At 47.4% G+C, this 56,138-nt stretch carries 59 protein-coding genes, 2 tRNA genes, 2 rRNA genes, 1 pseudogene, 2 riboswitches and 1 other annotated feature (2 of these 67 cut by a window edge); of the genes and pseudogenes, 47 read left to right on the top strand and 17 right to left on the bottom strand.

Translation table 11 applies throughout. The features are described from left to right. Both QBE54_RS07505 and QBE54_RS07500 read left to right on the top strand, forming a co-directional pair. Nucleotides 1-525, top strand: the 3' portion of a protein-coding gene (locus tag QBE54_RS07505; protein WP_369017576.1) for a hypothetical protein. It extends 78 nt beyond the left edge of the window; the window shows 525 of its 603 coding nt (coding positions 79-603); the start codon falls outside the window, past its left edge; the stop codon is at nt 523-525. A 13-nt stretch (nt 526-538) separates the two neighbouring features. Continuing rightward, the gene (locus QBE54_RS07500) at nt 539-1,540 is read left to right on the top strand and encodes a uroporphyrinogen decarboxylase family protein (protein ID WP_369017575.1); all 1,002 of its coding nucleotides are present in this window, start codon (nt 539-541) and stop codon (nt 1,538-1,540) included. Here QBE54_RS07500 and QBE54_RS07495 read toward each other — a convergent pair. Then, on the bottom strand, nt 1,534-2,736 hold the full coding sequence (locus QBE54_RS07495; RefSeq protein WP_369017574.1) for a VanW family protein: 1,203 nt from the start codon (nt 2,734-2,736) through the stop codon (nt 1,534-1,536). The two genes, QBE54_RS07500 and QBE54_RS07495, sit on opposite strands and share 7 nt — an antisense overlap. 12 nt (nt 2,737-2,748) lie before the next feature. Further along, nucleotides 2,749-3,831 carry a SurA N-terminal domain-containing protein gene (locus QBE54_RS07490; protein WP_369017573.1) on the bottom strand — a complete coding sequence of 361 codons (1,083 nt, stop codon included), beginning with the start codon at nt 3,829-3,831 and terminating at the stop codon, nt 2,749-2,751. A gap of 119 nt (nt 3,832-3,950) precedes the next feature. On the opposite strand from QBE54_RS07490, the gene fabZ reads away from it, so the two are divergent. From fabZ to QBE54_RS07455, 7 genes are read left to right on the top strand one after another with little or no spacing between them, the layout of a single operon-like run. After that, a complete protein-coding gene (fabZ, locus tag QBE54_RS07485; protein WP_369017572.1) occupies nt 3,951-4,388 on the top strand; it encodes a 3-hydroxyacyl-ACP dehydratase FabZ in 438 nt (145 codons plus the stop codon). A gap of 3 nt (nt 4,389-4,391) precedes the next feature. Beyond that, on the top strand, nt 4,392-5,375 hold the full coding sequence (locus tag QBE54_RS07480; protein ID WP_369017571.1) for a beta-ketoacyl-ACP synthase III: 984 nt from the start codon (nt 4,392-4,394) through the stop codon (nt 5,373-5,375). 16 nt (nt 5,376-5,391) lie between these two features. Beyond that, complete coding sequence (fabF, locus tag QBE54_RS07475; protein WP_369017570.1) at nt 5,392-6,636, top strand: beta-ketoacyl-ACP synthase II; 1,245 nt, start codon at nt 5,392-5,394, stop codon at nt 6,634-6,636. Continuing rightward, nucleotides 6,636-7,235 carry a glycerol-3-phosphate 1-O-acyltransferase PlsY gene (plsY, locus tag QBE54_RS07470; RefSeq protein ID WP_369017569.1) on the top strand — a complete coding sequence of 200 codons (600 nt, stop codon included), beginning with the start codon at nt 6,636-6,638 and terminating at the stop codon, nt 7,233-7,235. Before fabF ends, plsY begins: the two co-directional genes overlap by 1 nt. Before the next feature lies 1 nt (nt 7,236). Beyond that, on the top strand, nt 7,237-7,563 hold the full coding sequence (trxA, locus tag QBE54_RS07465; protein WP_369017568.1) for a thioredoxin: 327 nt from the start codon (nt 7,237-7,239) through the stop codon (nt 7,561-7,563). After that, nucleotides 7,563-8,282, top strand: a complete 720-nt coding sequence (locus QBE54_RS07460; protein ID WP_369017567.1) for a polysaccharide deacetylase family protein — start codon at nt 7,563-7,565, stop codon at nt 8,280-8,282. Before trxA ends, QBE54_RS07460 begins: the two co-directional genes overlap by 1 nt. Further along, nucleotides 8,272-9,297 (top strand): Clp1/GlmU family protein, encoded by a 1,026-nt coding sequence (locus QBE54_RS07455; RefSeq protein WP_369017566.1) that lies wholly within the window; start codon nt 8,272-8,274, stop codon nt 9,295-9,297. Before QBE54_RS07460 ends, QBE54_RS07455 begins: the two co-directional genes overlap by 11 nt. Nucleotides 9,298-9,305: 8 nt before the next feature. On the opposite strand, the gene QBE54_RS07450 is transcribed toward QBE54_RS07455, so the two are convergent. Then, nucleotides 9,306-9,551: a hypothetical protein gene (locus QBE54_RS07450; protein WP_369017565.1), complete on the bottom strand. Its 246-nt coding sequence runs from the start codon at nt 9,549-9,551 to the stop codon at nt 9,306-9,308. A 154-nt stretch (nt 9,552-9,705) separates the two neighbouring features. After that, nucleotides 9,706-9,923: a binding site (T-box leader), on the top strand. 57 nt (nt 9,924-9,980) lie between these two features. On the opposite strand from QBE54_RS07450, the gene QBE54_RS07445 reads away from it, so the two are divergent. From QBE54_RS07445 to QBE54_RS07405, 9 genes are all read left to right on the top strand, one after another. Then, nucleotides 9,981-11,204 carry a homocysteine biosynthesis protein gene (locus QBE54_RS07445; RefSeq protein WP_369019416.1) on the top strand — a complete coding sequence of 408 codons (1,224 nt, stop codon included), beginning with the start codon at nt 9,981-9,983 and terminating at the stop codon, nt 11,202-11,204. 5 nt (nt 11,205-11,209) lie between these two features. After that, a complete protein-coding gene (locus QBE54_RS07440; RefSeq protein WP_369017564.1) occupies nt 11,210-11,620 on the top strand; it encodes an NIL domain-containing protein in 411 nt (136 codons plus the stop codon). Nucleotides 11,621-11,622: 2 nt separating this feature from the next. Further along, nucleotides 11,623-12,345, top strand: a complete 723-nt coding sequence (locus QBE54_RS07435; protein ID WP_369017563.1) for a UPF0280 family protein — start codon at nt 11,623-11,625, stop codon at nt 12,343-12,345. 19 nt (nt 12,346-12,364) lie between these two features. Then, complete coding sequence (locus tag QBE54_RS07430) at nt 12,365-12,604, top strand: hypothetical protein (protein WP_369017562.1); 240 nt, start codon at nt 12,365-12,367, stop codon at nt 12,602-12,604. 102 nt (nt 12,605-12,706) lie between these two features. Further along, nucleotides 12,707-13,375, top strand: a complete 669-nt coding sequence (locus QBE54_RS07425) for a molybdopterin-dependent oxidoreductase (RefSeq protein WP_369017561.1) — start codon at nt 12,707-12,709, stop codon at nt 13,373-13,375. Between the two features lie 69 nt (nt 13,376-13,444). Then, complete coding sequence (locus QBE54_RS07420) at nt 13,445-13,897, top strand: rhodanese-like domain-containing protein (protein ID WP_369017560.1); 453 nt, start codon at nt 13,445-13,447, stop codon at nt 13,895-13,897. A gap of 134 nt (nt 13,898-14,031) precedes the next feature. Continuing rightward, nucleotides 14,032-15,183: a lysophospholipid acyltransferase family protein gene (locus QBE54_RS07415; RefSeq protein WP_369017559.1), complete on the top strand. Its 1,152-nt coding sequence runs from the start codon at nt 14,032-14,034 to the stop codon at nt 15,181-15,183. A gap of 21 nt (nt 15,184-15,204) precedes the next feature. Continuing rightward, a complete protein-coding gene (gene tyrS / locus QBE54_RS07410) occupies nt 15,205-16,467 on the top strand; it encodes a tyrosine--tRNA ligase (protein WP_369017558.1) in 1,263 nt (420 codons plus the stop codon). A 27-nt stretch (nt 16,468-16,494) separates the two neighbouring features. Continuing rightward, a complete protein-coding gene (locus QBE54_RS07405; RefSeq protein ID WP_369017557.1) occupies nt 16,495-17,730 on the top strand; it encodes an OFA family MFS transporter in 1,236 nt (411 codons plus the stop codon). Between the two features lie 9 nt (nt 17,731-17,739). Here QBE54_RS07405 and QBE54_RS07400 read toward each other — a convergent pair whose 3' ends face one another. The 3 genes from QBE54_RS07400 to QBE54_RS07390 all read right to left on the bottom strand — a co-directional run bounded on the left by QBE54_RS07400 (nt 17,740) and on the right by QBE54_RS07390 (nt 20,680). Next, nucleotides 17,740-19,032, bottom strand: a complete 1,293-nt coding sequence (locus tag QBE54_RS07400) for an MASE3 domain-containing protein (protein WP_369017556.1) — start codon at nt 19,030-19,032, stop codon at nt 17,740-17,742. 177 nt (nt 19,033-19,209) lie between these two features. After that, nucleotides 19,210-19,286, bottom strand: a tRNA-Met gene (locus QBE54_RS07395). Between the two features lie 155 nt (nt 19,287-19,441). Further along, the gene (locus QBE54_RS07390; protein ID WP_369017555.1) at nt 19,442-20,680 is read right to left on the bottom strand and encodes a transposase family protein; all 1,239 of its coding nucleotides are present in this window, start codon (nt 20,678-20,680) and stop codon (nt 19,442-19,444) included. 172 nt (nt 20,681-20,852) lie between these two features. Here QBE54_RS07390 and pckA point away from each other — a divergent pair, with 172 nt between their 5' ends. Beyond that, on the top strand, nt 20,853-22,403 hold the full coding sequence (pckA, locus tag QBE54_RS07385; protein WP_369017554.1) for a phosphoenolpyruvate carboxykinase (ATP): 1,551 nt from the start codon (nt 20,853-20,855) through the stop codon (nt 22,401-22,403). A gap of 64 nt (nt 22,404-22,467) precedes the next feature. Here the strand turns inward: pckA and QBE54_RS07380 are convergent, their stop codons facing one another. The 3 genes from QBE54_RS07380 to QBE54_RS07370 are packed head-to-tail and all read right to left on the bottom strand — an operon-like array spanning nt 22,468 to nt 24,736. After that, the gene (locus QBE54_RS07380) at nt 22,468-22,962 is read right to left on the bottom strand and encodes a flavodoxin family protein (protein WP_369017553.1); all 495 of its coding nucleotides are present in this window, start codon (nt 22,960-22,962) and stop codon (nt 22,468-22,470) included. A 29-nt stretch (nt 22,963-22,991) separates the two neighbouring features. Next, entirely contained in the window at nt 22,992-23,420 is a 429-nt protein-coding gene (locus tag QBE54_RS07375) for an ACT domain-containing protein (RefSeq protein ID WP_369017552.1), read from the bottom strand. A gap of 17 nt (nt 23,421-23,437) precedes the next feature. Then, a complete protein-coding gene (locus QBE54_RS07370; RefSeq protein WP_369017551.1) occupies nt 23,438-24,736 on the bottom strand; it encodes a phenylacetate--CoA ligase family protein in 1,299 nt (432 codons plus the stop codon). A gap of 247 nt (nt 24,737-24,983) precedes the next feature. Between QBE54_RS07370 and QBE54_RS07365 the strand changes: the two genes are divergently transcribed. The 14 genes and pseudogenes from QBE54_RS07365 (at nt 24,984) to QBE54_RS07300 (ending at nt 34,264) form a co-directional block, all read left to right on the top strand. Next, nucleotides 24,984-25,703 (top strand): cytochrome c biogenesis CcdA family protein, encoded by a 720-nt coding sequence (locus tag QBE54_RS07365; protein WP_369017550.1) that lies wholly within the window; start codon nt 24,984-24,986, stop codon nt 25,701-25,703. Between the two features lie 10 nt (nt 25,704-25,713). Next, on the top strand, nt 25,714-26,538 hold the full coding sequence (locus QBE54_RS07360) for a ParB/RepB/Spo0J family partition protein (protein WP_369017549.1): 825 nt from the start codon (nt 25,714-25,716) through the stop codon (nt 26,536-26,538). 21 nt (nt 26,539-26,559) lie between these two features. Then, nucleotides 26,560-27,042, top strand: coding sequence for an adenosine-specific kinase (locus QBE54_RS07355; RefSeq protein ID WP_369017548.1), 483 nt, complete (start codon nt 26,560-26,562; stop codon nt 27,040-27,042). Continuing rightward, nucleotides 27,039-28,127, top strand: coding sequence for a DUF763 domain-containing protein (locus QBE54_RS07350; protein ID WP_369017547.1), 1,089 nt, complete (start codon nt 27,039-27,041; stop codon nt 28,125-28,127). The genes QBE54_RS07355 and QBE54_RS07350 overlap by 4 nt, the downstream gene beginning before the upstream one ends. A gap of 14 nt (nt 28,128-28,141) precedes the next feature. Continuing rightward, a complete protein-coding gene (locus tag QBE54_RS07345; protein WP_369017546.1) occupies nt 28,142-28,639 on the top strand; it encodes a nitroreductase family protein in 498 nt (165 codons plus the stop codon). A 12-nt stretch (nt 28,640-28,651) separates the two neighbouring features. Continuing rightward, nucleotides 28,652-29,131, top strand: a complete 480-nt coding sequence (locus tag QBE54_RS07340) for a metallophosphoesterase (RefSeq protein ID WP_369017545.1) — start codon at nt 28,652-28,654, stop codon at nt 29,129-29,131. A 41-nt stretch (nt 29,132-29,172) separates the two neighbouring features. After that, nucleotides 29,173-29,835, top strand: coding sequence for a phosphate signaling complex protein PhoU (gene phoU, locus QBE54_RS07335; RefSeq protein WP_369017544.1), 663 nt, complete (start codon nt 29,173-29,175; stop codon nt 29,833-29,835). A gap of 13 nt (nt 29,836-29,848) precedes the next feature. Continuing rightward, entirely contained in the window at nt 29,849-30,427 is a 579-nt protein-coding gene (locus tag QBE54_RS07330; protein WP_369017543.1) for a hypothetical protein, read from the top strand. A 17-nt stretch (nt 30,428-30,444) separates the two neighbouring features. Next, entirely contained in the window at nt 30,445-30,882 is a 438-nt protein-coding gene (locus QBE54_RS07325) for an OsmC family protein (protein WP_369017542.1), read from the top strand. A gap of 101 nt (nt 30,883-30,983) precedes the next feature. After that, complete coding sequence (locus tag QBE54_RS07320) at nt 30,984-32,021, top strand: alcohol dehydrogenase catalytic domain-containing protein (protein WP_369017541.1); 1,038 nt, start codon at nt 30,984-30,986, stop codon at nt 32,019-32,021. A gap of 5 nt (nt 32,022-32,026) precedes the next feature. Next, nucleotides 32,027-32,848 (top strand): annotated as a pseudogene (locus tag QBE54_RS07315) (galactitol-1-phosphate 5-dehydrogenase); the annotation flags it as partial. A 25-nt stretch (nt 32,849-32,873) separates the two neighbouring features. Then, nucleotides 32,874-32,939, top strand: a complete 66-nt coding sequence (locus QBE54_RS07310; RefSeq protein ID WP_369019415.1) for a hypothetical protein — start codon at nt 32,874-32,876, stop codon at nt 32,937-32,939. 114 nt (nt 32,940-33,053) lie between these two features. Further along, nucleotides 33,054-33,722 carry a ribulose-phosphate 3-epimerase gene (gene rpe / locus QBE54_RS07305; RefSeq protein WP_369017540.1) on the top strand — a complete coding sequence of 223 codons (669 nt, stop codon included), beginning with the start codon at nt 33,054-33,056 and terminating at the stop codon, nt 33,720-33,722. Further along, on the top strand, nt 33,716-34,264 hold the full coding sequence (locus QBE54_RS07300) for a methylated-DNA--[protein]-cysteine S-methyltransferase (protein WP_369017539.1): 549 nt from the start codon (nt 33,716-33,718) through the stop codon (nt 34,262-34,264). Before rpe ends, QBE54_RS07300 begins: the two co-directional genes overlap by 7 nt. Here the strand turns inward: QBE54_RS07300 and QBE54_RS07295 are convergent. Next, nucleotides 34,233-34,808, bottom strand: a complete 576-nt coding sequence (locus QBE54_RS07295) for an ECF transporter S component (protein ID WP_369017538.1) — start codon at nt 34,806-34,808, stop codon at nt 34,233-34,235. The genes QBE54_RS07300 and QBE54_RS07295 overlap by 32 nt on opposite strands. Before the next feature lie 71 nt (nt 34,809-34,879). Then, a riboswitch (FMN riboswitch) is annotated at nt 34,880-35,026 on the bottom strand. Between the two features lie 199 nt (nt 35,027-35,225). Here QBE54_RS07295 and QBE54_RS07290 point away from each other — a divergent pair. From QBE54_RS07290 to QBE54_RS07270, 5 genes are all read left to right on the top strand, one after another. Further along, nucleotides 35,226-36,200, top strand: a complete 975-nt coding sequence (locus QBE54_RS07290; RefSeq protein WP_369017537.1) for a tripartite tricarboxylate transporter substrate binding protein — start codon at nt 35,226-35,228, stop codon at nt 36,198-36,200. Nucleotides 36,201-36,219: 19 nt separating this feature from the next. Further along, on the top strand, nt 36,220-36,648 hold the full coding sequence (locus QBE54_RS07285) for a tripartite tricarboxylate transporter TctB family protein (protein ID WP_369017536.1): 429 nt from the start codon (nt 36,220-36,222) through the stop codon (nt 36,646-36,648). Nucleotides 36,649-36,675: 27 nt separating this feature from the next. After that, nucleotides 36,676-38,184 carry a tripartite tricarboxylate transporter permease gene (locus QBE54_RS07280; RefSeq protein ID WP_369017535.1) on the top strand — a complete coding sequence of 503 codons (1,509 nt, stop codon included), beginning with the start codon at nt 36,676-36,678 and terminating at the stop codon, nt 38,182-38,184. Next, nucleotides 38,181-39,083, top strand: a complete 903-nt coding sequence (locus tag QBE54_RS07275; protein WP_369017534.1) for a dihydrodipicolinate synthase family protein — start codon at nt 38,181-38,183, stop codon at nt 39,081-39,083. The genes QBE54_RS07280 and QBE54_RS07275 overlap by 4 nt, the downstream gene beginning before the upstream one ends. Before the next feature lie 116 nt (nt 39,084-39,199). Beyond that, nucleotides 39,200-39,276 (top strand) — tRNA-Arg (locus QBE54_RS07270). Nucleotides 39,277-39,445: 169 nt separating this feature from the next. On the opposite strand, the gene pdxT is transcribed toward QBE54_RS07270, so the two are convergent. The 7 genes from pdxT to QBE54_RS07235 form a co-directional block, all read right to left on the bottom strand. Further along, a complete protein-coding gene (gene pdxT, locus QBE54_RS07265; protein WP_369017533.1) occupies nt 39,446-40,024 on the bottom strand; it encodes a pyridoxal 5'-phosphate synthase glutaminase subunit PdxT in 579 nt (192 codons plus the stop codon). 3 nt (nt 40,025-40,027) lie between these two features. After that, nucleotides 40,028-40,903, bottom strand: a complete 876-nt coding sequence (gene pdxS / locus QBE54_RS07260; RefSeq protein ID WP_369017532.1) for a pyridoxal 5'-phosphate synthase lyase subunit PdxS — start codon at nt 40,901-40,903, stop codon at nt 40,028-40,030. Between the two features lie 65 nt (nt 40,904-40,968). Then, a riboswitch (FMN riboswitch) is annotated at nt 40,969-41,115 on the bottom strand. 219 nt (nt 41,116-41,334) lie between these two features. After that, on the bottom strand, nt 41,335-41,466 hold the full coding sequence (locus QBE54_RS07255; RefSeq protein WP_369017531.1) for a hypothetical protein: 132 nt from the start codon (nt 41,464-41,466) through the stop codon (nt 41,335-41,337). An 81-nt stretch (nt 41,467-41,547) separates the two neighbouring features. Then, entirely contained in the window at nt 41,548-41,937 is a 390-nt protein-coding gene (locus QBE54_RS07250) for a hypothetical protein (protein ID WP_369017530.1), read from the bottom strand. A 94-nt stretch (nt 41,938-42,031) separates the two neighbouring features. Then, nucleotides 42,032-43,168, bottom strand: coding sequence for a diguanylate cyclase (locus tag QBE54_RS07245; RefSeq protein ID WP_369017529.1), 1,137 nt, complete (start codon nt 43,166-43,168; stop codon nt 42,032-42,034). 150 nt (nt 43,169-43,318) lie between these two features. Then, a complete protein-coding gene (locus tag QBE54_RS07240) occupies nt 43,319-43,864 on the bottom strand; it encodes a thermonuclease family protein (protein WP_369017528.1) in 546 nt (181 codons plus the stop codon). A 16-nt stretch (nt 43,865-43,880) separates the two neighbouring features. Beyond that, nucleotides 43,881-45,557, bottom strand: a complete 1,677-nt coding sequence (locus QBE54_RS07235; protein ID WP_369017527.1) for a hypothetical protein — start codon at nt 45,555-45,557, stop codon at nt 43,881-43,883. A 353-nt stretch (nt 45,558-45,910) separates the two neighbouring features. Between QBE54_RS07235 and QBE54_RS07230 the strand changes: the two genes are divergently transcribed. The 9 genes from QBE54_RS07230 to lepA form a co-directional block, all read left to right on the top strand. Then, nucleotides 45,911-46,468: a DUF2179 domain-containing protein gene (locus tag QBE54_RS07230; RefSeq protein ID WP_369017526.1), complete on the top strand. Its 558-nt coding sequence runs from the start codon at nt 45,911-45,913 to the stop codon at nt 46,466-46,468. 66 nt (nt 46,469-46,534) lie between these two features. Next, on the top strand, nt 46,535-46,897 hold the full coding sequence (locus QBE54_RS07225; protein WP_369017525.1) for a demethoxyubiquinone hydroxylase family protein: 363 nt from the start codon (nt 46,535-46,537) through the stop codon (nt 46,895-46,897). A 12-nt stretch (nt 46,898-46,909) separates the two neighbouring features. Next, the gene (locus QBE54_RS07220) at nt 46,910-47,692 is read left to right on the top strand and encodes a family 1 encapsulin nanocompartment shell protein (protein WP_369017524.1); all 783 of its coding nucleotides are present in this window, start codon (nt 46,910-46,912) and stop codon (nt 47,690-47,692) included. A gap of 81 nt (nt 47,693-47,773) precedes the next feature. Then, a complete protein-coding gene (locus QBE54_RS07215; protein WP_369017523.1) occupies nt 47,774-48,571 on the top strand; it encodes an SDR family NAD(P)-dependent oxidoreductase in 798 nt (265 codons plus the stop codon). 36 nt (nt 48,572-48,607) lie between these two features. Next, nucleotides 48,608-50,374, top strand: coding sequence for a phosphoenolpyruvate carboxykinase (locus tag QBE54_RS07210; RefSeq protein ID WP_369017522.1), 1,767 nt, complete (start codon nt 48,608-48,610; stop codon nt 50,372-50,374). A gap of 144 nt (nt 50,375-50,518) precedes the next feature. Continuing rightward, a 23S ribosomal RNA gene (locus QBE54_RS07205) occupies nt 50,519-53,545 on the top strand. A gap of 67 nt (nt 53,546-53,612) precedes the next feature. After that, nucleotides 53,613-53,729, top strand: a 5S ribosomal RNA gene (gene rrf / locus QBE54_RS07200). 68 nt (nt 53,730-53,797) lie between these two features. Then, the gene (gene murJ, locus QBE54_RS07195; protein WP_369019414.1) at nt 53,798-55,372 is read left to right on the top strand and encodes a murein biosynthesis integral membrane protein MurJ; all 1,575 of its coding nucleotides are present in this window, start codon (nt 53,798-53,800) and stop codon (nt 55,370-55,372) included. Continuing rightward, nucleotides 55,365-56,138, top strand: partial view of a translation elongation factor 4 gene (gene lepA / locus QBE54_RS07190; RefSeq protein WP_369017521.1) — the 5' end (the start) only. It continues 1,032 nt past the right edge of the window; 774 of the gene's 1,806 nt are visible here — the first part of the coding sequence; it begins with the start codon at nt 55,365-55,367; the stop codon falls past the right edge of the window. Before murJ ends, lepA begins: the two co-directional genes overlap by 8 nt.

Genomic DNA, 56,138 nt, shown 5'->3' with positions numbered 1-56,138 from the left:
GCGGTTAAAGTTGACTCTCAAGCCACCATTCCCCGGGCCAGGGTAGTGATTTATACTCAAGACTATACCGTGTTTGATAAAGCGCGTGCGTTTGCGCTGCAGGAATACAAAAAGCTTTCTCCTGAGGATCGGGAATTCATTTCTCTTCAGGAGAAAAAAGACGCTCCTCCTTATGCAGTTGCCTGGGTGTGGGATTTCAGTGAACACCCAGAAAGAGTAAAGGAGTTTACCGAACAGTTTCTGGGTAGAGATTTCACACTCGTTAAGGATGGAGACCTGGTGATTTTGAAGGGTAAAGTGGAAGGCGAAAGTCTTGAGTCTTCACTTCAGGGTGCCGCTTCCTGGGGTATAAAACCCTTTCTGAGCTCAGTGGAACTTCTGGTTAAGGCATACATGCCGGGGGAGATTCTTAGCTTTGTTGATGGCCAGGTTGATGGTACAACCTGGTATCAAACGTTCAATCTGGGCCAGTTGCTTCGGGATAAACCGGTTGTGGACATAGAGGTCATTGCTCGGGAGAAATAGGGGGGTGTTCTTAGTGACTGAAAAAGAACGGATACTGAGGGCCATAGAATACAGGGACATCGATAAAGTCCCTCACCACATTGATTTTACCATCCCTGCTCGGGAGAAGATGGCCCGCTTTCTTGGGGACAATGGCTTTCTTGATAAGTGGGGAAATCACTTAGCTTTTATAAAGGCAATTCCTCCTCACGGTTTTTCAGAAATCAAACCTGGTTTTGTGCGGGATGAATGGGGAGTGGTTTGGGACCGCCACATTGACCCGGATATAGGGAATCCCACCCCGATTCTGGAGAAGCCCTCGCTTTCTGGATACCGTTTTCCTGATCCTGATGACCCCCGCCGCTTTGAAGCAATACCTGATTTTGTAGAGAAAAACCGCAATAAGTTCCTGCTTTTGCGCCAGACCTACACCCTGTTTGAGCGAGCCTGGAGCCTGCGAGGGATGGAGAACCTGCTTTCTGATATGGTTATGAACCCAGATTTTGTGGAAGACCTGCTCGACCACATCAACTATTTCAACCTGCGGGTTATCGACCAAGCTCTGGATATGGGGCTGGACGGAGTACATTTTGGGGATGACTGGGGCTGGCAGCAGGGCCTTATCATGGGTCCTCACCTGTGGAGGAAGTTCATAAAGCCCCGCCTTGCAGAACTCATTGCTCTTGCTAAGAAAAAGGGTAAAAAAGCAACTCTTCACTCCTGTGGCAAAGTTCAGGAAATTCTTCCTGACCTGGTGGAAATTGGGCTTGACGTTTTTAACCCCTTTCAGCCTGAAGTGATGGATATTTTTGCCATTAAAAGGCAATATCAGGGCAGGCTTGCTTTCTGGGGAGGCATAAGCATTCAGCGTCTTTTGCCTTTTGGTACTCCAGAGGAAGTGAGAAGGGAGGTAAAAAGAATCATCGAGGAAATAGGTAAAAGCGGGGGCTATATTGCCGCTCCTTCCCATGCTTTACCCAAAGACATTCCCTGTGAGAACATTCTGGCTATGATGGAGGTCATCTGGAATCAGTAGGTCTCGGAGAGTTCTTTTGCGAATTCTTCGCTGGTTAAGTAGGTATCTTGGTAGCTGAGAAGAGGGTTTCCGTTTTCAAAAACAGTAGTACGCACAGTTAAAAAGGCTTTCCCTTCCTCTGCCTTTTGAGTGGCTAAAACCTCGGTTTTAAAGGACCGCTGCAGGTGGTTTTCTTTTTCTCCCCATATGGATACGGTGAGCATCTGGTTTTCGTCCACTTCAGCAAATATGACCACTTTCTGGTTTGCGAACCGGAAGCGAAAATCCTTATATCCGTAACTTACCGCTGCGTCTCTTCCAGGTGGCACATAAGCGGTTTCCGGGTAGTAACCAGAATGAGGATGGCGTTCAATGATTTGGGCTTCGGTAAGCAAAAGAGCGTTATAAAGGGTAGATACCACCTGACAGATGCCTCCTCCGAAACCAGTGCTCAGGTTTCCGTTCACGAAAACGGGAGCTTCCCGATAACCGTCTTCTTTTCCGGCTTCTCCCACCACTTCATTAAAAGAGAAAAGCTTATCGCGTTCGATGATTAAACCATCAATAGTCTGTGCTGCTTTCTGAATGTTAAAAAGTGCACCTTCTTCTTTGTTCTGACAGGAAGTTTGGAAAGAAGCCAGAAGATATGGGCACCCTATTTCTTCGAGCACCTGCTCAGTGTTTTTCCGAGGAGGTCTGGATTCTACCAGAGTGAGCTCTACCTCGCTTTTGCCCTGTTCGATAGCCTGAGTTATTTTCTGTAAAGCTACTTCGGCATTAATGCTTTTTTCGGTCTGGCCCCTTATGATTTTGTTTCCCAAACGTGAAGCGTCTTTTGGAGGGAGCATAGTTTCCCGAGCGAGTTCCTGGAGCCATTGCAGGGTTGCTTCAGGGTCGTAGTCAAAAACCGGGGTTACTTGAGGCGTTGTGGCCTCAAGAATTGCTTTCCGGGTTGCCACGAGGTTCAGCTTCCATCCCAGCTCTTTTTTGGGAAATAGAAACGACTTGTTTTGTACCTTCACCTGGAAGGGTTGGCTCAACCAGTCCTTGTTGACCAGTTCCAAGAAGGGGAGGAGCTCACTCCTTTTCAGGTTGGAAAGGTCATATTCCCAGAGGTGGATACTGACCTCTTTTGGGGAATGATTGCTGACAAACGACAGAAGCAAAAGCGCCGCAGCCAGCGCTGCGGCTACCATCACTAAGAAACTTCTATACACTGTGTTCACCCTTCAAGGAGTGCTTTCTTCGGTATTGTTTTCTGAAGTAGCCGGTGTTTGGTCTTCAGAAGATGCTCCTTGAGGGGTGCTCTCGCTTTCTGCTTCCTGGCTTTCCTGAGATTTCAGAGCTTCTGAAATGGTGATGGTACTCTTTTCGCGGAGTTCAGAAATCAAGTGCTCCAGGCGAACGTTTTTCTGCTCATTTTCCAGTATTTTGCGTATATCTTCTTTAGCTTCTTCAAATGGGGTAACCTGTTCTGGTTTGAACTCAAGAACCTGATAAATGCGGTAAAGGTCTCCTATTTTAATAACTCCAGTGACTGCGTTCGGTCGGTCAGCGAGTTCTTTTATAGCACCTCGTGCCTCTTCCGGAATCAGGGCTTCGCTGACCCAGCCCAGGTCTCCACCGTTTGAGGCATACTGGTCTTGGGATATTTCCTGAGCCACCTTAGAAAAGTCTTCCCCCAGATAAATGCGTTTGAGGGCTTTATCGGCTTCTTCCTGTGAGGGGACGGTTATCTGGCGCAGGTGATACTGGGCAGGAGTAGTGAACAGGCTGATATGTTCATTGTAATATTTTTGGATTTCTTCTTCTGGAATTTCGATGTCTTGAGCAAGGGAATCGATGAGTTTTTGAATCATAAGCTCTCGCTTTATGGATTCACGGAGGACGGGCAGGCTGAGGCGCTGGTAACTCAGAAAATCGTTAAATTCCTTTTCAGAGGGGAAGTTGGCCTTAATGGCGTTGAGTTGCTCCTCTATTTCCTGAGCAGAAACCTTGATTTTTCTGGAACGAGCCTCCTGGTAAAGCAGTTCATTGTTGATGAGATTTTCAAGCGTCATCATGCGCAAGAACTCAAAAGCTTTTTCATCCATCTGGTTCAAGGTCTTGCTGTCGTAACGAGAGAGAAGATTTCGAAAGGCTGCATCGAGCTCTGAAAAGGTAATAACCGTATTATTGACTGTCGCAGCTGCTGCCTGAGTGGTTCTCCCCGAACGCCTGTATGCTCCATAACCATAGTAAATGGTTACTGCAAAAGCAACTACTACTATAATCAGTATTACATCCAGGTTTTTACGCAAGCTTCTCATCATTTTCCCGTCCACCTCTTGATTGCCTTCCGTTTTGCCAATAATACTACTTTAAACGCTTTCGCTTGTCAATTTGCTTCTCTTTGGATACATTATTAAAAACACCAAGGAGGTATTTGAGGATGGAACTTGATGTTAGACAGATTCAGGAAATACTACCGCATCGCTTTCCGTTCCTCCTGGTTGATAGAATAGTTGCGCTGGAAGAAAACCGGGTAGTGGGTATTAAAAACGTTACCGTCAACGAGTGGTTTTTCCAAGGACATTTTCCTGGACGACCGGTTATGCCCGGAGTTTTGATTCTGGAAAGCATGGCCCAGGTCGGAGCAACCATGATGATGAACATGGAGGAATTTCGAAACTGCATTCCTTACTTTACGACTCTTGAAAATGTTCGCTTCAGAAGGCCTGTAGTGCCCGGTGACCAGCTGGTCATGGAGCTTACCCTTTTGAAGCTTAAACGGAGAATGGGGAAACTTAGTGGAGTAGCTCGAGTTGGTGACCAGGTTGTGGCCGAAGCAGAGATTGGTTTTTCCCTGGTGGAAGCTAAGGAGGAATAGGAGTTGGAGAGATTTTTTGCAAAGGTGAGTGGTGTTGGTTCTTATGTCCCGAGCAAGGTTTTAACCAATCAGGACCTTGAAAAGATGGTGGATACCAGCGATGAATGGATAACCACACGCACTGGGATTAAGGAGAGGAGAATAGCTTCGCCTCAAGAAACAACTTCCTCACTGGCTCTTGAGGCCGCTCGTCGAGCTTTGCAAATGGCCCAGGTTGACCCTCAAGAACTGGATTTGATACTGGTGGCTACGGTTACACCGGATATGGCTTTCCCCGCTACGGCCTGCCTTTTGCAGCGTGAACTGGGTGCTCCTCGAGCAGCCTGTTTTGATCTTGAAGCTGGATGTACTGGTTTTGTTTACGCGCTGGTTGTAGCTGAAAAATACCTGATTGGGGGTGGAGGCAACAAAGCTCTGGTGGTTGGCGCAGAAACGCTTTCCAAAATTGTAGATTGGGAAGACCGTGCTACCTGTGTCCTGTTTGGAGATGGGGCAGGAGCCTGTATACTTGAGAAAACGGATCATCCAGGTTTACTGGCTTCTTACCTGGGTAGCGACGGTGGGGGTGCACATCTTTTGGAACTTCCAGCGGGAGGTTCCCGCATGCCGGCTTCAAAGGAAAGCGTGGAAGGGCGAATGCATTACATCAAGATGAATGGTAATGAGGTGTTCAAGTTTGCAGTAAGAATAATGGAGGAAGCCTCGAAAGAGGTGGCCAGAAGGGCTGGCATAGGGCTTGAAGAGGTTGCTCTGTTTATTCCTCATCAAGCCAATATACGAATCATCGATTCTGCAGCTCGAAGGCTGAAGATTCCCCAGGAGAAAATTTTTGTTAACGTGCACAAATACGGCAACACTTCCTCCGCCTCTATTCCCATTGCTCTTGACGAAGCCTATCGTGAAGGAAGAATTAAGGATGGTGATTTACTGTTGCTGGTTGGTTTTGGTGCAGGTTTAACCTGGGGTTCTACAGTCATCCGGTGGTGAAAAGGAGGTTTTGTCCTTGAAAAGAAGAGTAGTTGTTACTGGACTGGGAGTAATCAGTCCGGTAGGTACCGGGAAAGATAATTTCTGGCAAGCACTGCTTGAAGGTCGTTCAGGCATCAGGCGAATAGAAGCTTTTGACCCCACTGACTTTGACTCGCAAATCGCTGGCGAGGTACGGGATTTTGACCCAGATAAATTCCTTTCTCGCAAAGAAGCTCGTAGGATGGATCGTTTCTCCCAGTTTGCAGTATGTGCTTCAATGATGGCCATTGAAGATGCAGGCCTGGATATTACGCGCATAGACCGTAACCTCATCGGGGTAATCTTAGGTTCGGGCATCGGAGGTATTAAAACCTTTGAAGAGCAGCATAGGACCTTATTGGAAAAGGGACCATCCAAGGTCAGTCCTTTCTTTATTCCTATGATGATTGTTAATATGGGAGCAGCCAATGTAGCTATTCAACTGGGTCTCAAGGGGCCAAATAGTTGTGTTTCCACGGCCTGTGAAGCTTCAACCCATGCCCTGGGCGAGGCGCTGCGCATCATTCAACTTGGAGAAGCTGACTGGATGATTGCGGTAGGTGCTGAGGCTTCCATAACACCCATTTCTCTGGCAGGGTTCTGTGCTATGAAAGCACTATCAATGCGCAACCATGAGCCAGAAAGGGCTTCTCGTCCTTTCGACCGGGACCGCGACGGCTTTGTGATGGCTGAAGGTGCTGCCGCCCTTTTACTTGAGGCAGAAGAAGTGGCCAGGGAAAGAGGTGCTCGTATATACGCTGAGCTGAAAGGATATGCATCCACCTGCGATGCTTATCATATTACTGCTCCGGACCCGGAAGGCAGCGGAGCGGCCCGTGCCATGCTTTACGCCATGCAGGATGCAGGAATTGAACCCCAGGATGTTGATTATATAAATGCCCATGGTACTTCCACACCACTTAACGATCGTATGGAAACCCTGGCCATAAAGCGCGCTTTCGGGGAGCATGCGTATTCCATCAAGATAAGTTCCATTAAATCGATGGTGGGCCACCTCCTTGGAGCAGCTGGGGCTATCGAAGCTGCAGCTACGGTTTTGTCGGTCTACCATGGAGTGATTCCTCCTACCATTAACCTTGAAAATCCGGATCCAGAATGCGACCTTGATTACACGCCCCAAAAGAGTGTGACCTGCTCCATTCGTCATGCCCTTTCTAATTCTTTTGGTTTTGGTGGGCACAACGGAACGCTGGTTTTTGGAAGGTATGGTGAACGCTGATGCCCTGGTGGCTTATCCTGATCATTAATTATCTCCTGGGCTCTTTGCCCTGCGGTCTCATCGTGGGTTGGGTGTTGCGGGGTGTTGATATAAGAAAGTTTGGAAGCGGCAACATTGGTGCTACCAACGTTTCCCGGGTGGTGGGTTTTAAAGGAGCTTTACTGGCAGGAGTTCTTGATGCCCTGAAGGGGTTTGTGGGTGCCTATTTAGCCAGTGTTTTTCTCCCTCATCCTGGCTGGTGGCTGGTGGCGGTCTTCCTGATTGTAATCGGTCATAACTGGTCGATTTTTCTGGGCTTCAGGGGTGGCAAAGGTGTGGCGACCACTCTGGGAGTGCTTTTTTATCTTTCCTGGCCTGCAGCTTCCCTGTGTTTCCTTGCCTGGGTAGTGGCGGTGGCTCTGACTCGCTATTCCTCGCTGGGTTCCCTCACTGGAGCGGCTCTGATGCCCGTTTTTCTGGTGTTGTTTGGTCGTCCCTGGCATTTTGTGTTCTGGGGAATACTTGCTGCGGTGCTCGTGTTTATAAGGCACAGAGAAAACATTCGCCGATTGATTTCTGGACAAGAACTAAAAATCGGCCAGAAAAAGGAGCGTGATTGAAATGGCAGGAAACGTTGTGGAAGTTAATCAGGATAATTTTAAGCAGGAGGTTCTCGAATCCGAGCTTCCCGTGCTGGTTGATTTTTGGGCTTCCTGGTGCATGCCTTGCCGTATGTTAGCCCCTATTGTGGAGGAAATCGCCGAGGAGTGGGCTGGTAAGGTTAAGGTAGCCAAGCTTAACACCGATCAGTCTCCCTCTGTGGCCCAGCAGTATGGCATCCATGCCATTCCTACCTTAATCATTTTTAAGAACGGTCAGGAAGTGGAACGACTGGTAGGATACCTTCCCAAAAGAAGCATTGAGCAAAAGCTAAAAGCCGTTGTTTGATGCGTCTTCAGTTTGCGTTTTTGGGGTTGATTGCTCTCTGGATCATAGTTTTTGGAAGTAATAGAGCTTTTACCTTTGAATTTGACGGGAAAACAGAAGTTTACGGCTTGAACCAAGTGAGGGTGATCACCCGGGCGCAGGTAGAGGATAAAGTGGTGGCTTTGACCTTTGATGATGCTCCAGCTCCGGCTCTTCCGGAGATTCTGGAGGTTTTGAATAAAAGAGAGGTTAAAGCCACCTTTTTTATTATTGGTGCGCAAGCTCAAAGATATCCGGAGTTGCTCAAGGAAATAGTTTTGCAGGGTCACGAGTTGGGAAATCATTCTTTTTCACATAACTTTGATGATTCTCAAAAGCTGGAAGCAATGATTCAGGATATCAAAAAGTGTGAGCAAGTGATTTTTGACCTTACAGGCCGTATCCCCTTGTATTTCAGACCACCTGGAGGATTTCTTAACGATCGGGTAAAGGAAGCCTGTGGGCGTACTGGCTACAGTATTTTGATGTGGTCTCTGGATACCAGGGACTGGGCACTAAGCGATTGCAAAGAGCAAATTATGGAGAATTTACTTGCTGGTCTTTCTCCGGGTGATATTATTCTTCTCCATGTGGTTCCCCAGACTGCTTCTTTATTGGATGAGATGATTGCTGCACTTACTGAAGAGGGATATCGGATATTGCCTTTGTCCTGTCTTTTGAGTGGAGCTTATGGGCGTTGAGCTTTCCTGGCCAGAGGAGTGGGTTATTCTTCGAGAAAAGCTTACCAGTTTTGAAGGGACAATTCTGGTGGTTGCTCCGGTGGACCGGGGGAAAACCACTCTGGTAAGGCTTATCTGTGATTTCTTTAGGGAATGTGGTCGCAGCTGTGCTCTGGTGGATAGCGACCTGGGACAGTCCGTGGTGGGTCCGCCAACTACGGTGGGAATGCTTCCGCCGGGGAGCCAGCTGGGGAGTCAGGAAGCGTTGTTCACTCCTTATTTCCGTTTTGTAGGTGATACCACACCTTCCAGGCATTTGCTTTTGACTGCGCTCTCTGTCTTTGAGCTGGTGCAGATGGCTCGAGCACTTTCCCAGGTGGTGGTGGTCGACACCTGTGGTCTTTTTCGGGGGCTGGAAGGGTTGTATCTCAAGATGCTTAAGATAAAGCTTTTGATGCCTCAGCTGGTGATTGGCCTGGGCAATGAAGAGGAATTCCGGGTACTTAAGGTTTTGAAGGGTAGGGATTTTCTGATTTTGCCTACTCCGGAAGGAGTGAAAAATAAAGGTGCTGAAGAAAGAAAAGCTCGTCGGAAACTGCTTTTTGCGGAGTATTTTTCACGAGGCAGAAAGCTTGTCCTGGAGCTATCCAGGTTGCGTCTTTTTGCCCCCCTTTCCCCTTATTTCTATCTTCAGCAGGCTTTGCAAGCGGAGTGGGGAATGGTTTTCAAAGTGGGAAGAAAGCGGTATCATCTCCTTTGCTCAGAAAAAGTACAGCAAGATTTTCCCCTTGAAGAGCGGAGTGGCTACTGGCTTCTTCCTGAAGATATGAATAATCTCCTTTGTTGCCTGTATTCGAAGCAGCTTCGAGAGATAGGACTGGGTATCATCAGAAAAATCGACTTTGCAAAAGGCAAAATGGAAATATGGGGCACCACCCTATCTCAGGCAGAGCCCCACTTCGTGGTTTGCGGTGACCTGAAGGTAAACCCTCAGGGTGAGGAAATGGGTCGTTTGTCCTGGAAGATTTTAAGGTAAATACAGGTTTATATTTCAAGGTAGCGAGCAGTAACTCCTTCTAATTTTTGTAAGCGCTCTTTAAGCTGCTCAATTTCTTCCTGTTTTCCGGTGAGCTCCAGTATCACCAGGCCGTCTTCGGCACAGTATTCAGGAGAGGCTTCGTGAAGCCCCAGACGGGTTTTTATGTTGCACCCGAACTGGGTGAGAATTTCCTGAACCTGGGGAGCCTGCTGGGAGCGGGCCGCAATTTTGAGTATCAAGAGTCGGTACATCCTTACCACCTCTTTTTGGAATGTTTTTTACTCAGATAGTGTACTTAAAAGTGTTCGGGTTTAAAAATATTAGTTTTTTTATAGAAAAAGTAGAGAAACCTATTGACAAGTCACTCTTAGCTCACTATAATTCTCAGCACAAAGTGAATAAAAGGCTAAATCGAAGAAAGGGATTAGTAGTCAGGGGGAGGAACAGAGAGAGCCGGGGTAAGGTGGGAGCCCGGTTTCCAAAGCCTGGCGAAATGGCCCTGGAGAGGTTGTGGTGAAAGTAAGTAGCCACAAACGGTGAGCTCCGTTAAAGGTGAAGAGTGGCCGGTGAGCTTTTACTCGCTGGTCACAAGGGTGGTACCGCGGGAAACCCTCGCCCCTTGGGCGAGGGTTTTTTGTTTTAGAATACGCGAATAATGGAGGTGATGGATGGTGAAAGAAGTGTTGCGGAGTTATGAGGAAATCAACCAGAAAATCCGCGAAGGTAAAGCAGTAGTGGTCACTGCTGAAGAAGTAATTGAGATGGTGAAAGAGAAAGGCCTGAAAGAGGTAGCCCGTCAGGTTGACGTGGTAACCACGGGCACTTTTGGCATCATGTGTTCTTCAGGCGCTTTTTTGAATATTGGCCATACCAAACCCCGGATGAAGATTTCTGAAGCTTATCTGAATGGAGTAATGGCCTACTGCGGTCTGGCTGCTGTCGATATGTACATTGGAGCGACCCAGCCTGCCAAGGATGACCCCCTTAACAAAGTACACCCTGGCGAGTTTCGCTATGGTGGGGGGCATGTCATTCAGGACCTGGTTGCCGGAAAAGACGTTCTGCTTGAAGCCTATGCCTATGGTACGGACTGTTATCCACGCAAAAAGCTGGTTACCTGGATTAACCTTAAGGACCTGAATGAAGCTTATCTTTTCAACCCTCGCAATGCATACCAGAATTACAATGTGGCAGTGAACCTCTCCGATAAGACTATTTATACCTACATGGGTATCCTTTTACCTCGTCTTGGGAATGCCGGTTATTCTTCGGCAGGCCAGTTAAGCCCTCTTTTGAATGACCCCTTTTATCGGGTCATTGGGGTAGGAACCAGGATCTTTTTGGGGGGAGGAGTTGGTTATGTGGCCTGGCAGGGCACTCAGCATAACCCTTCGGTGGAACGCAACGAAAGAGGTGTTCCTAAAGGTGGTGCTGGGACACTAGCCCTGATTGGCGACCTGAAAGGGATGAGTGCACAGTGGCTCTGGGGGGTGAGCGTCAGGGGTTATGGCTGTTCCCTTGCAGTGGGAGTTGGAGTTCCCATTCCCATTCTTGATGAAGAAACCCTTTATTACTGCTCGGTAAGTGACGAAGAAATCTTGGCTCCGGTGGTTGACTACAGCTCTGCGTACCCGGAAGGAACAGGCGAGGTTCTCGGGTATGTCAGCTATGCTCAGCTACGCAGTGGTAAAATAGTAATCAAGGGTAAAGAAATTCCCACTTTTCCGCTCTCCAGTTATCAGCGAGCCAGGGAAATTGCCCAGACTCTCAAGCGCTGGATTCAAGAAGGCAACTTTGAATTGACCCGTCCGGTAGTCAATCTTCCCGGAGTGGAATCTGGAGTGCGCTTTAAAAACCTTAAAGAACGTCCGGTTGAAAATTACGCGGGGAATCTTAAGGGGTGAGCACCATGACCGTTTCTCGAAAAATAGTTCTGCATTTTCCGGCCCAGGTTGCGGATAGACCCATAGTTTGTGATTTGGCATTGCGTTTTGGACTGGCTTTCAACATTCTCAGGGCTTCTATTTCACCGCATCGTGAAGGGATTATGGTTATGGAAATCATTGGTGAAGGTGCAAATCAGGAAAAAGGCTTGCAGTACCTGCGTGAGCAGGGAGTACTGATTGAATCACTCAGCCAGGATATTCGCAAAAACGATGAACGCTGTATCAACTGTGGAGCCTGTGTGGGTGTTTGCCCCACTTCAGCACTGTTTATAGAGAAGCCCTCGTTTGAGGTGCGTTTCGACGGTACCAGATGCATTGCCTGTGAAATGTGCATTATGGCCTGTCCTACCTTTGCTATGGAGGCTTTGATCTGAACGTGGAGTATGTGAAAAGATGGTATCGCCAACTGATGCAGGTACCCGAACTGGTCTCTTTTGAGGTGAAAATAGAAGAGAGCGATCTTTTTGTCATGGCGAATGTCGATGTACAGGAAAAGGTTAGAGAGCTCCTGGAGCGGGAGCGCAGGAACCTGAAAGCCTATTTGCGCTACCACCCTGAATTTCTGAATTCTCTGGAACCGCTTCGGGTGCCTGCATTTGCTCCTCCCATTTGCCGGCTCATGGCCTGGGCTTCCGAAAAAGCCCAGGTAGGCCCCATGGCTGCAGTGGCCGGAGCCATTAATGAGCGGGTTTTCGAGGGCGTTAAGGAAGAGGTTAAGGAATTTATAGTGGAAAATGGTGGGGATTTGCTTATTGTTTCTTCTTGTTCGAGAGTAGTGGCAATCTATGCTGGAGAGGATTCACCCTTCAGCTTTAAACTGGGAATCAAGCTTCCACCCGGCAGATGGGGAGTGGCGACCTCTTCAGGCAAAGTGGGTCCTTCCTTGAGCCTTGGTAAGGCTGATGCTGTGGTGGTAATCAGCGACTCTGCGGCACTTGCCGATGCCTGGGCAACTAGCCTGGCCAATCTGGTAAAAGCTAAAGAGGATGTAGAGAAGGTTTTGCGAATTAGCGAGAATGCTTACGGTGTTCAGGGAGTGTTTGTGGCCTTTGGAGAGATTATGGGGGTAAGGGGTAAAATAGAACTGGTTGCTCTGTGATTTTTTGCGAGGTTGAAAGATGGAGGAAAAAATCTGTGCTTTTTGTGGAAAGCCGATTGAAGGAAAGGCTTTCCGTGAACGAGCTTTGGTAGCTCGATTTAAGCCTGCTCTTTTTCATCACCATTGCGGGAAGAAATATTTTGAACTCACCTGGCGAACTCACTTTCGGTGGTATGGATTGTCTCAAGAGGATATCCCCGATTTTTATCGCTACATTGATGAAAGCCTGAAGGTCGCTTTTGAAGAAGTTATGCTTTAAGCTTTTCCCAGCTTCCTGCAACTTGCGGAATAACTGTTCCCTCACCGGGTTTTAGATTAAAACACTTGTTTTACTGTTCCTCTTTGGAAAGGAGTGATTTTGATGCAGAAATTAAGCCGGGCATTCACGGTTTTGGCGCTATCTTTGTTTTTTGTGCTGGTATTCGTGGTTGCTGGTTTCGGTGAACAAAACTTATCCACTGACGAGGTGGAAATTCGTGAGTATCAGGGAGAAAAGCTGGGTTCTGTTTCCGACTTTCGTGAGAACTCAATTCGAGGAGTTCAGAAGGTCGACCCTGCAACCTATCGCCTGGTTGTAGATGGCCTGGTTGCAAAACCGTTGAGCTTTTCTCTCGAGGAGCTTCGCTCTTTTCCTCGAAAAAAGAAACTGGTGACTCTGTTCTGTGTTGAAGGGTGGCAGGTTAAGGCTCTTTGGGAAGGCATCCCTCTTTCCGCTCTTTTTGAGAAGGTAGGGGTTTTGCCGGAAGCGAACACGGTTATTTTTTATGCTGTGGATGGGTATACCACCTCTCTTCCACTCGACTACATTCTGGAGCGAGATATCATCATAGCTGATAAAATTAACGGAATAACCCTTCCTCCTGCTCAGGGTTTTCCTTTCCAGCTGGTGGCAGAGAGCAAATGGGGCTACAAGTGGATTCGCTGGTTGGAACGGATTGAGCTTTCGGATAATGCCAATTATCGAGGTTACTGGGAGAGTAAAGGCTACAGCAACTCTGGTGATTTGAATAGGCCCATGTTTGAGCAATAATCAAGAGACGGGAATAAAACTTTAAAACATTTGTTTTAAAGTTTTTCAAAGAAAAAGGAGGCGGACATTATGTTCCGCAAAACAAATTTTTCGGGTGTAGTGCTGGCAGTTTCTTTGATGCTACTTTTTGTGTTTTCGGGTCTGGCTCAGGGTGCGCAAGAGATAACTCAGGCTGCAGATTCCTTTCTGAAATCGGTGCCTCAGAACAAGCTCTGGCTTATTTCTGTAGCAGAGCTCAAAGCTCTAATTGAAGAAAAGGGAGATTCTCTGTTCATCCTGGATGTGCGTCCTGATTTCATGTACAAAAACGGCCATATTCCTGGTTCAGTGAATGTGCCGCTTCCGACCCTGATCGATAATCTAAACCAAATCCCCAAGGACAAGACTGTTGCGGTGGTATGTTCGCTGGATACCAATTCAGCATTTGCGGTTTCTGTTCTTCAGATGCTGGGTTATGAGGCCTGGATAGTTGAAGGTGGCGTCCCTGGTTGGGTAAAAACAGGCTCACCTCTTGAGAAATAACTTTGGATTTTGAATGTAGTTGCTTTTTAAGAAAAGCCTCTCCCGTAAGGGAGAGGCTTTTCTTTTTAGGAGAAGGTACGCTGGTTTTTCTCCGAAGTGTTGGGGATTTTAATTCTTCATGTTAAAATTTTTCCATGTTAAAAGAACATCACTCGGTTGCTACTGGTACGGTTTCAAATGTTGCGCCGCTCTGGCGCCTGGGGAAACCGCTTTTTGCGGCCTATCTCTCCCAAAGATATACCAGGTGCGCTTTGCTTGGTGATTTCCCAAAGCCACCCTTTGTGTTGCTTGCCAATCACTTGAGCGCTCTGGATCCTTTTATAATCAGTGTTTTTTCTCCTTACCCCATTCACTGGGTGGCCAACCGCTTGATTTTTCACCATCCCACCCTGGGTGTGTTAATAAGGATGGTTGGTGCTATACCTAAGCAGAAAAACTATCCAGACCCCCGTGCGGTAAAACAAATCTTTAAAGTGGTGGAAAAGGGTGGGATAGTGGGTATTTTCCCCGAAGGTTCAATAACCTGGTCAGGGAACTTTGAGGGGGTAATGCCTGGTACCTCAAAGCTGGTTAACACGCTGGGTATTCCAGTGGTGGTGGTAAAGATTAAGGGGGCGTGGCTTGCCCAACCGGTGTGGGCAGAGGCTCGCAGAAAAGGACCAGTGGAAGTGGAGATTAACGTTTATAAAAATTTTCCCGGTGAACAAGCTCTTTTTCATTCTGAATGGGACTGGCAACTTAAGCAGGGGTTCGAGTATCGCGGCGACCATAAGTCCAAGGGAATTGAGAGGGTAATATGGTTCTGTCCTGCGTGTGGTACATTCCGCTCTGTAGAGGCTCTGGGAGATGCGTTTGGATGCCGCCACTGTAGAGCACAGTGGATTCTGGACCAGTATGGTTTGGTGGAAGGGATTCCACTGGTCGATTTTATGGAAGCTCAGAAAAAGTGGCTATCCTGCTTTGCTCAGGAACGGGGCTTAGAAATTGCCGGGGTTTTGGTATCTATCAGAGACCGCTTAAGCGGCCGCTTGAAATCCCTAAAAAGAGGAATGCTCAGATTGAATCACGAAGGGCTAATGATAGGAAACTTTCATTTTCCGCTTTTAGCCATCAGGGCTGAAAATCTTTTTCTCAAGGATATTTTTGAGTTTTTATGCTTGAACTGGTTGGTTCGGGTGCATACCAGGTATTCTTCCTTTTTGCTCTATTCGATGCTCAAGGAGTCGAAAAGAGCAACTTTTCCCTTTGAAAATAGAGAGATTGATAAAAAAACGGTAACGATTTGACCTGTAGGAGGTTTAAGGAAAGTGGATCTTATCGCAGACCTTGAATTCAGAGGACTCATCTATCAGGTTACCGACCTTGAGGGTTTGAGGGAACGGCTGTCCAGAGGCAGGATTGTACTGTATGTGGGTTTTGACCCCACTGCCGACAGCTTGCACGTGGGACATCTTTTGCCTGTTCTGGGATTGCGTCGTTTCCAGCTGGCAGGGCATATTCCCATAGCTCTGGTAGGTGGAGGTACCGGTCTGATCGGTGACCCCAGCGGGAAAACCACAGAGCGAGCACTAAACCCTCAGGAGGTGGTTGAAGCCTGGTCTCAGAGAATACGTTCCCAGCTGGAACGGTTTCTGGACTTTGAAGTCGCCTCTAATCCTGCTCGGATTGCCAATAATTTTGAGTGGCTTGGAGAGCTGAAAATGATACCCTTTTTGCGAGACATAGGTAAGCACTTTTCGCTGGGTTATATGCTTTCTAAGGAATCTGTAAAATCCAGGTTGGAATCGGGCATATCTTTTACCGAATTCTGTTATATGCTGCTTCAAGCCTATGATTTTTTGCAGCTTGCGAAGCGTTACAACTGTGAACTTCAAGCTGGTGGTAGTGACCAGTGGGGTAACATAACAGCAGGCATGGACCTGATTCAGAAAGTACTGGGTAAAAAAGTTTATGGTTTAACTTTTCCACTGGTAACCCGTTCTGATGGAACGAAATTCGGCAAAACCGAGCAGGGCGCAGTCTGGCTGGATCCGGAACGTACCACACCCTATCAATTTTATCAGTTTTGGCTTAACGTTGACGACCGGGATGTGGTTACCTATCTCAAGTATTTCACCTTCTTATCTCAAGAGGAGATTTTGGAGCTTGAGAAGGAAGTGAAGAGAAACCCTGAACGCCGGGAAGCCCAACGGGTACTTGCAGGAGAAATGACTGCGCTGGTGCACGGAAAAGACGCCCTGGAGCGAGCAGAAAAGATATCCCGGGCACTTTTCTATGGTCAGCTTCAAGAACTGACTCCTCTGGAACTCGAGGAGGCATTTCGGGACGTTCCTTCCTATGAGATTGCAGGACAGGAAGAAATTAACATTGTGGATTTACTGGTTTTTTGTGGTGCTGCTTCTTCTAAAAGGGAAGCCAGGGAGCATCTTAAAAATGGAGCTATTCAGGTCAACGGGGTTAAAGTGCAGGAAATTGACAGGACCTTTAGGCGCCAGGACTGTTTAGGTGGGAAATACCTGGTGATTAGAAGAGGCAAGAAAAATTATTACTTAGTCAAGTGGTTATCTTAGTAGTTTTGGTGGGGGTGGAGTGCATTCATGGGTAGTGAGGACCGTGCTTTGCGAGGAAGGTGGAAGGTCCTTTTGGGTGGTTTTCTTCTTTCTTTGATGGGTGGCGTGGCCTATGCCTGGGGAGTATTTGTGGTTCCCATGATGGAACGCTTTGGCTGGTCAAGATACGGCGCTACCCTTCCTTTCACGTTTTTTATGCTGGTTTTTGCTTTCTTTATGGTTCCTGCGGGTCACTGGCAGGATAAGAAAGGTCCCAGCAAAGTCGCGCCGGTGGGTGCTATTCTTTTTTTGATTGCATACATTTTATCGGGTTTGGTGGACCGTTTCCCCAACCCCTGGTGGCTGGTTCTATCTTATGGTTTCCTGGGAGGTTTAGCCTGTGCGTTGACCTATAGCTGCGTAGCCCCGGTTGCCAGGAAGTGGTTTCCAGACAAGCCCGGCCTGGCGGTGTCCCTTGCGGTGATGGGTTTTGGTCTGGCTGCTATCTTTTTTGCTCCGCTTAAGGCTCGCTTTTTGATCCCAGCTTACGGAATAGAGAGCACTTTTTTGATAATTGGAATATTGACTTCTGGGATCTCTCTTCTGGCTTCCCGACTTTTAAAAAATCCTCCTCAAAACTGGTCTTTTTACGAGCAGTGCTTGCAAAGTGGGCAGTGCAAGACGGTGGAAGTTCGTGCTGAACTTGCTCCCTCCCAGGTTGTGGGGAAAAGGCTTTTCTGGGAATTGTGGTTCATTTTCTTTTTGGTGAGTACTGGCGGTTTTGTGTCGCTGAGTTTGATTTCTTCTTATGGACAGGAGGTTCTGGGGCTCAATCCCCTTTTTGCTTCCCTGGCCATTTCAGTATTTGCGGGAGTTAACGGGTTGGGTCGCCCACTGGCGGGTTATCTGGGAGACCGCTTTGGCATTCTTTTCACCATGATTGGTGCCTATGTGCTGCAGGGTCTCACTCTGGTGCTTTTTGGAGAGCTGGTGTTGAGCCAGGTCAGGCTTTATGTAGCTTCAGCTATGGTGGGCTTTGGATACGCAGTAAACCTGGCTCTCTTTCCCGCTCTGGTGGCTCTTTGTTTTGGAATTAAGCATCTGGGAGCGAATTATGGGCTGGTATTCACAGCTTTTGGTGTGGCAGCTCTGGTTTCTGGTATTGGCTCCTGGATGTTTGACCTTACCGGGAGCTTTACCCCCGCCTTTGTGTTTAGCGGCTTGATGGCCCTTCTGGGGGCAGGGTTGAGCTTTTTGGTAAAGAGAGCCTACCGGTTGTACTGATTAAGAAATTTACTGAAAGATTGAAGGTGGGCTGGTGTTTTTCTTGGAGTTTTTCATGAGGTACATCCTTTCGTCTGCTCTATGAATGGCTTGGAGGTAGCTTTCGCCCGGCTCAAGCTGAGCTACGCCGAAGCTAATGTCCACATCCGCATCGCATTTTTGTTCGGTTTTACCGGAAGTTTTTACTTTTTCCCTGATTCTTGTGGCCACTTCTTTTGCCTGCTCCTCGCCTGTGCCGTAGAGTATCACAATGAACTCGTCTCCCCCATAGCGTGCAGCTATGTCAGACTCGCGGATTGATTGGGCAATGCAGTTTCCGACCAGTTTGAGTACCTGGTCCCCGACCAGATGTCCGCAGGTATCGTTTATTTTTTTGAAGCGGTTTACATCAACCATGATGAAGGAAATAGGAACCTTTTTCCGCAGAGCGATGGCGGCCTGTTTTTGAATCAGCTCGTTGAAGAAATTTCTGCTGTAAAGACCAGTAAGGCTATCGTAATGAGCTATCTGTTTAAGTTTTTCTCTTTCTCTGTCAAGTTCAATCATCAGCGTTTGAACAGGATTATTCAGTGAGTTGATAATAACACCTCTTAAGATAACCAGGTAGGATAAAAATCGAAACAAGTGTCCAAGGAAATTGAAAAAGCCGTATACATCGCTGTACAACGTAAAGGAAAGCTCGCCAAGCATGGTGAAAATGACGGCCAGCACCAAGGAGTTCCTGAGGGTTGAAAGTGATTGCTCTCGCCCTTTCAGGATTTTAAGCAGAACGATAAATAGTATAGCCACCATTGCGTACTCCATGGCTATTTTAAAAATGGTAAGACCGTGCCCTTCGATGAAGCAATTTGGGAACGTGCCGAACCAGACAAAAGCAATGAAGAGGGTGCATAGTAATCCAAGCAGTATAGAGAGTGTTTTTTCTTTCAGGTGAGCGAAGAAAATGATGAGAAAAAATCCAGTGGTTTCCAGCAATCTTCCGGCAATCCAGAACTGGGTTGGATGGTTGGCTGTCCAGCCAGGAAACACCCCCATACCTTTGTAAGCGAGGGTGTGGAGGAAGTCAATGATGGTCACAAAAAAGTAGAGGATGCCGAATTTCAAAAATATCCTGTTTTGGATGAAATTGCGGGTGGCAAGTGAAATAAGTGTAATTGAAAAGCCGGTGAAAATAGCGAAGAATTCTATGATAGTATGGAAGAAGAGATAATTCCTTCGTGCCAGAAGAAAAAGAGCAGGAAAAGTTGTTCCCCAAAAGACGAAGCTGAAATATTTGGATTTCTGGTTGTTATCCTGATTCACGCCTGCCCCTCTTGAGTAAGAGCTATCTCATGGTAGCACATCTTTACTTTTTCCTCAATTTTCAAAAATGTGGAGCTTTTTCCTTGAGCAGGTTTTTCTGGGGCTTTGGGGGCACAAAAGGGGGCATAAGCCTCGCCAAAAGAAAAAGGGTGTGCTGAACACACCCTTTTAATAATCTGGTAGCGGGGGTCGGATTCGAACCGACGACCTCCGGGTTATGAGCCCGACGAGCTTCCTGACTGCTCCACCCCGCGTCGCTTTCATTATTTTCAGACCATACCTTATTTTATGCAAAAGGCAATATTTGTCAAGGGTTATCGGTTTTATCTTCTACCCCTGTAGTTGGTCAAGCCAGTGATGCCTCACCTAAAAATCTTGATGAAATGGATTCGTTGCCTCATTTAAAATTCTATACCAAATTCACCTCCTTAGGGTGAGGAATGGAATCATTTTTCAAGGTAACCATCTCGATCCATTGGTTCTGGATTTTGACGATCTGTCGTTTGAGTTCGGCTGGATTGAGTTCTTCATATTGGTCTTTTAAGGATTGCTTGATGGAGTCATCAATCGATGAGGCGTCAAGAACTCGCATCAGTGGGGTTTTGGCTTCATCATAGTGTTTTTTGACTTTACTATTCACTCGCTCTTTGAAAACCAGTTTGGTAACCGGTTGGAAGAAGTTAGTATAGAGACGAAGAAGGGAATAGAGTTGGTTGAGAAGGAGGAGTTCGTCTTTGGTCTCATAGCGAAGATAGCCAACCGTTTTTCTCACCATGGTCCAGTTCTTTTGTTCGACATAACAGTTATCATTCTTTTTGGAAGGTCGAGACCGGGTGAAGGTGATCTGTTCTTTTTGACAGTACCGAATGAGTTGGTTATTGATGAATTCTCCTCCATTGTCGGAATCGATTCCTAAAAGAGGAAAGGGAAGCCTTGCTCGGATCTGTTCTAAGGCTTCAAAGACCCATTTCTGAGCTTTGTTTTTGACCGCTTGAGTTTCGGTCCAGCCGGTCAAGACATCGGTCACATCAAGAGTTTGGCAGAAATCCCCACTGGGGTTTCCGCCATCGTGGGCAACCAGATCCATTTCACAGAATCCCGGTCTTTTCTCATCCCAATCAGCAAAAGTTCGAACTGGAATCTGGTGTTTGAGAAGCGTTCCGGGCTTGGTGTAGGACCGAAAGGTGAAGGTGAGCTTTCGTTTTTCCTTTTGGAGAAGCCGATCGACGGTCGCTGGAGAAACAGAAAGAAGTTTGGCTTTGACCTCTTGGGAAAGAACCAGTTCCTCATGCTTTTCCAGTTTTTTGATCATCCAAGGAAGTGAGGGAGCGAGTCTTTTCCCACAGGGGCAATCAAAGATGAGCCAGATCTTTTTTAAAGAAGAAAGGACTTCCTCATCATAGATCTTTTTTCGGTTCCTTTTTACCTTGGTGATGGATCCAATGACTCGATACTTTTTGCCATTTCGTCCGGTGAGATAGACTTTCCGTCCATGATGAGAAAGGAGCCAGGAGGCATACGTCCGGGTGTATCCAGTGAGATGGACGAGTTCATCCAAGATCTTTCTTTTTTCTTTCTTAGTGGCTTTTTGATACTCGGGTGCCATTTTCTTAATGATTTCCCTTCTGGTATTCATGGTGAGCTCCATTTCGTTACCTCCTGTTTTAAAAAAATCACCTGGAGGTAGAATGGTTTATATCAAGATTTTTAGTTGAGGCAACGATAGGAGTTCATCAAGATTTTAGATGATTCAACTCGAAGCCTTGACTTGCGCAGGCTTTGTGATACAATTTCCAAAATCCCCTAAAGGAGGTCAAGGTATGGGGTTATTCTATCCTCTGGAAAAAGCTGGCATAGTGAATCCCCGCAATGTTTACTATAATCTTTCTATTCCTATACTTTTTGAGCATGCCCTTTCTCGGAGGGAAGGAGTGCTGTCTTCGACTGGAGCCTTTGCTGTTTGGACGGGCAAATACACTGGTCGTTCTCCCAAAGATCGTTTCATCGTTTGTGACCAGAGGACGGAGAGAGAAATAGACTGGGGTTCAGTTAACGTCCCCATTGAACCAGACACCTATCAAAAACTTAAGGAGAAATTGCTGAGTTATTTGCAGGGAAGGGATCTTTACGTATACGACGGGTTTGTAGGCACAGACCCGGATTATCGAATGGCGGTTCGTTTCATCAATGAATTTGCCTATCAGAATGTGTTTGTTCAGAACATGTTTCTTGAAGCAACTCAGGAAGAATTGGCTTGCTTTGTCCCTCAGTTCACAGTAATCTGTGCTCCCAACTTCCATGCTGTTCCTGATCTGGACGGTGTCCGCTCTGAAGCCTTTGTAATCATTAACTTTACTGAAGGTATGGTTATTATTGGTGGTACTTCCTACTGTGGGGAAATCAAGAAAGCCATTTTCACGGTGATGAATTTCCTGCTTCCTGAAAAGGGAGTTTTGCCCATGCATTGTTCGGCTAACGTGGGTGATGAGGATGATGTAGCAGTGTTTTTCGGTCTCTCTGGTACTGGCAAAACTTCGCTTTCCGCTGATATCCAAAGAAAGCTGATTGGGGACGACGAACACGGCTGGTCGGACAAGGGTGTTTTTAACTTTGAAGGCGGATGCTATGCAAAGTGTATCAACCTTTCCAAGGAGAAAGAGCCTCAGATTTATCAGGCCATACGCTACGGTGCCATCATGGAGAACGTGGTTCTGGATGAGGAAACTCGCCAGCCCGATTTTTCTGATTCCCGATACACCGAAAATACCAGGGTGAGCTATCCCATAGAGCTTATACCTAATGCCTTGATACCGGGGATAGCCGGACATCCCAGAGTGGTTATTTTTCTTACTGCCGATGCTTTCGGGGTCATGCCGCCGGTTGCCAAACTCAGTAAAGAAGAAGCAATTTACCACTTTATCCTGGGCTATACCAGCAAACTGGCTGGAACAGAAAGGGGTATTGTGGAACCGGAAGCTACTTTTTCGTCCTGTTTTGGAGCACCTTTTATGCCACGAAGCCCGGTTGTGTATGGGAAAATGCTTGGAGAGAAGATTGAAAAATATAAAACCCGAGTGTATTTGGTGAACACGGGGTGGACTGGTGGTCCTTATGGGGTGGGGCACCGTATCGACATCGATTATACCAGAGCTATCGTGAGGGCAGCAATTGATGGGAGTATTGAAGACGAGGAATTTTATCAGGACCCGGTGTTCAAATTTCTGGTACCCAAAAAGGTGGGAGATTTGCCCGCAGAAATTTTTGTGCCCCGGAAAACCTGGAAAGACCCTGGACTCTATGACCAGCGAGCCCGAGAGCTGCAGGGCCGTTTTGAAGCGGTAATGCAAAAATACAAGCTTTCCCTTGAGTAGCTGAAAACATCGTATACTGCCTGCTTTCTCTTCTTGGAGCAGGCAGTATACGATGAATGGCTAATTAATGATTGTTGACTTTTCGGGATAATTCCTTGGCCCACTGTATTCCTTCGGATTTCAGGTGTTCTTTGCTCTTAAAGAGGCTTCGAAAGTCTTTTTCATCCAAAACGCTGGCGCCTCTTTCTTCCAGGGCTTTCTTCATCTGCCGCAGAGCATTTTTACCCCCGAAAAGGGCACAGGTAACAAAAGTATATACTTTCTTCCCTTTCCAGTCTTTATCTTGAATAAAGCTTAAAACTGGTGGCGCAGCGCTTCCGCCCCACACTGGGCCACCTATGAAAATTTCAGAAAACTGCTCGATGGCGATGCTTTCGTGATACACCGGAGGCAACTTCCCTTTTTTAGCAGCTCCAGTCATTGCCATAGCACCTGGCAAACGATTTTTGACTTTCTTAACCCTGATTTCCTCCGTCTTTGCTCCCATTTCCTGGGCAATGCCTGAGGCCAGGGCTTTAGTTCTTCCCGAGCGAGAATAAAAAATGACCAGTTTCGCCATTTGAGCCCCTCCTTTCGAGTTTTTCTGTTTTATAACCTGTAAAGCTCTTCGTCACTCAGAAGTGTAAACCCTTGCCGTTCCAGAATGCTCTGAGCACGGGGTTGACTTTCTACCTGGAGTACCAGTACCGCTTTTTTGCCACTTTCAATGACAAAGCCGTACGCATCTTCTATGTTAATCTGATTTTCTGTGAGTGCTTTGGCGATGCGGTGCAGCCCTCCCGGCTGGTCTTCCATAACCACAGCTATTACTTCCTGTAAGTAGGCTGGCAGATTGTTTTCGCGCAGCACTGCATAGGCTTTTTGGGGCTGGTCGGTAAGCACTTTGATGACTCCAAAGCCGTTGGCACTTGAGATGGTGATGGCTCTGATGTTTATGCCGGCCTGGGCCAGAAGGCCAGTTATTTTTTCAATTCTGCCCGGTTTGTTCTCGGCAAAGACCGAAATCTGGTGTGCCATGATTTTGCACTCCTTTCTCACATTTTGCGCTGGTCAATGACTCGCACTGCTTTGCCTTCACTGACAGGAAGACTTCCGGGTTCTACCAGGACCACTTCAGGAGTGACCAGGATTTCGGATCGCAATTCTGCCTTAATCCTTTCCCGGAGCCTTTCCAGTTTGAGCAAATCTCCAAAGAAAAACTCTGGTTTTATTTCTACTTCCACCTTCATGGTATCTTTAAAATCTTCTCGATCCAGAATTATCCGGTAGTTGGAAGCCACCTCGGGTATGTTCATAAGCACTTTTTCTATCTGAATGGGGAAAATGTTCACGCCTCTGAAAATGAACATGTCGTCGCTTCTTCCCCTGATGCGGGAGATTCTGCGGTGAGTTCTTCCACAGGGACAGGGTTCTTCATAGTAATAGGCAAGGTCACGGGTACGGTAGCGTATGATGGGTGTTGCGTCGCGGTTCAGAGTGGTGAGGAGTATTTCACCTACTTCACCGGGTGAGCAGGGCTCAAGCGTTTCAGGGTTCACGACTTCCAGGTAATAATAATCTTCCCAGAGGTGCATCCCTTCCTGATAGACGCATTCAAAAGCCACCCCCGGGCCGTTCATTTCAGAAAGTCCGTAAGAGTTGTAGGCTTTGGCGCCAAAACTTTCCTCAATGCGGCGGCGAGTTTCTTCGCTGTGGGGCTCAGCACCAATCAAAAGCGTGTGGAGATAAAGGTCTTCTTTGGGGTCCAGGCCTTCGCTTTTGATAATACTAGCGAGAAGCAAGGCATAACTCGGTATGATGTGGATGACCGTGGTTTTAAAATTGCGCATAAACCAGATTTGACGCTTGCTGTTTCCAGGGCCGATGGGAATGGTAAGGGCACCTATTCTTTCTGCACCGTAGTGCATGCCCAAGCCTCCGGTGAAAAGGCCATAGCTCATCATGTTCTGGAATACGTCCCCTCGTCGCACCCCCACCATGTAGAGACAGCGGGCAACCTGATTGGTCCATTTCTCAAGGTCTTCTGCAGTGTGATAGATAACTGTGGGGGTACCAGTGGTCCCTGAAGAGGAATGGAGTCTCACTACTTCTTCAAGGGGTACAGCCAGAAACCCGTAAGGGAAGTGATTGCGCAAATCCTCTTTAGTGGTTGGTGGAACGTTGCGCAGGTCTTCAAGGGTTTTGATTTTTTGAGGGTCCAGATGGTTCTTACGAAATAGCTCTTTGTAGAAAGCTGTTTTCTGTGCCTGTTCCAGCGTTTTCTGGAGTCGCTGTTCTTGAAGTTTCATGAGTTCTTCGCGTGGCATGGTCTCAATTTCTTTTTCCCAGTACAAATTTACTGCCCCCCTTTGAGATGGTTTGTGCAGTGGAAATTTTTAGTTCATGCTATTTTTATAGCACAACTTTTAAGCGAGAAACAAATATTCTTAAAAAGGATATTAGTTTGGAGACAACGAGGTTGTTGCTTTTTAAGCGGTGCTTGCAGTAAAGGTTTTTGAAGTGGTGATATACTAAACGTATCAGATTAGTTATTTATAATTGGTTAAGTCAGAGTGCTGGCAATAGAGGGAGGTGCTTTATTTGGACTTTGAACTCAGTGTTGTAATCAGCTTTGTGGCCGGAGTTCTTTCTTTTCTTTCACCGTGTGTTCTGGCAATTGCTCCCGCCTACATCGGCTATTTGAGCGGGGTTGAGTCCATAGAGAAAGAGCGTAAAAGGGTTTTATGGCATACCTTGCTCTTTGTAAGTGGGTTTTCAGGGATTTTCTTTTTGATGGGTATTGGTGCTTCAGCTCTGGGAGGAGTTTTTCTGCTTTATAAAGATTGGTTCAACCGGATTGCTGGCGTGGTCATCATCATTTTTGCCCTTCAGGTTCTGGGTGTTTTGAAAATACGTCTTCTATACGCTGAAAAAAGAGCTCAGTTTAAGACAGATTGGGCTCAACTGCGCAGTTTCGTGCTGGGCATTTCTTTTGGTCTGGGATGGACTCCTTGCGTGGGACCCATTTTGGGTGCTATTTTACTCTATGTTTCGGCAAGGGCACAGATTTGGGAAGGAGGCCTGATGCTCGCTTTTTACTCCCTGGGACTTGCTCTACCCTTTATTCTTCTCGGTGTGGGTTGGGGCAAGGTGATGCAGGTTTTGAAGAGATTTCAGAAAAGAGGGAGATTGGTAGAAATAGTGAGCGGTGGTTTGCTTTTGTTTCTGGGCGTTTTGATGTTGTTGAATCGCCTTGATTTTCTGGTATACTGGCTGGGCATCGGCAACCTGGTGAGCCCTGAATATCTTTTGATTGAATAGGGGTGAAATAATGCCCGTCAGAGGAAGCAGGGAACGGATCAAGGCCTTTGGTGAAGTTTCGCGGCGGCTGGGACTTTCCAACCGGGTCTATCGGGGAATTCATGCTATACCGGTTGAAAAAATAGTGGGCAGTGTGGGGCGAGCAGCAGACCTTTTGCCGGGTTTTAGACTTAAACGCCCGGACACTCGCTATTACCGTATCAGGAGGGCGATGGAAAGAGGAGAAATCTTGCCCCCCATTATCGTTTACAAAGTGGGAGATGAGTACTACGTACTCGATGGAAATCACCGAGTGGCAGTGGCCAAGGAGCTGGGAAGAGAATTCATCGATGCTGAAGTGATTGAATTTTTCCCTTCTCCAAAAATCGAAAGCAAAGCTTTGCGCAAGAAAAGAGCCGAATTTGAAAGAATTACTGGCTTGAAAGGCATTGATGCTACTGAACCGCGCCACTATGATGCTTTTTTGAACTACATTCAGGACCATGCCAGGCAGATGAGCGCTTCCTTAGGCAGAGAAGTTCCCATTCAGGAGGCAGCGTTAAACTGGTTTTTATGTGTCTACACCCCTGTGGTTCAGAAAATCGTGGAGAAAAATCTTGAAGAAGCCTTTCCGGGTAAAGGGCTGGCTGACATCTTTGCTTATATAATGGATTACAAGTGGTTTCAGAGCCAGAAGGTGGGGTATGACATAGGTTTTGAAAGGGCTCTGGAAGGTTTTATGAAAGAGATTGTAGGGATTGAGCAGCCAGAACGACCTGCTTTGGAGAGAAGGACTTTGGGCCAAAAGGTTGGAGGGCTGCTGGAGGAGGTTTTACCCTGGTTAAAAAGGGAATAAACTTGAAAGGGGGGACTGTCTTTGGAACTCCAGATTGTTGCGCTTAAAAACCCGAAACAGTATAACCTCATTTTGGGTCACTCACACTTTATTAAAACCGTTGAAGACCTTCACGAAGCCCTGGTGGGAATTTCGCCTCACCTCAAGTTTGGCATTGCATTTTGTGAGGCTTCTGGGCCTTGCCTGGTACGCTACAGTGGCAATGATGAGGAGCTGACGGAACTTGCCAAGGAAAATGCAATGTTGCTTTCAGCCGGACATGCTTTTTTGATCTTCCTTAAAGAGGGTTTTCCCATCAACGTGCTGAACGCAGTGAAGATGGTACCTGAGGTTTGCAGGATATTTTGTGCTACTGCTAATCCAGTGCAGGTGATTGTTGCCGAAACCGACCAGGGGAGAGCTATTCTCGGAGTTGTTGATGGTTTCAAAACCAAGGGCGTGGAAACTGAGCAGGATATTGCAGAGCGCAAAGCTTTGTTGAGGAGGTTTGGCTATAAGTTGTGAGCGCAATACGTCGGGGTTTTGTGGACTCTCCGCTTCACGGGGGAAAGTGTCCCCGCTGGCTTTTTCAGAGGATGCAGCGCCTGGGAGGCTTGATTATTGAAGCTATAGTGGAGTTTTTTGGTGCTGAGGAGTTTTTGCGTCGCATATCGGATCCCTTATTTTTTCAATCTCTGGGATGTCTCCTGGGTTTTGACTGGCACTCAAGCGGAGTTACCACTACCCTTTGCGGAGCACTGAAAGAGGGAATTAGAGGCAGGGAGCAGGAGCTGGGGATTTTTATCTGTGGTGGCAAGGGGGCTACCTCTCGCAAGACACCTCAGGAAATTCAGGTTTACGGAGAGTGCTGTTCTTTCTCATTTACTGACCAGCTTGTTTATTTAAGCAAGATGACGGCCAAGATTGACAGTGCCGCTTTGCAGGATGGGTACCAGCTTTATCACCACGTGTTTTTCTTTACCAGTTCCGGTAACTGGGCAGTGGTGCAGCAGGGAATGAACGAAGCGCTACGGCTGGCCAGGAGGTACCACTGGTTGAGCGAAACGGTCGAAGACCTGGTCTGTGAGCCCCACCGTGGCATATGTGCCCAGCGCAGGGAGAGCAGGGTGCTTAACCTGGTAGCCCGAGAGAGTGAAAACTGCCGGAAGGGTATGGTGCAGCTTATCGAGCAAAACGGGGAGGCGCTAATTGGTGAAATGCAAAAAGTATTGCATTTTGCACTTCCTTCCCGGCACCACATTGAAGAGAGAGACTTTGACCTCTCCCGTATTTCCAGAACTCTTTATAATCTGTGTGTGGAGAAGCCGGCTGATTTTGAAGGTCTCTTAGCTACACCTGGGGTAGGGCCTAAAACCCTGCGGGCTCTGGCGCTCACTTCAGAAGTGGTACTGGGTGCGCCTCCCAGCTTTAAAGACCCGGTGAGTTTTTCCTTTGCTCATGGCGGAAAGGATGGAATTCCCTACCCGGTGGATCGCAAAACCTATCAGGAAAGTATTACTTTTCTCGAAGAGCTGCTGCGCAGAGTTCGGACTACCCCTCAGGAAAAAAATAAAATGTATAAGCAGTTAAAACTTTTGAGTGGCTGGTAAAGGAGGTGTTGTTCATGGATGCTATCGAAGCCTTGCGGGAAAGGCGTTCTATTCGCAGGTTTACCAATCAACCAGTGGAGAAGGAAAAAATTGAGACCATTATTGATTGTGCAAGACTGGCTCCTTCGGCAATCAATATCCAGCCCTGGGAGTTTGTGGTGGTTACTGAAAGCGCAAAGAGAGAGGAGATTGCTCGACTTACTGACTACGGCAAGTTTATCAAGGACGCGCCGGTTCTGGTTGCTGTTTTTTGCAAGGAGACCAAGTATTACCTTGAGGATGGTTGTGCGGCTACGGAAAACATCTTAATCGCTGCTTGCGCCCTGGGCCTTGGTGCTTGTTGGGTGGCAGGGGACAAAAAAGCATACGCTGAAGCGGTGAGAGAAAAGCTTGGTGTTCCCAACGGTTACAAGCTGATAAGCTTAATTCCTATTGGGTACCCTGCGGAGCGACCGCGAGGGGAAATCTACAAACGAGCGCTGAAGGACGTTTTGCACTGGGAAAAGTTTTAGGAGGTGGTTCAATTGCTGGTTGGTGTACTGTCTGATAGCCACGACCACCTGCAGAACCTGAAGAAGGCCCTGGAAGTCCTCCAAAGTGAAGGTGCTGAGCTCATCATCCATGCTGGGGATTATGTGGCTCCTTTCAGTGTGGCCTTGCTTGCCCAGCTTTCTCTGCCCTGGTACGGAGTGAGGGGCAACAACGACGGTGAGGTTCTGGGGATTTTTGAACGTTCTTCGGGAAAGATTTCCAATCCTCACCTGAAGATAGAGGAAAAAGGATACCGCATCTGGGTTAGTCACTATCCGCAACCTGCCGAAGCCGCTTTTGAGAGTGCCCATTTTGACCTGGTGGTATATGGCCACACGCATCAGGCAGTTATCAAAGAAAATCGGGGTAAGTTGCTGGTTAATCCTGGGGAGGTTTGTGGTCTTTTGAGTGGCAAGCCCACGGTGGCAATTTGTGATTTATCGAAGGGGGTAGCGAAATTAATCGAGATTTGATTTAATATTACAAATAGTGCTTGTGTGGGAGGTTTTTGGGTTTGACTATACCGCGAGAACATTTCAGGCAAGAGCTTCAAAACTTGCAGGAAAGCCTGGTCAACATGATCAAGGCAGCAGAAAAAATGCTGGTCATGGCTATCGAATCTCTTAAAGAGAGAGACGTTGCAAAGGCCAAAGAAGTTATTGCGCTTGACGATGTGGTGGACGATTATAATTTTAAGATTGAGGAAAAGTGTTTGCAGCTTATCGCTCTCGAGCAGCCGGTTGCCAGGGATTTGAGAACCATTGCGGCGATTCTCAAAATTATTACCGATGTGGAGCGTATCGGCGACTACTCCATAGATATTGCTAAATTCAGCATTCGCCTCTCCGATAGCCCGCTTCTTAAGGTGGTTACTGACGTGGTTAAAATGGCAGAAATCGTTGTGGAAATGCTTGAGGACACTTCTACTGCTTTTGTTAGGAGGGACCTGGGAATTGTGCAGAGAATTATTGATCGAGATGAGCAGGTCGATGCTCTTTACCGCACAGTGCATGAAGGAGTGGTAACCAGTATTGAAGCCAATCCACAACTTGCCCGACCAGGCATCTGGGTTTTAATGATTGCCCGCTATCTGGAGCGCATTGGAGACCACATTACCAACGTTACCGAGCGGATATACTATATGGAGACCGGTGAGATGATCGAGTTGCACCAGTGAGGGGGTGGAGGCTGTGGAAAGAAAGGAAATCATTTACTTTGATAAACCCGGAGCAGGGAATACTGACCTTACCCTGGATTTAGCTCTGGAAAGAGCCCTTCAGGATAAAATTGAGCACCTTGTGGTGGCCACAAGCAGTGGTGATACTGCGCTCAGGCTTCTTGAGAAAGCTCAACAGCGTGCTTTTTTGGGCAAGCTGGTTGCGGTTACCTATCACTGTGGTTTTAATGGAGGAGACAGCATTTCCCTCTCTTCTGAAACCAGAGAAAAGCTTACCGAAGCTGGCGTTTCGATAGTTATGGCTTCTCACGCTCTGAGTGGCATCAATCGTTCTTTTCGGGAAAAATTTGGTGGCCTGAGCATACCTGAAGTGATTGCTGAAAGCTATCGTCGCATTTCTCAGGGCTTTAAAGTAGCTGTGGAGGTAGCCATTATGGCTGCTGATGCAGGATGTGTACCTACTGATCGGGAAATCATTTCTATTGGCGGGAGCGGCAGGGGCGCTGATACTGCTTTGGTATTACGTGCAGCGCACCAGAATTCCTTTTTCAAACTCAAAATCTGTGAAGTGCTGTGTTTTCCAAAATACTGAATAGGGAGGTTTACGACATGGCGTTAACATTTAAGGCGAGTGGCAAGCTTCAGGAAGGCTTGCGAGTAGATGTCCAGGTACGTCAGTTTCAAATGGCGTTTGATGAACCGGAGAATTTGGGTGGCAAAGACTCAGCCCCCAACCCGGTTGAAGGGTTGCTTGCTTCTTTAATTGGGTGCTTGGGCATCGTTGTCAGGGTGGTTGCTCAGGAGAAAAACTTGCCCGTTGAGGGCGTAGAAGTGGAGGCAGAGGGCGACCTGGATCCCCGGGGCTTCATGGGCCAGTATAACCTGGTCCGTCCAGGATTTCTTGCTGTGCGCTACACAGTGAAGGTCAAGGGTAATCTCAGCGATGAACAACTCAAGGTGCTGATGCAAGAAGCAGAGAAGAGGTGTCCGGTTTCTGATACCCTGGGCAAGGGTACCCAAGTTAGTGGTACGTTTGTTAAAGCTTGAGATTTAAGGTTACAGAGTACATGTTTGACAAAAAGCATAGCCCTGCAACGAATCTTTGCAGGGCTATGCTTTGTTCATATATTAATTGGGGGAGGTAAACGATGAGGGCAGCGCTTCTCAGAGGCATTGATCAACTGGTGGTAGAAGAAGTCCCCGATTACCAAGTTGCAGAGGGGGAAGTTCTGGTCCGGGTTCGTTCCTGTGCGATATGTGGTTCCGATATCAGAATAATGCATTACGGTAATCCCCGAGTTCACTTTCCCCAAATAGTTGGTCATGAAATTGCTGGTGAAGTGGTCGAAGTTGGAGAAGGGGTGAAGAAATTTAAACCTGGTGACCGGGTAGCTATAGGGGCAGATGTTCCCTGTGGAGAGTGCTACTGGTGCCAGAATGGCATGGGCACCAACTGTGCCATAAACTACGCCATAGGGTATCAGTTTCCGGGAGGTTTTGCCGAGTACATTCTTTTGAATAAGCTTACTGTGATTCAGGGAGCGGTGCATCATATACCTGATTCTCTTTCCTTTGACGAAGCAGCCCTTGCTGAACCTCTGGCTTGTGCTATAAACGGCTTGGAAATGAGCTCTCTGGGTGTTGGAGATACGCTGGGAATTATTGGCGCAGGGCCAATCGGTTGTATGATGATTGAAATGGGCCGCTATATGGGCGCTACCAATATAATAGTTATTCAACGTTCTTTAAGCCGATTGGAAACCGCCAAGCAGTTCGGTGCTGACCACTATTTTCTTTCTGGCGATGAACATTTGATAGATAAAGTTATGGAGGTAACTCATGGAGAGGGAATTGATGTGGTAATGGTGGCTTGCGCTTCGCCCGATGCCCAGGAGCTGGCGCTTGAACTGGTTCGCCATCGGGGAAGGGTCAACTTTTTTGGTGGGTTACCTAAAGGGTCTCGAAAGATTAGCATTGACAGTAACCTCATTCACTATAAAGAGTGTATGCTCCTGGGGAGCCATGGGAGTTTGCCCAGGCATCACCATAAGGCTCTTCAAGTAATGGAAAAGGGAATGGTGAAAGCTTCCCAATATATTACTCACCGCTTCCCGCTTTCTGAAATCCATAAAGCTTTTGAAGTTGCAGAGTCTCATCAGGGATTAAAGGTTGTGGTTAATCCGTGAATACGATGAGAGCGCTGGTTCTCAAAAGCAAAGGGCAGCTGGTTCTGGAAGAAGTACCCTTACCGCAGCCTGGTAAGGGCGAAGTGCTGGTTAAGGTATGGGCCTGTGGTATTTGTGGTTCAGACTTACCAAGGATTTTTGGTGACCTTGCCTATTTTTACCCACTTGTCCCGGGACACGAGTTTGCGGGAGAAGTGGTGAAAGCGGGATGCGACCTTGGCGAAAAATGGGTTGGGGAGAAGGTTACTGTTTATCCGCTTATTCCCTGTCGCAAGTGTGCGTTTTGTGAATCTGGGTATTTCGAACTCTGTGATGCCTATGATTACCTGGGTTCTCGCAGGAACGGGGCTTTTGCAGAGTATGTAGTCGCCCCGGTTCACAATCTGGTTGCTTTGCCGGACGAAGTTTCCTTTGAAGAAGGTGCGCTTACCGAGCCGGCTGCAGTAACCTTGCACGCCGTCCGCCGTGCTTTGATATCCCCAGGTGACCGAGTAGCTGTGTTTGGCCTGGGTCCTATTGGCCTTTTAACTGGCTATTGGGCTCGGTTGAGCGGTGCATCTTTGGTGGCTGGCTTTGAGGTTGACCCCCGGCGTCGGGATTTTGCAAAGCGTTTTGCATTTGATGTAATAATGTCGCCCAATGAAGAAGAGGACCTGCTCTTTGAGAAAGTCTTTGAGGCTTCGGGGAACTCTTCTGCCTTTTTACAATCCTTTTTCCGGGTGCAGAAAAGAGGTACTCTGGTTTTGCTGGGTAACCAGGAAAAAGAATTTACCATTACCCCTAAACATTTTAGTCTCATTCTTCGCAAGGAATTAACGCTTTTGGGTAGCTGGAACTCTCATTTTACTGCTTTTGATTCTGACTGGGAACGGGTTTTGCAGCTGGCGAAAGCGGAAAGAGGGACTCTTAAAAGAGTGATTTCGCATCTTTTACCTCTTCACGAGGTTCCCGGTTTTTTGGAAGCCATGCTTCGCAAAGAGGTTTTTTACTCCAAGGTAATTATTGCTCCTTGGGCTGAAGGGGGAATTTCCGTTGTCGATTAAAATCTCTGCTTCGTTGGACTGCGCTGATTATCTGCACTTGCTTTCTGAAGTGAGGAAGCTGGAAGAAGGTGGAGTGGACATGCTCCACATAGATATTATGGACGGGCATTTCGTGCCCAATTTTGCTATTGGCACTAATTTAATGCGCAAGCTCCGTCCCCAAACACACCTGCTTTTTGATGTCCACCTGATGGTGCAGGATCCAGAGCGTTTCATACCTCTTTTTGCAGAGTTGGGGGCTGACATCATCACTTTTCACGTGGAAACCACGACCCGAGTCTATCACCTGATTGACCTCATCAAAAAGCACCAGAAAAAAGTAGGAGTGGCTCTTTCACCTGCCACGCCTCCTTCTGTGCTGGAATACTTTTTGCCCTATCTTGATTTAGTGCTGGTTATGACTGTGGATCCAGGTTTTGTGGGTCAGCGGTTTATTCCCGAAGCAGTAACCAAGGTTGAAGTAGTCCGCAAAATGCTGGTTGAAAAAAATAGGCAGCTGGACATTGAAGTGGACGGAGGTATTGGCGAAAAAACGGTTCCCCTGCTTAAAAGAGCAGGTGCCAACGTTTTTGTTGCCGGTACTTCCAGCATTTTTTCTGGTAAAGAAGATGTAAAGGTTGCTGCTCTCCGCTTCAGGGAGTTTTGTGAGCGGTGTTAGCTCGGAATTGTGTTTATTATCGTTTTTATGATACGCCTTGGGGGACAGGCCTTACGGCGTACTATGGTGATGCTCTTTTGCGCGTGGTTCTTCCTGCCTGGTTGAAGGAAGAATATCTGCTTTCCTTTTTGAAGCAAGACCCCTTTTGTCAGGGCAAAAAACTTTTTTTGAATACTGGTCGGGGAGAAGTTGAGGAATTTTTAGAAGCCTATTTTGCGAATCCTCTGCCCGATTTTATGCCTGCTTTCAATTTTTATATTGAACGCTTTACTCCTTTTACAAGGAGCGTTCTTTGGGAACTCAAAACTATCGCCTGGGGTGAAGTCATTACTTACCAGGAGCTGGCTCAGAGAGTTGGTAAGCCCCAGGCACAGAGGGCAGTGGGTTTAGCACTGAGCAAAAACCCTTTTCCTGTTCTTCTGCCCTGCCATCGAGTGGTGGGCAAAAGAGGTTTAGGAGGATTTTCCAGCTACGGTTTGCGCTGGAAAATCCTCCTGCTTTCTCTGGAAATTAGTAAGAACGACCGTTTTCCTGAGCGCTAACAGCCACTTTTTTAGCTTTTGCGGGCTCTTCCAAAATGTGACTCACCTTCTTGTATAAGAGGAAAGTGAGTGCGCCGTTGATGGTTCCTTTTAGTAAGTTGAAAGGTATGATGGCAGGAAGAAGCATTCCAACCACAACATTCCTTTCTACACCAAGATATATGGGAGTTACCACCAAATTGGCAAGTACCATTACCCCGGTCATGAAAAGGGGGGCTACAATCAGCCCGAGCAGGGCGCCCTGTCTGGTTCGGTTTTTGGAATAGATGAGGCTTGCTACCAGCACATAGGTTCCTGTTGCCAGAAAGTGCATCAGGATACCCCAGGGTCCGCCCTCGCCGGTGATGAGTCCAAAGAGCACGGCAACAATAGCAGTAACCATTATTCCCAGTGGTGCTCCAAACTTAAAGCCGGCTATTAACACTGGGACGTCACCAGGGTCGTAGAGCAAAAAGGGAGCCTGGGGGATAATGGGGAAGTGAATTAAAAGACTGATAACCAGAGAGAGTCCGCTTAAAGCAGCGCCGTAGACCAGCTTTTTCAAGGTTTTTACCTCCCTTTTTGCTTCTTCAGGAGGCAAAAAAGCCCTGAAAGTTTTTTCAGGGCTTGTGGGCTTCGCTTCTTCTCCCATCCGGACTTTACCGTCGGCTCCGGATTTGCACCGGATCAACCCCCCTTTGGGGCTCGCGGGCTTGAGGCTTTCCACCTCTCACCGCCGGTCGGGAATCGGACTTCTGCCCTCACCCTGCCCTGAAGAAGCTTTTTATTATTTGTTTTTTAGAAAAACCGAGATGATTGTAAAGGAAGTTTGGAGATTTGTCAAATTGAGCCGGGTAGGTGATTTTGGTTCTATAAAGGCGTAGATAAAGCTGAAAACTAATAGTACATGTTGTTTAGTGAAAATTGTTCTGTTACAATTGAAAAGTAAGCTATTCAACCTTTATGAGGGGGGTAACCAGCTATGAGAAAAAATAGGGTTTTTGTGGTTGGGGTACTGGTTTTAGCTCTTTTTTCTTTTGTATTTCTGACTGGTGTTGCCAGTGCTGACTTTCCGGAGAAAGAAATCCTCCTAATAATTCAGGCTGCACCGGGAGGCGTTTCCGATGCTGTGGGAAGGGCTATGGCTGCTGCGGCTCAGGAGTTTTTAGGCGTGCCTATTACTGCCACTAACATTACCGGTGCTTCGGGGGCCATTGCTATGGGAAAGTTGAAAGAAAGTAAGCCTGACGGGTACACAATTGGGTATGTGCCTGTGGAGCTTTCCATGGTAAAGGCTCTGGGTTATGCTGACATTTCGCCTGATGATTTTGACCTTATAATGAGAACTAACATTGTTCCTGCAGCTTTAACGGTCCGTTCCGACGCACCTTATAAAACTTTCGAGGAATTTGTTGCCTACGCCAAGGAACATCCGGGCGAGATACTGGTTGGGACTTCCGGCACGGGTTCTATCTGGCATATTGCTGGTCTGGCTCTTGAGGAAGCGCTGGGTGTTAAATTCACCTTTGTTCCTTTTGATGGCGCGGCTCCCAGCGTTGCTGCTCTTCTGGGAGGGCATATCCATGCGGTAACCTGCAGTCCATCAGAAGTGCTCTCGGGAGTGCAATCAGGCGATTTGCGCATGCTCGCTGTTCTGGGAGACTCCCGTACCGAGCTTTTCCCCGATGTGCCTACGGCTAAAGAACTGGGTTACGATATCAACGTAATGGCCTGGGGTGGATTTGCTTTGCCAAAAGGTACTCCTAAAGAGGTGTACGATAAAATCGCAGATGCTTTTTACAAGGCTTTCAACTCAGAGACCTTCACCAGGGTTATGAAAGAGCGAGGTATTCAGCTTGCCTATCTCGACGGTCCCTCTTTTGCAGAGTTTGCCAAACAGCAGTACGAGATGTATATGGAGCTCATACCCCGGGCAATGGGTAAATCTGGAAAATAGCCGAGATTAAAACACTGACGTGGCTGATTTAATTTTTGGTCTCGCTACAGTTGCTTTGGGTATTTTCATCTTCTGGGGAGCCGCTTTGCTCCCCAGAGGTGTTTTGAGTTATGCTCTGGACCCGGCTCTTTTTCCTCGTATTGTGGCTTTTGGTCTGGTTATTCTGGGTAGTTTGCTGTTTTTTCAGGGTCTAAAAAAGAGAAAGCATGAAGAGAAATCTCCTGTGAATTTACCATCAGCGTTTCGCCTCTTGCTTTTGATTGCAGCTACTGTGGTTTACCTGCTTTTGTGGGGACGAGGCTCCTTTTTGGTGAACACTTTGCTCTATCTTTTCTTTATTCAATATGTTATGAAGCTGAAGCCGCTTTTTTCATTGCTGTCTTCAGGGTTAATTTCGGTTGGAGTTTACTTTCTCTTCACTCAAGCTTTCCGGGTTAGGTTTTTCTGACATCTCAATAATTGTGGGAGAGTAGCCATGAATGACATGCTAATGGCTTTGGTGCAAATATTACAACCTGATGTGTTTTTATACCTTGTGATGGGAGTGTTGCTTGGGCTGATTGTTGGGACCTTGCCAGGTCTCACAGCTACTATGGCTGTAGCTATTCTTACTCCGTTGACTTTCTGGTTACCGTATCAGAGCGGTCTTGCGGTACTAGTTGGAGTGTGGAATTCTGCCATTTTTTCAGGTGGTATATCAGCGATATTGATTAACATACCGGGTACCCCGGCTTCTATCGCTTCTACTTTTGATGGCTATCCTCTGGTGCAGCAGGGAAAAGCGGGCTTAGCGCTGGGAATTAACGTGCTCTACTCAGCGATCGGAGGGTTATTTGGTTCTCTGGTGTTTATTCTGGCAGCTTTCCCCCTGGCCCGCTTTGCGCTTTCTTTTGGACCTCCAGAATATTTTGCGCTCGGTCTTTTCGGTTTGAGCATGATGGTTGCTGTTTCTGGAACTTCTATTGTGAAGGGGTTAATTGCCGGTTTTATTGGTCTTGCTTTGGCTATGGTAGGGCTTGACCCCATGCTGGCCACTCCCCGTTTTAGCTTTGGCTCAACCGAACTCTTGGGTGGTATATCCTTTATCCCCTTGATGATTGGTATTTTCGGTCTGGGTGAAGTGTTTTATCAAATGTTTACTGGTGTTGAGAGTGGCAGCAAAGCAGAAACCCAGATAGGGCATCTGGTTGGTAAAAAGCTGGGAAGAATGCTGGTTACCGCAGGTGAATTTATCCGGACTCTTCCTGCAACATTAATTGGAAGCATTACAGGAGTTATTATTGGTGCTATCCCGGGTTCGGGGGCTGACATTGCTTCGCTTTTGGGTTGGGAATTTTCGCGGAGGGTGTCCCGTCGTAAGGAGGAATTTGGTAAGGGTTCAATAGAAGGTCTGGCAGCAACCTGTGCTGCAAACAATGCTTGCCTGGGCGGTGCTCTTACCACCATGATGTCTCTCGGCATACCTGGTGATGCAGTCACTGCAGTGCTGATTGGTTCTTTCATCATGTATGGTGTTCAACCCGGACCAGCAATGTTCCGAGATAGGGCTGATTTCGTCTTTACGGTAATTGGTCTGATGGTGCTTGTTAACCTTATATTCTTGGTGATTGGCTTTTTCTTTTCTCGTTTTGTGGGAGGGTTTATTTTGCTCCCCAAGCCCATTATGTGGTCGGTCATAGTTATTTTGTCCATAGTCGGTTCGTTCTCGCTGAACAATCGGGTTTTTGACGTATGGGTGGCGCTTGGCGGGGGTATTCTGGGTTTTTTGTTTCGCCGTTACGATTTTCCTCTGGGTCCAATTATTCTGGCCTTAATTCTTGGTCCCATGGTGGAACGAAATTTCCGTACTGCGCTTATTATTTCCCACGGTAGTTCCTTCATTTTTCTGAATAGGCCCATAGCTTTGGTCCTTATTATAGGAACCGTTATAGCGCTTTTAGGTCCTGTTTTCATGCGTTGGAAAAGAAAGGAGAGAGTGGCATGAGGTTACTGGAAGGTGTTGTTGTTGCCCACCTGACACCATTTGATGCTCAGGGTCGGGTTGACCATGGCGCTCTGAGGGAATATATGAAATTTTTGATTGCCAAGGGAGTGCATGGAATTTTTGCCTGCGGTACTACTGCGGAAGCACAGATTTTATCTCTGGAAGAGCGGAAAAAGGTTCTTGAGACCATAGTTTCTGCGAATGAAGGGAAAATGACCATTGTTGCTCACTGTGGCACTGTCAACTTTGAAGATACTTGTGAGTTGATTGAGCATGCTCGTTCTCTGGGTGTTGACGGAGCAGGTGTGGTAACTCCCTTTTACTATTCCTACACTCAGGAGGAACTGTACCATTATTACGCTTCGTTAGCCCGCAAGTTTGAAGATTTTCCGCTTTACCTTTATAACATCCCTTCTCTTACCGGCAACAACCTTTCGGCATCTACGGTTGCCCGTTTGGGGCAGGAATTCCCCAACATAGTGGGCATTAAGGATTCAAGCGGTAGCTTCAATACCATATCTGAGTACATCCTTTCCTCTTCTGCTGGGTTCAGAGTAATAGTGGGTTGCGATCGGCTCTTTCTTTCGGTGTTGATTTTTGGTGCCCATGGCTCGGTAACTGGCCCGGGAGGAGTTTTTCCAGAGCCTTTCCTGGATGTCTGGCAGGCTTTTCAAAAGCGTGAGTATGCAAAAGCCCAGATTTTGCAACGCAAGCTGATTGCCATATCTAAAGCGCTGGGAGAGGGAGCCAGTTTGGCGACCTTAAAGGCTGCACTGGCAATACGTGGTTTCGGTGGTGGCTTTATGCGCTTTCCCCTGCGGACTCTTTCTTTTTCCGAAGTAGAGAAGTTACGAGAAAAGCTGAAAGCGGTCCTTGAGGAAACCGGGTATTCTATTTAAAGAACCAGATGTGGTTTTCCCTGTTTTTGGACTGTTCAGGAACCTGGCACCTGTTGACTTTTCGAATAAATAGTAATATATTTCAAAGAGGTAAAAAACGGTAAAGATTTGTTGGTGCGCCTGTAGCTCAACAGGATAGAGCAACGGACTTCTAATCCGTAGGTTGGGGGTTCGAGTCCCTCCAGGCGCGCCAGAAGTGCTGAAACCCGCTTCACAAGCCTGCGAGAAAGGAAAGTCCCTCTTTTTGCAAAAGGCGGTTTTTCTGCCTTAAAAAGTACGAGTCCGTAGTGCTTGAAAGGCTCACCCGAGAACACAGGAGGTGAGCCTTTTTGTCAAGTTTTAAAAGCAATTATTTAAGCGTATCAGTTTTTTGCGGAGATTACTTGTAGAAAATACTTGTGCACTCTGGTATCAGATGTAAGTTCGGGATGAAACGTACAACCAATTATCTTGCCGTACCGAATCATTACTGGCTGTTCCTCAAGAAAGGAAAGTACCTCTACTTTATCCTCAAGCGTTTTTTCTATTTTGGGAGCTCGGATAAAAACGCCTGGGAAGGGTCTTGCCTTATCAAAAGAAAGGTTGATTTGAGTAGTAAAACTTTCTTTTTGTCTCCCGTAAGCATTTCTTCGTACCCTGACTGGAAGTACCTTCAGTGAAGCAAAGCTCAATCCTTCAACTTCTTGAGCAAGTAGTATCAAGCCTGCGCAAGTGGCCAATACAGGCATACCCTTTTCGACTGCTTCTTTTAGGGGTTTTAAAAGGCCAGAATTATGTAGAAAAATGCCCATTGTGGTGCTTTCTCCACCAGGAAGAATCATGGCATCTATTTTATCAAGGTCCTGGATATAGCGTATCCGACGAGTTTCCACTCCAAGCTGTTTTAGCATTCTTTCATGTTCTTTAATTCCTCCCTGAAAACCAAGAATACCAATTTTCATTGTTTACCACCCCCGTTCTTGTAAAGAGAGTTGAAGCTCTTCTGTACTACAACCCTTCATAGCCCCTTCGATGCCTTTACATGCTTCAAGAAGTACTTTGGGATCGTCGAAGAAAGCGCAAGCCTGCACAATCTTTTGAGCAAAAACCGCTGGGTTTTCAGATTTGAAGATGCCGGAACCGACAAAAATGCCATCAGCTCCAAGCATCCGCATGAGGGCAGCGTCCTGGGGTGTTGCAATCCCACCAGCGGCAAAATTCACTACAGGAAGGCGTTTTTCCTTACGGACTTCTTCAAGAAGAGCAACAGACACACCCATTTCTTTAGCTACTCGAGGAAGTTCCTCAGATGGTAAGGTACACACATAATTGATTTCTCGCACCATTCTCCTCATGTGACGAACGGCTTCAACAACATTTCCCGTTCCAGCTTCCCCCTTTGTTCGAATCATCGCTGCACCTTCCTGGATTTTTCTTAGGGCTTCTCCCAGGTCTCGAGCACCACAAACAAAGGGTACGGTGAAAACATTTTTGTCGATATGGCATTCTTCGTCAGCGGGAGTAAGCACCTCGCTTTCATCAATAAAATCCACTCCTAACGCTTCGAGAACCCGTGCTTCTGCAATATGTCCAATACGCACTTTTGCCATGACCGGAATGGACACAGCCTCCATGATGGAAACGATTTTTTCGATTGATGCCATACGAGCTACTCCGCCTTCCCGACGGATATCCGCAGGCACCCGCTCGAGAGCCATCACAGCTACTGCTCCTGCGTCTTCTGCAATGCGAGCTTGTTCAGGAGTGGTTACATCCATGATAACCCCGTTTTTAAGCATTTCTGCAAAGCCCCTTTTGACTATCCAGCTTCCTTTCTGCATTTTGCAAAGACCTCCCTTTCTGATAAAAAAAGGCCCCAACCTTCGTTGGGGCCTTAAAAACAAATATTAACCTTCGCTCATTCGGACTATACCGTCGGCACCGGATTCTCACCGGTTCAACCGCTGAGGCTGATGGGCTCGTCCCCTCGAGGGGGCATCACCACCGGTCGGGAATTGGAGGATTTCCTCCTCACCCTGCCCCGAAGGTTTGAAAATTTCTTCCATATTCTGTTTGCAGTGAGTATACAATAACAGATACCAAAACATCAATAAAAATTTGAGTTTTTATCTTTCCGAGAAATCGTTGCTGTGAAGGCTATCCTTTCTTTTTTAGGGAAATGTGGAGCAGGGTGTCCTTTAAAACTAACCCTGGTAAATAAAAGCCGACAGTTTCCTACCAGAAAAGGAGGAGCTATATATATTCGGTTTTCTCATGGCGCACCAAAGAAGGCTTGTTTCTGCATCTCTTGCAAAAGGTGTAAAGCGGTATAAAGAAGATAAAAAGAAGCTGCCGTTATGGCTATAAACGCCAGGAAGGAAAACCACAAAACCTTGTTTTTCATCGCTCTTTCCCTTTCTTGATTAATGAATAACTCCACAGGTGCTCATTTTCAAAACAACTGCCGTTACCTTGTTCCGCTCTTTTAAAGAGGACAGTTCCCAGTAGAACAACCTGCTTCATTTTCTGGTGGCTCCTGACAGGCTTGACAGGGCTCTTCTTCACACTGCTGACAAACGCTGTACCATTCCTCACAAAAAGCGGAACACTGGCTAAGGCAGGTTGTCCCATCCAGCACGACGCTTCCTTCCTCACAACTGCACACTGTGCAACCTTCACACCACTGAGCACAAAAGCTGAGACAGTCCTCAAGACAAGAAAGGGTATCTATGGAGGATTGCTGGGCATCGGCCTGAGAGGTGCTTTCTGGGTTCGGAGAGCCCAGAGCCGTGAAAAGACAGCCAGAATTGAAAACAGAAAAAACACCGAGGCATACAGTTAGAATCAAGAATGACACCATTTTTGGAGCCCGCACGGAATCGCCCTCCTTTGTTAGAAATCGTATTGACCAATAACTCTATTTTGAGGCTTTAGACAAACCAGATTTTCTCAGCGCTATTCATTGTGCGTTACAGGACGGAACAGTTACCAGAAGCTTCGAGTTGCATTGTTTCGGTAAACTTTGAAACGACCTGGGGGTCAAAAGCGGTCCCTGCATGTTTTTGGATTTCTTCCAGCGCTTGCTCAGAAATCAATGGAGGTCGGTAAGGCCTGCCCATTACCATTGCCTCATATGCATTGACTACTGAACCCATTCGGGAAAGCAGTGGAATTTCTTCTCTTTTCAGGCCCTGGGGATAGCCTTTGCCATCCCAACGTTCTCTGAAGGAGAGGATAGCTTCGCCGATGGGCGCAAGTTCCAGGAGCTGGGAAGCAATTCGGTATCCTCTCTCTGGATGTTCTCGAATGGTTTGCCATTCAGCAGGATTGAGCTCAGAAGCAGGCTTTTTCAGGATTTCTGGGGAAATGCTCAGCTTTCCCAGGTCGTGGAAAACCAAAAGCTTGACGAACAGTTCCTTGCTTTCTGAAGAAAGTCCCATTGCAGTTGCCAGGCTTAACCCCAGACTTATTTTGCGAAAGACCGGAAAACGAGGTTCAACCGGGTATAATTTTTCCTCCAGGCATTTCTTTATCAATTCCAAAATTTCTTTCTCAAGCTTTCTTTTGGTAAGGGTTTTCTGGTGATACATCTCTTGCTCAGCTCGGTTCAGAATCTCTTCAACGCTTTCCTGGGGATGACTTTTGGTAGCTATACCCCAGGCCAAGGATATGGGAATAGGGCATTTTGAGCTGGCAGGAGGACGATGCACAGAAAACCTCTTCATAAGCGTCTCTGCTTGCTCCCGGTTGGTTCTGGGGAGCAAGATGGCAAATTCATCCCCACCTATTCTGGCAACAATATCCTCCTTACGACATATTTTTCGCAGCCCTTCTGCTACCTGAATGAGGAAAAGGTCCCCTTCCCGGTGTCCGAAAGCATCATTTATCAATTTCAGGTAATTCAGGTCGGCCATTACAATCGAGAGGGGCAACTGCCTTTCTGTGTCCAGCCTTTCCAGCTCAACTTCAAAGTATAAGCGCGAAAAAAGATGTGTTAAGGGGTCCCTTAAAAAGCTTCCGTCAGCCCTGGTGGACTCAGCCAGCTTTGCAAAGGTTTCTTCGCGAGTGTGCACGAATATCCAGATGTCCCTTTGATTTTCATTCATCATTATCTCTGGACACCAGATTCATTTTTGCTAATTCCATTTTAGCACGAAAGTAAGAAAACGAGAAATCAAGAGATACGGTTGATAAATAACTGTCACAGTTGCTTTTGGAGCGCAAATATCACAGAATTTCGGGTATGTTCAGCTTCCTTAACGGACACAGCTGGGACATTCTTCGGTTTTATTTTTGCGGGATTCAGGTTTGCGTGTTTTCCAGAGGCCTTTTTGACTGTTTCTGGCTTCTTCTTCAAGGGATAGCAAATACGGCAACTGGTTTTCTCCGGCTGTTTCCACGTCCACCTCAGCAAGACCCTCTTTAATAAGTTCTCCGTTTATCAGAATCCATTCTTCTCCTTCTTCGCAACGACACCTGAGGTATAGAAAGCCTACCCAGATTTCTTCTTCCGGTGTGTGCCCAGTCGCAAAGTCAAAATAGATTTCTTGGTTCCGCACCAGTTCTCGTAGGAAAGCCTTGCCCTGCTCAAATATAGTGAAGTTCCCAAGTGGAGGCTTCACTCCCGCCAGTTTAATTCTTACTTTTTGCATCTTACCGTTACAGCAAACCTCTGCAAGCACTATGTGGGGACGGGGAACTTTGAGAACAGTAACTGGCATGAGTTCTTCCTGGGCACTGACTGTTATTGTCAAAAATAAAGCAGTCCAAAAAACTGCTAATAATAGAAAAACAGTCTTCACCTTGCATCCCTCCCTGTCAGTATATAGCTCCCTCAAGAAGCAGGATACCAAGAACTATGAATAAAGCCGCAAGAGCGATTTTTGAAAAGAGAATATTTCTTCTTCCAAACTCAACTATTTTTTTAGAGCGACTGCCAAAATACACACTCAGAAAAACAGCAAAAAGGGGAATAATGAAAAAGGCGTTATAAAGCAAAAGATAAAAGATGGCCCGGATTCGATAGGCGGTTTCAGAATGGATAAGCATGATAATGGGGAAGTAAATTTGCCCGGTGCAACCTGCTTCCAGGAAGGAAACCACCACACCACTTAAAAGAGCCGCTATAATCAAGCGTCGCTCGGCAAAACTCTGTTTTAAGTACTGGTTAATCTTCAAGCGCCAGCTCTTGGGAAGGCCAAGGGTAAAACCAGTTTCTCTTCGCTCTTTCTTGTACTGGATTGCATCCTTGATGCTTAAGGATGCAAAAAGGAAAAGCAGGGCAGCCATGACACCATAAGCCACCTGAGAGATAATATGGTACTTTCCAAGGTGCTGCCAGATTTCGAAGAAAAAGAGTCCGAGCAAGAAGTAAGTCACATAAACAGATATGCTGTAGGTGATGCCGACTTCAAAAATTCTGCGCCGTTCGTGACCCAGCAAAAAAAGGAGATTAACCATGAAAACTATGGTGGCAAAGGCACAGGGATTTAAACCATCAAGAAGGCCAGCTCCTGCAATGACCCAGAACGTAGCTCCCTTAAGACGAGAAAAAAGATATTCTTCCAGTTTGCTGGTCCGGGTGACTTGCTGTATAGGTTTTTCTTGCCCTGGAGGGAAGTGGCCCTCCAGGGTTTTTTTGATAAACTCTTCCAGCTTTTGTGGATAGCTATCCAGGTCTTCAGAAGCCAGGTAACCAATTTCCGAGAATATTTCCACCGAAGTTTTGTCCTCTACCCGCCAGTATTCCTCGAGTTCGACCAACTTGCGATAGTTGCTTTCTATGACGTAATCAAAATACACTACTTTAATCTGGTCCTGATATTTGGCGAAAACCGGAGGCGTTATTTCGTTTTTAATCTTGCGACACACTGGACAGCGCGAAGAATAGAAAAAGAGAAACACCGGCTTTTCTTTCACTTCCAGAGTGTCAATCAGGGGTTGAGGGCTTTCCTCTCTGACAATCACAGAGGTCCGGTCTCTCCATTCAGAGAGCTCCTCCAGTAGCTTTTCGACAAGTGCTTTATCACTTACGACCACAACCCGGTCTGGGTTCTCTTTTTTGAGAAAGGCATTGAGCGCTTCCGAATCAGGCAGAGAGCCATTTTCCCAAAAGTTAAGCAAGACTGTTTTGTGATAGTTGTGAGTGACCACGTACCAGGGTAAAAAGAAATCCTGTTTTATGTTTTCTGGAGGATTGGTGACTACAATCTTCAGGTCCTGGGCAAGCTTTTCTAAAGTCTGACTCCTCTTTTCCCAATCTTTTTGAGAGGGAAGCACGACTGATTCTATTTTTTGTTCAGAAAGCATCTGCAACCAGGCTTTTTCGCTCATAGCATGATTGCCTGTGTCTATGAGAAACGCGCTATCCCGGGGCAATTCTTCGGGTGGTTTATCAAGATTGCCCAGAATGGTGATTTGATAAGCAGCGGCAAACGATGCAACGATGAAAACCAGCAGAACAAGGATGATGGTAAACCCGAAAAGCTTTTTCACTATCTGCCCTCCCTTCTCTTAAATAGGCATTTTCCCAATAAATTTTTAATAACAATAATACACCAACGCCAATAATAATACATCATTTCTATAGGTAATGAAAACATAATAATATGAAAATATAGTAATTTAAAAATTTCTATGGAAAACGAAAATGACTCTCCGGACCTAAAGCAGAGGAAGTTCTACCTCGAGAACCTGTCGGCTTAGCATTGCGCGGGCACGCTCACCTATGCAAATCTTTTCCCCATTGAATCCTGCTGTATGGTGTTCGATATATGTTGTTGTAGTAAGATAGTACTGGTTTTTAGTCCTTTAAGGGGGTTTCTATTCTGACTGGTAATTTGACAGGAATGGTTCTGACCTCACTTCTGATTTTTGGAGCCAGAATAACCGATGTGAGTATCGGGACTTTGAGGGTGATTCTGGTAGCCAGAGGAATGCGCCGTTTAGCTCCCGTTCTGGGCTTTTTTGAGGTGCTCATCTGGGTTGCTGCTATAACCCAGATTATGCGCAACCTGGACAATGTGCTGGCTTACTTCGCCTACGCTGCCGGATTTGCAACCGGCACCTACCTGGGTATGTGCTTTGAGGAAAAATTAGCAGTTGGATTCTGCATGTTGCGGGTCATAGTCTCAGGCAATGCGAATAACCTCATTGAAAGTTTGAAACAGTCGGGATTTGGGATCACCATCCTGGATGGCCATGGCTCCCGGGGACCGGTCAAAATCATTTATACAATTATCAATCGTAAAAACCTGGGGAGGGCAATGGCAATAATTCAAAACTGTACACCTTCTGCCTTTTACGCTGTAGAGGATGTAAGAATGGCCTCAAAAGGTGTGTTCCCACCACTACAAAGTGGCTTAAGCGTTTTTTCGAGCTTGCGCTTCTGGCGTAAAGGAAAATAGCTTCTCTGGAAGCACTGCATAACTCTGGTATAATTTTGACAGTATCTTTAAAAGGAGGCAAGCAGAATGCCAGAATTTGTGAACCCCTTTTCGGGAATGGTTCCGGGAAGGAAAATGAGCAGAGAAGAGCTAATTCGGGCAATTCGTCTCAACATTGCTGCTGAGCACGAAGCAGTCCATCTTTACCTTGCACATGCTGCTGCCTGTGACCATCCGCTGGCCAAAAAAGTGCTTGAAGACATTGCCAATGAGGAGAGAGTCCATATCGGTGAGTTCAGCCGCTTGCTCGAGATATTGGCAGCTGATGAAGTACAGTACTTGGAGAAGGGCAGAAAAGAGGTGGAAGAGATGATGGAAGAAACGGCGACCGAGAACAAGCAGGAACATGTTAATACTGATAAAAGGCCAACCATTGGTTCTCTGGAGTGAGGAGGTTTAGCGATGGGAGATTATCTTTTTCAAAAGGATGTGCCCCTTCAGGAAGCTACCTGGCAAAAGCTTGAAGAGGTCATGATCCAGACTGCACGCAGTTTACTGGTGGGAAGAAGAATACTGCCCGTTGAGGGACCCTATGGTTTGGGTCTTTCGGCAGTACCGCTCGAAGAAAACCTGCAGGAAGGAGTTCGCCTTGTAAAGACGGTTGGCATTCCCTCTTTCAGTGAGGTTTTTTCACTCTCCAAACGCATGTTGGCAGCCTTTGAAGAAAACGGAGTTTACCTTAATCTTCGTCCCCTACAAGATGCCGTTTCAGTCTGTGCACGAAAAGAAGATTCGCTGATCTTTCAGGGTATTTCTGGAATTCCAGGGCTTCTCAGGGCTGAAGGTTCAAAGAAGAGTCCTCTTTCTGCTTGGAACGAAACCGGGGAGGCGGTCGAGGACGTTATCAAAGCCATAAATGCGCTTGAAAAGCAAGGAATACCTGGCCCTTACCTTTTGGTTCTTGCTCCGGAGCGTTTTAACCTTCTTTTCCGTAGATATCCAAGCGGTAATCAGCTAGAAATTGAACATATGCGCCTGCTCTGTGAAGCTGGTGTTTTGAAATCGCCAGTTATCGAAGAAGGGGGAATACTTCTGGGTCGGGGCGGCAAGGTGGGCCGGATCATCCTGGCTCAGGATATGCAGATAGGATTCATTGGTCCCACTGAAGATTCACTCGAATTCTATGTATCCGAGGCCCTTTTGCCGCTTGTGGAAATTCCTGAGGCAATCTGTGTCCTCAAGTAATTGATTTGAGGGAAGGATTTCGAATAACAAAAGAAGGCCCAGAATAGGGCCTTCTTTTGTGTTAAGGAGGAGGTGTGAACCTTGGACCTTGAATTGAAAGATAAAATCGCTGTAATCACTGGGGGAAGCAAGGGAATTGGGGAAGCAGTTGCCAGGGAACTGGCAAGGGAGGGTGTTCACCTCGCCCTGTGTGCTCGACACAAAGAGGAGGTCGAAAATACTGCCCGAAAAATTTCTGAAGAGTTTGGAGTACAAGCACTGGGCTTTGCCTGTGATGTTAGTAGGCTCGAAGACATTGAGAAATTTGTGGAAGCAGTGAAAAGTACTTATCCTGAAGGCGTGGACATCCTGATCAACAATGCCGGAACCGGTAGTGCTGAGAAAATAATCGATGCTCCTGATTCGAGGTGGCAGTATTACTGGGACCTACACGTCATGGCCGCAGTTCGTCTTTCCCGCCTGCTAGCACCTCTCATGCAAAAGCGAGGCGGTGGAGTAATCATTAACAATGCGTCCATATGCGCCAGACAACCCCTTGATTACGAACCGATTTACAATGTAACTAAGGCAGCTCTGGTGATGTTTTCCAAATGCCTTGCTAATGAATTCATCACTTACAACATAAGGGTTAACTGTGTGAGTCCTGGTCTGATTCTTACTCCTGACTGGTACAAAACAGCAAACATCGTGGGTAAGGAAAAAGGTATGACACCCGAAGAATACTTAGAAAATATTGCTAAGGAAAATGCTCCCATTGGGAGATTTGCAACGCCTGAAGAACTGGCTCATTTTATGGTGTTTTTGTGTTCGCCAAAAGCAAGTTATTGCGTAGGTTCGAACTACTACGTTGATGGGGGGTGGTTGCGGGTTACTGTATAATAGCAGAAACTGAAAGTGTGGGAGAGGAATTTAAGCATGACGAAGAATCATGAACAGTTTAAGCTGGTGGGAAGAAAAGTCATTTTAAAAGTTCAGGACAGAATATGCGACACACCAGAGGAGTTACTTTCCAGTAGACTTTTCAGGGTTATTCTGAAAAAAGGCGTGGAGCGCTTGGTAGAACAAAAGTCGCTCCTTTTGAAGATTTTTGGTAAAGAAGAACCAGGAGAAGCAGACCTGGACCGCTTGTTGCAGGTTCTCCACTTTTTGGTGAAAATGCCACTGGACCTTGTGCCTAACCTGGTAGAAGGTAGCGAATCTTTTTTAAAGCACCGTCAGCTTTTTAACGATTTCATTGAATACCTTTACAACTTCTGGCGGGATTTTGAGCGTTACCTGATTTGCACCTCTCCAGAAGGTACCCCGGCACTCGACCGCAGGCCCTATCGTACCTTTAACAATACGGTAGAAACCTTGGCCCACCTGGTACGGAGTGTATATCGGGACCTTCAGGAAAACATTACCGGAGAGCATCCATGGATATATCGCCAGGTTCGTGCAGGAACCAACGTTGCCGCTATAGCAGTGCCCAAAGATATCCTTTTACCGGAAGGCGTGTATCGGGAGCGACTTTCCTCCATACCAATCATAAGACAAATCCTTCTTTATCCACCTTTAATTCTGGATCCGCCAATGAATAAACGCACCGGTCAGTTTCGAAAGATTGCCAGCAACCCCCTGGAAGTGGTTGATGTAAAACCTGAAGAATGGCTTTGTTACCCTGCTAAAGTGGGGCCGCTTCTGGTTTTGATTTATTTCCATGAGAAGTTTTATGAATTGGGCTTCTCTCTGTGCAACCTTTTCGAAATCGCCACCGATGAGGACCTGAAGCGCAAACCAGACGCTGTGTATCTGTTTGGTGTTCCTGGAGATGTTCTGGACCAGCTTGCAGATTTTCCAACTGTGTTTTATGACGACCAGGAAAACAACCTGCTAATTGCCGCCTGCCCCAACCGGGATATGTTTGGATACTTTGGTTATCTTAAAAAGATGGTGCTCACGCTTCACAATGTAAAAGTTATGAAAATGGGCAGGCTTCCTTTCCATGGTGCAATGGTGAGAATTCTCCTTAAAAACGGTAAAAAGGCTACAATTTTAATGATTGGAGATACTGCTGCTGGAAAATCTGAAACTCTGGAAGCATTCCGTATTTTGGCTCAGGATAACCTCAGTGACATGACCATTATCGCTGACGACATGGGCTCCTTAGAGATAGATGCAGAAGGCAAAATCCGGGGTTATGGAACGGAAATCGGAGCTTTTTTGCGTCTTGATGACCTCCAGCCGGGGTATGCATTCGGGCAGATAGACCGGGCAATCATTATGAGCCCCTCCCGAGTTAACGCGCGAGTGGTAATTCCGGTAACTACCTTTTCCAATGTTATCAAGGGTTGGGAAGTAGATTTTGTGCTCTATGCCAACAACTATGAAGAGGTTGATGAAGAACACCCTATTATTGAACGCTTCAGCAGCGCCCAGGAAGCGTTGAGGGTCTTTGCAGAAGGAGCAGTAATGAGTAAGGGGACTACTACTTCTACGGGAATTGTTCACTCTTACTTTGCCAACATCTTCGGTCCACCCCAGTACAGGGAACTTCATGATGAACTGGCACAAAAATATTTTGAAGCCTTCTTCAAAAGGGGCGTCTTTGTGGGCCAGATGCGGACCCGCCTGGGGATACCTGGTTGGGAAAGAAAAGGACCAGAAGAGGTGGCTAAAGAGCTGATTAGAATTCTCTCCTGAAAAGGTTGAAATATTTAAAAAGTTTCTCGTTCAACCCCTTGCAAAAAAGTCGATAACTCATTACAATACCTATTGCCATTCGCACCTTGAAAAGTAAATAAGGCTCTGTAATACTTCTTCTTGCGTAGAAGCGCAAAGGTTTGCGGTCAAGTTAAGAAAGGGCACGTGGTGGATGCCTTGGCGCCAGGAGGCGATGAAGGGCGTGGCTAACTGCGATAAGCCCCGGGTAGCTGTAAGCAAGCGTTGATCCGGGGATTCCCGAATGGGGCAACCCACTGGAGCAAACCTCCAGTATCCTCTCTTCAAGGAGAGGAGGCGAACCGGGGGAACTGAAACATCTCAGTACCCCGAGGAAAAGAAAGCAAAATGCGATTCCCCAAGTAGCGGCGAGCGAACGGGGAACAGCCCAAACTCAGAGGGTGTCAAAGCCCCTGGGCGTTGCCCTCTGAGGGTAGCGGGACATAAGGGGGCCAAGCCAGGGCAAGGCCGGAGAGTTACCAAAAAGGCTCTTAGCCGAAGAGGACTGGAATGCCTCGCCATAGAGGGTGATAGCCCCGTAGGCGAAAAGAGACCTTTCTCTCTGCCTTATGTTCCCAAGTACCACGGTCCACGAGGAATTCCGTGGGAATCTGGGAGGACCACCTCCTAAGGCTAAATACTCCCTGGCGACCGATAGTGAACCAGTACCGTGAGGGAAAGGTGAAAAGAACCCCGGGAGGGGAGTGAAATAGAACCTGAAACCATGTGCCTACAATACGTGGAAGGGCTATGGGAGAAACTTAGTTTCTTCCAGCCTGACTGCGTGCCTTTTGGAGAATGAGCCGGCGAGTTACGGTAACTGGCATAGGTTAAGCACCTCTGGTGCGGAGCCGCAGGGAAACCGAGTCCGAACAGGGCGCTGAGTCAGTTGCCGTAGACCCGAAGCCAGGTGATCTACCCATGGCCAGGGTGAAGCGAGGATAAAACCTCGTGGAGGCCCGAACCGGTGTAGGTTGAAAACTGCTCGGATGAGCTGTGGGTAGGGGTGAAAGGCCAATCAAACCTGGAGATAGCTGGTTCTCCCCGAAATAGCTTTAGGGCTAGCCTCCGGTGGTCAGGAGAGGGGGTAGAGCACTGGATGGGCTAGGGGGCTTACCCGCCTACCAAACCCAACCAAACTCCGAATACCTCTCCTCAAAGCCGGGGAGTCAGACCGCGGGGGATAAGCTTCGTGGTCGAGAGGGGAACAGCCCAGACCGCCAGCTAAGGCCCCTAAATGCAGGCTAAGTGGTAAAGGAAGTGGTGCTGCTGAGACAGCCAGGAGGTTGGCTTAGAAGCAGCCATCCTTTAAAAAGTGCGTAACAGCTTACTGGTCTAGCGGCGCTGCGCCGAAAAATTCTCGGGGCTCAAGCCTGCTGCCGAAGCTGCGGAATCAGAGGAGCTATGGCTTCTCTGGTTGGTAGGGGAGCGTTGGGTAGGCCGTTGAAGCGAGACCGTGAGGACTCGTGGAGGTACCCCAAGTGAGAATGCCGGCATGAGTAGCGATAAAGAGGGTGAGAATCCCTCTCGCCGTAAGCCTAAGGTTTCCTGAGCAAGGTTCGTCCTCTCAGGGTTAGCCGGATCCTAAGCCGAGGCCGAAAGGCGTAGGTGATGGGCAGCCGGTTGATATTCCGGCGCTACCTCTTTCCGCTATGAGCGATGGGGGGACGCAGAAGGGTAGGCCATCAGCCTGGAGGAATAGGCTGTCCAAGCCGGTAGGCGGAGGGCGGAGGCAAATCCCTGCCCTCGTAAACGCCGAGAGGTGATGGGGAGCTCCTACGGGAGCGAACTGGCTGATCCCATGCTGCCAAGAAAAGCCCCTAGCCAGGAAAGAGGTATCCGTACCGCAAACCGACACAGGTAGGCAGGATGAGTATTCTAAGGCGCGCGAGTGATCCCCCGTTAAGGAACTCGGCAATTTAGCCCCGTAACTTCGGGAGAAGGGGTGCCCTGTTAGAGTGAGGAGACTTGCTCTCCGAGCTCGAGAGGGTCGCAGGAAAGTGGCTCTGGCGACTGTTTACTAAAAACACAGGACTCTGCTAAGCCGTAAGGCGATGTATAGGGTCTGACGCCTGCCCAGTGCTGGAAGGTTAAGGGGAGGGGTTAGCCTGGAATTTCTTCCAGGCGAAGCTCCAAACTGAAGCCCCAGCAAACGGCGGCCGTAACTATAACGGTCCTAAGGTAGCGAAATTCCTTGTCGGGTAAGTTCCGACCCGCATGAATGGCGTAACGACTGGAGCGCTGTCTCAACGGGGGGCTCGGCGAAGTTTCAATGCAAGTGCAGATGCTTGCTACCCGCGACAAGACGGAAAGACCCCGTGAACCTTTACTGCAACCTGACATTGAATCCGGGTATGTCCTGTGCAGGATAGGTGGGAGGCTGAGAAGTGGGGGCGCCAGCCCTCATGGAGCCGCCCTTGAGATACCACCCTTGATATATCCAGATTCTAACCTGCGCAAGTGCATCCTTGCGAGGGACAGTGTCAGGCGGGCAGTTTGACTGGGGCGGTCGCCTCCTAAAAGGTAACGGAGGCGCCCTAAGGTTCCCTCGGCACGTTTGGAAATCGTGCTATGAGTGTAAGGGCATAAGGGAGCCTGACTGCGAGAGGGACACCTCGAGCAGAGACGAAAGTCGGGCCTAGTGATCCGGTGGTTCCGTGTGGAAGGGCCATCGCTCATCGGATAAAAGGTACTCCGGGGATAACAGGCTGGTCTCCCCCAAGAGTCCATATCGACGGGGAGGATCGGCACCTCGATGTCGGCTCGTCGCATCCTGGGGCTGGAGCAGGTCCCAAGGGTTGGGCTGTTCGCCCATTAAAGCGGTACGCGAGCTGGGTTTAGAACGTCGTGAGACAGTTCGGTCCCTATCTGTCGCGGGCGCAGGATACTTGAGGGGAGCTGTCCCTAGTACGAGAGGACCGGGATGGACGGACCTCCGGTGTTCCAGTTGTCCTGCCAGGGGCAGTGCTGGGTAGCCGTGTCCGGATGGGATAAGCGCTGAAAGCATCTAAGCGCGAAGCCCACCCCAAGATAAGGTATCCCACTGGGTTAACCAGGTAAGACCCCGGGAAGATGACCCGGTTGATAGGCCCCAGGTGTAAGGGTGGTAACACCTTGAGCCGAGGGGTACTAATCGGTCGAGGGCTTGACCGCAAAGGCTTCATTGAGAAATCGGAAGTATTACAGAGCCTTATTGATAGATGCAAAAAACAACAGATTTCCCGGTGGCCATGGCGGAGGGGAAACGCCCGGTCCCATTCCGAACCCGGAAGCTAAGCCCTCCAGCGCCGATGATACTGCCCTGGCAACGGGGTGGGAAAGTAGGACGCTGCCGGGATTAAAAAGGCCAGGAAAGACCTGAGAGGAAATCTCAGGTCTTTTTTTGTATCTTGAGTAGAAGTGGAGATGGGTAGAAAAAGATCACTAATTGCAAACACTTTGATAGTGGCTTCGGGCACCCTTTTGTCCAGGTTTACCGGCTTGTGGCGAGAAGTCTTGCTCTCGGCTGCCTTTGGAGCTTCCTGGGTTACAGATGCTTTTCTCCTGGCGTACACCATTCCCAACCTTTTGCGACGTCTCTTCGCTGAAGGAGCTTTGGGCACTTCAGTGGTTCCTGTCTTTTCGGAATATCAGGGAAGGGACAAAGAAGAGGTTGTTGCCTTTCTTTCTGCGGTTTTCACCGGCCTTACCATAATCGTTGCTGCCTTATGTGCGCTGGGCATCATTTTTGCTCCACAAATTGTGCGTTTCATAGCCTGGGGATTTCGGGGAAACCTTGAAAAGTTATCGCTTACTGTTGACTTTACTCGCTTGATGTTCCCTTTTCTGTTGCTCATTTCCTGGTCAGCTCTTTTAATGGGTTCTTTAAATACCCTGTATGTTTTTAGCTGGTCAGCGCTGGCTCCGGTCTTTTTCAATCTGGGGATGGTTGGGTCCTTGCTCTTTCTCAGGAAGTGGGTGGATGTTTACTGTCTGGCTCTTGGAGTTTTAATTGGAGGAATAGGACAGTTTCTTTTCCAGCTTTTTCCCTTCTACCGCTTGGGGCTGCGATTCAGGTTGCATTTGCGTTTCTGGAAAGAACCAGGTTTCAGAAAAGTGGTACAACTCATGTTGCCGGTGACCTTTGCGCTGGCTGTAAGTCAGCTCAATACTCTGGTAGACAGATTAATAGCCTCAACTTGCAGAGAAGGAGCGGTTTCGGCACTGTACTTTGCAGACAGATTGATGGAACTCCCTCTGGGAGTTTTTGGTATTGCCATTTCTACAGTCATTCTGCCTTCTCTTTCCCAAAGCATTCAGGAAGAAAAGCTGGAAAGATGGCAGGACACCCTGTTTGAGGGTTTCAGGTTAGTCATTTTTATAATGTTGCCAATAACCGTTTTTTTAATGGTTTTTCGGGAAGATCTGGTAAAAATCGTTTATCAACGAGGTTTTTTCGACCTTAGAGCAACTTCCATGACTTCTGAAGCGCTGCTTTTTTATGCCCTGGGACTTCCCGCTTTTTCACTGGTTCACCTTTTCACTCGCGCCTTTTACTCTTTGCAGGATACCTATACTCCGGTTAAAATTGGGGTATTGGTTGTAGGCTGTAACATAGCTCTGGACTTTTTATTAGTGAGATTCATGGGCTTTGCTGGTTTAGCCCTGGCCACTTCTCTCTGTGCTCTTTTGAATTTTCTTTTGCTGGAAACTTTTTTAAAGAGATGCCAGACGTTAAATATGTCGGGTGCCGGCAAATGGTGGTGGAAACTGGCATTGCAAGTTGCAGCTTTCGTGTTTTTCGCCTATTTTCTGTGGAAAACCCTGGGACAGACTTTTGATTCATCGAGAATTATTGTGCTTGTGGTTATAATATTTATGCTTGCTCTATTCTATGTTTTTCTCACTATCGGTTTAAAAATGGAGGAGAAAAAAACAATTATTGCAATTTTTGAGAAGTTTTACAACAAATTTGCGAAAGGAATAAAGCGCGATGAGTAAGCTGGAGGTCATTCGCAATTTCTGCATTATAGCTCATATAGACCACGGTAAATCCACTCTGGCCGACCGGATATTAGAAATATGTGAGGCAGTGCCCAAACAAAAGATGCGGGAACAATTTATGGACCAGATGGACCTGGAGAGAGAAAAAGGTATCACTATAAAAGCTAAGGCCATACGCTTGAGGTATTTTTCCAAAAGATTTCAAAAAGAGTTCATTTTTAATCTCATCGATACTCCCGGGCACGTTGACTTCAGTTACGAAGTCTCCCGTAGCCTGGCCGCTTGTGAGGGTGCTCTGCTGGTTGTGGACGCTACTCAAGGTGTGGAGGCACAAACATATGCCCATGCCAGCCTGGCCATTGCTCAGAAGCTCACCATTATTCCGGTTATCAATAAAATCGACCTCCCTGCTTCCGCTCCAGAACGTGCCAAGGAAGAAATAGAACACATCCTCGGCAAAGAACATCCGCCTTTCTTTTTAGTCAGTGCCAAAACAGGAGCTGGAGTAGAGGAGCTTCTGGATGCAATTGTGCAGTACATTCCACCTCCCCAGGCCAAAAGTGATGCCCATCTCCGAGCTCTGATTTTTGACTCCAGCTATGACTCCTATCGAGGAGTATTGCTCTTTGTAAGAATATTCGATGGTTCAGTAAAACGTGGAGACAGAATTCGTGTGTTCTCTACAGGTGCGGAGTTTGAAGTTACCGAAGTGGGAATTTTTAACCCCAAAATGCAACCAACGGAGCTCCTCGAGGCCGGTAGC

Source organism: Thermatribacter velox (assembly GCF_038396615.1).
GTDB lineage: Bacteria > Atribacterota > Atribacteria > Atribacterales > Thermatribacteraceae > Thermatribacter > Thermatribacter velox.
This window is presented reverse-complemented; position numbering and strand designations above follow the sequence as displayed.

What these genes read in the sequence shown, in the direction of transcription:
- QBE54_RS07490 (WP_369017573.1), bottom strand. Translation starts at nt 3,831, where the DNA reads ATGATGAGAAGCTTGCGTAAAAACCTGGATGTAATACTGATTATAGTA.
- fabZ (WP_369017572.1), top strand. Translation starts at nt 3,951, where the DNA reads ATGGAACTTGATGTTAGACAGATTCAGGAAATACTACCGCATCGCTTT.
- plsY (WP_369017569.1), top strand. Translation starts at nt 6,636, where the DNA reads ATGCCCTGGTGGCTTATCCTGATCATTAATTATCTCCTGGGCTCTTTG.
- trxA (WP_369017568.1), top strand. Translation starts at nt 7,237, where the DNA reads ATGGCAGGAAACGTTGTGGAAGTTAATCAGGATAATTTTAAGCAGGAG.
- QBE54_RS07460 (WP_369017567.1), top strand. Translation starts at nt 7,563, where the DNA reads ATGCGTCTTCAGTTTGCGTTTTTGGGGTTGATTGCTCTCTGGATCATA.
- QBE54_RS07455 (WP_369017566.1), top strand. Translation starts at nt 8,272, where the DNA reads ATGGGCGTTGAGCTTTCCTGGCCAGAGGAGTGGGTTATTCTTCGAGAA.
- QBE54_RS07450 (WP_369017565.1), bottom strand. Translation starts at nt 9,551, where the DNA reads ATGTACCGACTCTTGATACTCAAAATTGCGGCCCGCTCCCAGCAGGCT.
- QBE54_RS07440 (WP_369017564.1), top strand. Translation starts at nt 11,210, where the DNA reads ATGACCGTTTCTCGAAAAATAGTTCTGCATTTTCCGGCCCAGGTTGCG.
- QBE54_RS07430 (WP_369017562.1), top strand. Translation starts at nt 12,365, where the DNA reads ATGGAGGAAAAAATCTGTGCTTTTTGTGGAAAGCCGATTGAAGGAAAG.
- QBE54_RS07425 (WP_369017561.1), top strand. Translation starts at nt 12,707, where the DNA reads ATGCAGAAATTAAGCCGGGCATTCACGGTTTTGGCGCTATCTTTGTTT.
- QBE54_RS07420 (WP_369017560.1), top strand. Translation starts at nt 13,445, where the DNA reads ATGTTCCGCAAAACAAATTTTTCGGGTGTAGTGCTGGCAGTTTCTTTG.
- QBE54_RS07415 (WP_369017559.1), top strand. Translation starts at nt 14,032, where the DNA reads ATGTTAAAAGAACATCACTCGGTTGCTACTGGTACGGTTTCAAATGTT.
- QBE54_RS07405 (WP_369017557.1), top strand. Translation starts at nt 16,495, where the DNA reads ATGGGTAGTGAGGACCGTGCTTTGCGAGGAAGGTGGAAGGTCCTTTTG.
- QBE54_RS07390 (WP_369017555.1), bottom strand. Translation starts at nt 20,680, where the DNA reads ATGGAGCTCACCATGAATACCAGAAGGGAAATCATTAAGAAAATGGCA.
- pckA (WP_369017554.1), top strand. Translation starts at nt 20,853, where the DNA reads ATGGGGTTATTCTATCCTCTGGAAAAAGCTGGCATAGTGAATCCCCGC.
- QBE54_RS07380 (WP_369017553.1), bottom strand. Translation starts at nt 22,962, where the DNA reads ATGGCGAAACTGGTCATTTTTTATTCTCGCTCGGGAAGAACTAAAGCC.
- QBE54_RS07375 (WP_369017552.1), bottom strand. Translation starts at nt 23,420, where the DNA reads ATGGCACACCAGATTTCGGTCTTTGCCGAGAACAAACCGGGCAGAATT.
- QBE54_RS07360 (WP_369017549.1), top strand. Translation starts at nt 25,714, where the DNA reads ATGCCCGTCAGAGGAAGCAGGGAACGGATCAAGGCCTTTGGTGAAGTT.
- QBE54_RS07345 (WP_369017546.1), top strand. Translation starts at nt 28,142, where the DNA reads ATGGATGCTATCGAAGCCTTGCGGGAAAGGCGTTCTATTCGCAGGTTT.
- QBE54_RS07325 (WP_369017542.1), top strand. Translation starts at nt 30,445, where the DNA reads ATGGCGTTAACATTTAAGGCGAGTGGCAAGCTTCAGGAAGGCTTGCGA.
- QBE54_RS07320 (WP_369017541.1), top strand. Translation starts at nt 30,984, where the DNA reads ATGAGGGCAGCGCTTCTCAGAGGCATTGATCAACTGGTGGTAGAAGAA.
- QBE54_RS07290 (WP_369017537.1), top strand. Translation starts at nt 35,226, where the DNA reads ATGAGAAAAAATAGGGTTTTTGTGGTTGGGGTACTGGTTTTAGCTCTT.
- QBE54_RS07280 (WP_369017535.1), top strand. Translation starts at nt 36,676, where the DNA reads ATGAATGACATGCTAATGGCTTTGGTGCAAATATTACAACCTGATGTG.
- QBE54_RS07275 (WP_369017534.1), top strand. Translation starts at nt 38,181, where the DNA reads ATGAGGTTACTGGAAGGTGTTGTTGTTGCCCACCTGACACCATTTGAT.
- pdxT (WP_369017533.1), bottom strand. Translation starts at nt 40,024, where the DNA reads ATGAAAATTGGTATTCTTGGTTTTCAGGGAGGAATTAAAGAACATGAA.
- pdxS (WP_369017532.1), bottom strand. Translation starts at nt 40,903, where the DNA reads ATGCAGAAAGGAAGCTGGATAGTCAAAAGGGGCTTTGCAGAAATGCTT.
- QBE54_RS07255 (WP_369017531.1), bottom strand. Translation starts at nt 41,466, where the DNA reads ATGAAAAACAAGGTTTTGTGGTTTTCCTTCCTGGCGTTTATAGCCATA.
- QBE54_RS07245 (WP_369017529.1), bottom strand. Translation starts at nt 43,168, where the DNA reads ATGAATGAAAATCAAAGGGACATCTGGATATTCGTGCACACTCGCGAA.
- QBE54_RS07230 (WP_369017526.1), top strand. Translation starts at nt 45,911, where the DNA reads ATGGTTCTGACCTCACTTCTGATTTTTGGAGCCAGAATAACCGATGTG.
- QBE54_RS07225 (WP_369017525.1), top strand. Translation starts at nt 46,535, where the DNA reads ATGCCAGAATTTGTGAACCCCTTTTCGGGAATGGTTCCGGGAAGGAAA.
- QBE54_RS07220 (WP_369017524.1), top strand. Translation starts at nt 46,910, where the DNA reads ATGGGAGATTATCTTTTTCAAAAGGATGTGCCCCTTCAGGAAGCTACC.
- QBE54_RS07210 (WP_369017522.1), top strand. Translation starts at nt 48,608, where the DNA reads ATGACGAAGAATCATGAACAGTTTAAGCTGGTGGGAAGAAAAGTCATT.
- murJ (WP_369019414.1), top strand. Translation starts at nt 53,798, where the DNA reads ATGGGTAGAAAAAGATCACTAATTGCAAACACTTTGATAGTGGCTTCG.